The organism is Streptomyces albiflavescens (assembly GCF_014645835.1).
GTDB classification, from domain to species: Bacteria; Actinomycetota; Actinomycetes; order Streptomycetales; family Streptomycetaceae; genus Streptomyces; species Streptomyces albiflavescens.
Genome location: NZ_BMMM01000007.1, coordinates 88699 through 145856 on the forward strand (window position 1 = coordinate 88699; position 57158 = coordinate 145856).

Here is a 57158-nt window from a genome sequence, read left to right on the forward strand (position 1 = left end):
CGGTTCCCCGCGCCCCTTTTCAGGGCCGCGGGGAACTGCGCAATCTTTTAGCGGGGGTCTGGGGGCGCAGCCCCCAGGGACGGGCAGGGGCGGAGGGGGCGAAAACACCCCCGTCAGCCTCGGCGACGGCGCGCCAAGACGATCGCTCCTCCGCCCGTCGCGAGCAGCGCGACCGCGCCCCCGGCGATGTACGGCGTCATGGAGCTGCCCCCGGTCTCGGCAAGGTCCGCCTCCGCCGGAGCCCCCTGGGGCTTCACGTCGGACGCCGGATCGGCCGGTTCGGCCTGCGGGGAAGCCGGGGACGAACAGGTCGACCCGGCCAGGGTCACCGTTCCCTCGACCTCGGCCACGTTCAGCTTCAACGGGTTGATGGACACCTTGAGTTCGAGCGCGGTCGCGGCCGCCGTACGGGACGTGGTCTCGGTCTTGGACAGGTCGAGGCGAACCTCACCGACCCCGGGCACCTTGACCTCCGTCGGCCCGCCGACCGACAGCGTCACCTTCTTCCCGAGGACGGTGACCTGGCCGAGCAGGTTCGCGGTGGCCACGGGCTTCTTCCCGGCCTCGCACGTCGCCTTCGAGGTCACCTGCTCCACCTCGATGAGCGACAGCAGCGGCAGCCCGGGGACATGGACCGCGGCGTGCGCGAGATCCGTGGAGCCCTCCGCCTTCCCGGCGGACACCGTGGCCTTCGCGGTGGCGACGTCCGCGCGCAGCACGCTGAACGCACGCCCGCCGTCGACACCGTCCAACCGCGCGGTGAGCGCGGTCTTCTGGGCGCTCTGCGGCGCCTGCACCTCGTTGAGGGAGACGGAGAGCGGAACGTCCACGGTCTTGTTGAGCAGGGACACGTCGAACCCGGTACGGAGCACGACGGCACTCGCGCGACCATGGTCAGTGGTCGCGTGAGCGGAGCCCGCGCCGGCCAGCGCCGCGGGACCGGCGGCGAGGACACCGGCGGCCGCCGCGGCGGCGAAACGGCGCGCGGGCATGCGGAAGTTGTAGCTGTTCAAGGGTGGGACCCCCATAGGAGAAAAGCTTGGGACCCGGAAAGAATTACGCACCGAGAGTGAACAGTCAGCAACCTGACGCGACTTCACTCCAACGTGGGGTTTCCGTGAATCAATTCGAATATCGCGGCACGCGCGTTCCCCGCCGTCACCCACTCAACTACCCCTGCGTGATCACGCCGGTTGATGCTCCGGCGCACGAATGAGGATGTCCGACGAGCCGGCCCAGCGGATCGTCACGCTCCGTCAATCATCTGAAGGCTTTCTGTAGTCACCGCACGTCCCGCCCGCTCGACGGGCGGCGGGACACGGGCGCTCCTATGCTGGTCCTGTAGGGCCTTGGGGCCCGGGTGGGGCGGGGCATCCACGCTTGGAGTCAGCCATGACGCACTCATCCGGACGCTTGCGCATGAGTGTCCTCACCGCCACGGCGGTGGGGACACTCATGATGCCCCTCGCGGGCGGGACCGCCTTCGGGGCACCCACGCTCGGTCCCGCGGCTGCCGCCACCGTCACCTCCACCGAACCGCCCTCGCCCTCCGCCTCGCCCTCGGACGGCGTCCGCGCGCTCACCCCTGATGTGATGCACCAGCTCGACGTGACCGTGCAGCAGGTCATGCGGCAGGCGAACATCCCCGGGGTGACCGTGGGCATATGGACACCCGACAAGGGGAGCTACGTACGGTCGTTCGGGGTCGCCGACAAGAGCAGCGGCCAGAGGATGTCGCCGGACCTGTACATGCGGATCGGCAGCGAGACCAAGACCTTCACCGTGTCCGCCCTGCTGCAGCTGGTCGACGAGGGCAAGGTGGGCCTGGACGATCGGATCGACAAGTACGTCTCCGGTGTGCCCAACGGCGACAAGATCACGCTGCGCCAGCTGGCCGGAATGCGCAGCGGGCTCTTCAACTACTCCGAGGATCCTGACTTCTTCAAGGCTCTGACGTCCGATCCGCAGCGGCCGTTCACACCGCAGCAGCTGCTCGACTACGCCTTCAAGCACCCCGTGCTGTTCCCGCCCGGCGAGAAGTTCTACTACAGCAACACCAACCTCATCCTGCTCGGCCTGGTCGTGGAGAAGGCCGGCGGTCGGCCGCTGGGGGACTACATCGAGAAGAACATCCTCCAACCGGCCGGAATGAACCACACGATCTTCCCGACCGACGCGGCGTTCCCGACCCCGCACGCGCAGGGCTACACGAACCAGACCGCAAACGGGAAGGTCGCGGAGACGGCCGACTGGAATCCCTCCTGGGGCTGGGCGGCGGGCGCGATGATCTCCAACCTGAACGATCTGCACACCTGGGCACCCACCGTGGCCACGGGCGTGTTCCCCGACGGTTCCCGCATGATCAGCCCTGTCACGCAGAAGCAGCGGCTCACCACACCCCCGACCACGATCCCTGGCGCCGGGTACGGCCTCGGCATCTTCAACGTCCAGGGCTGGATCGGACACAACGGCTCACTGCCGGGCTACGAATCCCTGACGATCTATCTCCCGTCGGCGAAGGCGACCGTCGTCGTGTTGCTGAACACCGACATCAACTATCACGACGCGGAGCCCAGCACCGTCATCGGTCAGGCCATCACGAAGATCGTCAGTCCGCAGCACGTCTTCAACCTGCCCGCGCAGCCGGCGGCGCACTGACCGCCGCACCAGGACCTGTCCATCAGAAGCCCCTAGCCGACCACCTGCCCGTTGAGCACCACCCGGCGCGGAGCCACCAGCACCCGGACGTCCGCCCGCGGATCCGCCTCGTACACCACGAGGTCCGCGGGTGCCCCCTCGTCGAGGCCGGGCCGCCCGAGCCATCGCCGCGCGCCCCACGTGGTGGCGGACAGCGCCGCTACGGGCGGGATGCCGGCGGTGACGAGTTCGGCGACCTCGGCGCCGGCCAGTCCGTGGGCGAGTGAGCCGCCGGCGTCCGTGCCGACGTAGACGGGGATTCCGGCGTCGTACGCGGCGCGCACCGTGTCGTAGCGCCGCTCGTGCAGTCGTCGCATGTGCGCCGACCAGCGCGGGAACTTCGCCTCGCCGCCGGCAGCGAGCTGCGGGAAGATCGCGATGTTCACGAGCGTGGGGACGATCGCGACCCCGCGATCGGCGAACAGCGGGATGGTGTCCTCGGTCAGGCCCGTCGCGTGCTCGATGCAGTCGATGCCCGCCTCGACCAGGTCCCGGAGCGAATCCTCCGCGAAGCAGTGCGCGGTCACCCGCGCGCCCAGGCGGTGTGCCTCGGCGATCGCCGCCTCCACGGCCCCGCGCGGCCAGCACGCGCCCAGGTCGCCCGTGCCGCGGTCGAGCCAGTCGCCCACCAGTTTGACCCAGCCGTCGCCGCGCCGGGCCTCCTGGGCGACGTACGCGACCAGGTCCTCCGGCTCGACCTCCCACGCGTAGTTACGGATGTAGCGGCGTGTACGCGCGATGTGCCTGCCCGCACGGATGATCTTCGGGAGGTCCTCGCGGTCGTCGACCCATCGGGTGTCGGAGGGCGAGCCCGCGTCCCGGATCAGCAGGGTGCCCGCGTCGCGGTCGGTCAGCGCCTGCTTCTCGGAAACGCCCTCGGGGACGGGGCCGTGGGTGTCGAGCCCGACGTGGCAGTGCGCGTCGACGAGACCGGGCAGCGCCCAGCCCTCGACGGTACGGACGTCACGGGCGTCGGCGGGACGCTCGTACGAAATCCTCCCGCCGACGACCCAGAGTTCGTCACGGACGTCGTCGGGCCCGACGAGGACCCGCCCCTTCACGTGCAGCACCGCGCGATCGCTCATGACGGCACCTTAATTCCTGCCGAACGGCTGGGCGCTAGGGGCCCTTTTCGGTCTCCTCCACGTCCGCCATCGCCGGGTCGAGGAGCCGGGACAGGAAGTGGCGGGTGCGCTCGTGGCTCGGGTTGCCGATGACCTGCGCGGGCGTGCCGTCCTCGACGATCACGCCGCCGTCCATGAAGACGACCCGGTCGGCGACCTCGCGCGCGAAGGTCATCTCGTGGGTGACGACCATCATCGTCATGCCCTCGTCGGCGAGCATCCGCATCACGGCGAGTACGTCGCCCACGAGCTCGGGGTCGAGCGCCGAGGTCGGCTCGTCGAAGAGCATCACCTCGGGACCCATGGCGAGCGCGCGGGCGATGGCGACGCGCTGCTGCTGGCCGCCGGAGAGAGAGGCCGGGTAAGCGTCGGCCTTCTCCGACAGGCCCACCCGCCGCAGGTTCTCGGCGGCGATCCGGGCGGCCTCCTCCTTGCCCCGGCGCAGCACCCGGCGCTGCGGCAGAGTCAGGTTCTCGGTCACCGACAGGTGTGGGAAGAGGTTGAACTGCTGGAAGACCATCCCGATGCGGCGGCGTACCGCGTCGATGTCGACGTCGGGGTGCGTGACCTCCGTGCCGCCGACCAGGACCTGGCCCTTGGTGGGCTCTTCGAGGAGGTTGACGCAGCGCAGCAGCGTGGACTTGCCGGAGCCGGACGGCCCGATGACGCAGACGACCTCGCCCTGCCCGACCTCCAGGTCGATGCCGCGCAGGACCTCGTTGTCGCCGAAGGACTTGTACAGGTCCCGGACGTGGATCTCTGGAGTACTGCTCACTTGGTGGCCTCCCCGGCCTTGGCCTCCAGGCGGCGTACGACGAAGCCGAGCGGCACGGTGACCAGCAGATAGCACAGGCCCGCGACGAGGATCGGTGTGGAGTTGGCGGTCTGGCTCGCCAGGTCGCGCCCGAACTTGGTGAGTTCGCGTTCCTCCAGGGTGACACCGAGGAACAGCACCAGAGAGGAGTCCTTGAAGAGGAGCACGAGCTCGTTGGTGAGCGGCGGGATCACGATGCGGAACGCCTGCGGAATGATGATCGAGACCATGGCTCGCGCGTGCGAGAAGCCCAGCGAACGGGCCGCCTCCATCTGCCCCTTGGGCACCGCCTGGATGCCCGCGCGGATCGTCTCCGCCATGTACGCGGCCGACACCAGGCCGAGCGCGAGCGCCACCTTGCCGTACGTGCCGCCGGGGATCTCCGTGCCCGGGAACGCCAAGGGCACGGCGACGCCCACGAAGACGAAGATCAACAGGGCGGGCAGACCGCGGAAGATCTCGATGTAGATGCCGGCGAGCCAGCGGTAGGGGCCCACCGGGGACAGCCGCATCAGGGCGATGACCATGCCGAGCACGAGACCGAACACGAAGCCGGACATCGTGTAGAGCACGGTGTTCTTCAGCGCCAGCGTGATGACGTCCGGGAACATCTGCTTGACCAGGTCCCACTGGGCGAACTGGTTCTTCAGACGTCCCCAGTCGGCCGTGACCGCGAGGGCGATCACGGCGGCGACGAAGACGACGTACTGCGCGCCGCGCGAGAGCGCGCGCTTCTGACGTCGGGTCAGGCCGGACTTGCGGGGCTGGACTTGTGCGTCGGCACCGCTCATGAGGCGGACGGGGCGGCGGAGGCCGCGGACTGGTCGTACGGGCCGATCCACTGCTCGTAGAGCTTCTTGTACGTGCCGTCGGCCTTCGCGCCCTTGATCGCCTTGTTGATGGCGGCGAGGAGCTTGGTGTTGCCCTTCTTCACCGTGAAGCCGTACTGCTCACCGGTGTTGAGGTTGTCGACCACCTTGAAGGCGTCGGCGTTGGCCTTGTCCTTCAGCCAGCCCTGGACGACCGGGTAGTCGATGACGACGGCCTGGACCTGGCCGGTGCGCAGGCCGTTGAGGACCGCGTCGGAGGACTCGAAGGAGACCGGGTCGAAGCCCTTCTTCGTCACGTAGTCCTCGCCCGTGGTCTGCGCCTGGGCGCCGAGCTTCTTGCCCTTGGACTTCACGTCGGCGAGGGAGTTGATGCCGCTCTTCTTGTCGACCAGGACGGCCTGCGTCGCGTCGAAGTACGGGTCGGAGAAGTCGACGTTCTTCTTGCGCTCCTCGGTGATCGTCATGCCGGCCGCGGCGAGGTCGCACTGGCCGGAGTTGAGGAACGCGCCCGTCTTGAAGTTCTCGAAGGGCGTGTCGACGATGGCCTGCTTCACACCGAGGTCCTTGGCGACCAGGTCGATGAGAGAGACGTCGAAGCCCTGCACCTTGCCGCCGATCTCCGACTGGAAGGGCGGGTAGGGGAGGTGCGTGCAGGTCGTGAGCTGGCCCGCCTTCACCACGGGGACCCCCTTGGCGGTGGCCTTGCCTCCTCCGCCGTCCGAGGAGCAGCCGGCCACGAGCAGCAGCCCGGCCGTCGCGGTGGTGGCGGCCAGAATGCGGGTCCGGCGTCCGAGGACCGAGTTCACGGAGACCTCCTATGGGGGAACTGTGGGTTCCGATTATAAGGAAAGGTTTGAGTTGCTCAAAACAATCCGATGGTTGCTGGGCCGCCCGGCCTCGGATCCGGTGCCGAAAGGGGTGCCGGTGGTCTCGTGCCGGGCGTAGCGGCCGCCGACCGGTACGCCCCTCCCCCACCGCGTCCGAGACCCACGGGATCGCCGGTTACGCTCAAAACCGCGCACCCGCGTGCCACAACGCGTATCCGCGCATCGAAACCGTGAGCGAAGAGAGCACCGCCGTGACCCACCCCTTCCTGGACCTGGCGCCGCTGAGCGCCACGCACTTCGCGTCGATCGAGGACCGCGTGGCCCGGCTGCTCTCCACCGAGCAGGACGTCGTGATCATGCAGGGGGAGGCGCTGCTCCCGCTGGAGGGGGCCATTCGCGCGACGGCCGGACCCGGCACGACCGCGCTCAACGTCATCACCGGTCCGTACGGACAGACCTTCGGGGACTGGCTGCGGGACTGCGGGGCCACCGTGATCGATCTGGCGGTGCCCTTCCACACCGCCGTCACCGCCGCGCAGATCCGCGAGGCCTTCGCCGAGCACCCGTCGATCGACTTCGTGTCGCTCGTGCACGCGGAGGCCGCCACCGGGAACACCAATCCGGTCGCGAAGATCGGCGAGGTCGTGCGTGAGCACGGCGCGCTCTTCTACCTGGACGCGGTCGCGTCGATCGGCGCCGAGCCGGTGCTGCCGGACGCATGGGGTGTCGACCTGTGCGTGATCGGGGCGCAGAAGGCGATGGGCGGCCCCGCGGGCGTGTCGGCGGTGTCGGTGAGCGAGCGGGCGTGGGCGCGGATGGCCGCGAATCCGACGGCGCCGCGCCGCTCGTATCTCTCCTTGCTGGACTGGAAGGAGAGGTGGGTCGACGGCGGGCGTAAGGCCCTGCTGCACGCGCCGGCGCAGTTGGAGATGCTGGCGCTCGAGGCGTGCGTCGAGCGCATCGAGGGTGAGGGGCTGGCCGCGGTGATGGACCGTCACGCCTCGGCCGCTGCGGCGACTCGGGCGGGGGCCGTCGCCCTGGGCGGCGGGCTCGAGCCGTATGTGTACGCGCCGTCCGACGCCGCACCTGTCGCCACGACGTTGCGGGTGCCGGTGGGGGTTGACGCGTCGGCGCTGGTCGCGAAGGCGCTTGCCGCCGATCCGGTGCTTCCGTTGGTCGCGGGTGGGGGTGCGCTCGCAACGTCGATGATCCGGGTGAACCACTATGGGCCCGATGCGACGCAGGGGGTCGTCCACTCCAGCCTTGCGGGGCTTGGGGCCGCGTTGGCCGAGTTCGGCGTCGCGGTGGATCTGGAGGGGGCGCGACGGGCTGTGGCGGGGGTCTGGGGCTGAGGCCCGAGCGATAGTTCGCCCCCTCCGCCCCTACCCGTCCCGTACCAGCCTTCGGCTGCGGGTTCGTGGGGGCTTGTCGCGCGGTTCCCCGCGCCCCTTTTCAGGGCCGCGGGGAACTGCGCAATCTTTTAGCGGGGGTCTGGGGGCGCAGCCCCCAGGGACGGGACGGATAGGGGCGGAGGGGGCGAAAAACTCCCGCCTATCCAGTAATTAATTCGGCGCAGCTTCCCGCATTCTTCTGCCCGCTTTTTCCGTGCCTAAACGCAAAGATTTCGCGAAGGCCAACCGACGTAATTCGGGCAGATCTCGTGGCCATTACGTGGCTGTGACGCACTCCACACCCCGCCCGTTTCCTCCACTATTTCCGGATGAAAACGGGACTTATCGCCGTCGACTCACGCACCCTTCACGGGCGCGTGATAACACATGGGCGCGCCGCACGTAACCCCGATCGACGATGCAATTTGAACTTTCGCTCGGTAAATTCAATCCGCATGACCGCCGCCCACGCAGACCTGCAAGCGGAATTCCTGGAAATGCCGGAGGGCCTTCGGATCGACCGTCCGGAGGTGGCCGACGGGGCCGCGCTCTGGCGTATCGCCAAGGACTCCAGAACCCTCGATCTCAACTCCTCGTACAGCTATCTGCTCTGGTGCCGTGACTTCGCCGGCACGTCGGCGGTGGCGCGCGACGAGGAGGGGACGCCCGTCGGTTTCGTCACCGGATACATCCGGCCCGAGCGCCCGCGCACACTGCTCGTCTGGCAGGTGGCCGTCGACGGCGCCTACCGCGGACGCGGGCTCGCCGCGGCGCTGCTCGACGGGCTGACCGCACGGGTCGCCGAGGAGAGCGAGCACGCGCCGACCACCGTGGAGACGACGATCACGCCCGGCAACACCGCCTCCGAGCGCCTGTTCACGTCGTACGCGCGACGCCACGGCGCGACCGTCGAGCGCGAAGTCCTGTTCCAGGCCGGGCAGTTCCCCGACGGGACGCACGATCCCGAGGTGCTGTACCGCATCGGTCCCCTCTCCCCCGCCTCCCCCCTCTCCCGCTGACCTGCCCCGATCTTCTTCTCCCCCCACGCTTCGAGGAGCGATTCGCTGTGAGCATCACCCAGCCCGACCTGAGCGTCTTCGAGACCCTGGAGTCGGAGGTGCGCAGCTACTGCCGCGGCTGGCCCACGGTCTTCGACCGGGCGCAGGGCAGCCGGATGTACGACGAGGACGGGCACGCGTACCTCGACTTCTTCGCCGGCGCGGGGTCGTTGAACTACGGGCACAACAACCCTGTACTCAAACGGGCCCTCATCGACTACCTGGAGCGCGACGGCGTCACGCACGGGCTCGACATGTCGACGACCGCCAAGCGGGCCTTCCTCGAGGCCTTCCAGAATCTTGTCCTGCGGCCGCGCGATCTGCCGTACAAGGTCATGTTCCCGGGGCCGACCGGCACCAACGCCGTGGAGTCCGCGCTGAAGTTGGCGCGGAAGGTGAAGGGGCGCGAGGCGATCGTGTCCTTCACCAACGCCTTCCACGGGATGTCGCTCGGGGCGCTCGCCGTGACCGGGAACGCCTTCAAGCGGGCCGGCGCCGGGATTCCGCTCGTGCACGGCACTCCGATGCCGTTCGACAACTACTTCGACGGGCAGGTCCCCGACTTCCTCTGGTTCGAGCGGCTGCTCGAGGACCAGGGGTCGGGGCTCAACCAGCCCGCCGCGGTCATCGTCGAGACCGTGCAGGGCGAGGGTGGCATCAATGTCGCGCGGCCCGAGTGGTTGCGGGCCCTCGCCGACCTGTGCGCGCGGCGCGACATGCTGCTGATCGTCGACGACATCCAGATGGGCTGCGGACGGACGGGAGCGTTCTTCTCCTTCGAGGAAGCGGGCATCGTGCCCGACATCGTGACCGTCTCCAAATCCATCAGCGGGTACGGGCTTCCCATGTCCCTGTGCCTGTTCAAGCCCGAGCTGGACATCTGGGAGCCGGGCGAGCACAACGGGACCTTCCGCGGCAACAACCCCGCGTTCGTCACGGCCACCGCAGCCCTGGAGGCGTACTGGGCCGACGGCTCCGTCATGGAGAAGCAGACCCGTGCCCGCGGCGAGCAGATCGAGCAGGCGCTGATCTCCATCACCGAGGAGAACCTCGCCGACGTCAAGGAGTACCGGGGGCGGGGACTCGTCTGGGGCATGGAGTTCACGGACAAGGAGCGCGCTGGGCGTATCGCGCAACGCGCCTTCGAACTCGGGCTGCTCATCGAGACGTCCGGGCCGGAGGGCGAGGTCGTGAAACTTCTCCCGGCGCTCACCATCACCCCCGACGAGCTCGACGAGGGGCTGCGCACCCTCGCCCGCGCCGTACGCGAGACCGCCTGACCCACACCGAGCCACGAGAGAGAGGCATCGCACCACCGTGATAGTCCGTTCGTTCAAGGACATCGAAGGCACCGACCGGCATGTCAGGTCGGCCTCGGGCACCTGGGAGAGCAAGCGCATCGTCCTCGCCAAGGAGAAGGTCGGCTTCTCCGTGCACGAGACGATCCTGTACGCGGGTACGGAGACGTCGATGTGGTACGCGAACCACATCGAGGCCGTCGTGTGCGTCGAGGGCGAGGCCGAGCTCACCGACGACGAGACCGGGCGGAAGTACACGATCACGCCCGGCACCATGTACCTCCTCGACGGTCATGAGAGGCACACCATGCGGATCAAGGAGGACTTCCGCTGCATCTGCGTCTTCAACCCTCCCGTCACCGGACGGGAGGACCACGACGAGAACGGCGTCTACCCCCTGCTCACCGAACCCGAGGAGGTGTGAGAAGCGCATGACCACCCTCACCGATCTCTACCCCAGCCGCGGCGCCACCGAGGTGTCCGTGCCCCGCCAGGACCCGGTCGTGTGGAGCGCGCCGGGCGAGCCCGGACCGATCGCGGTGTCCGAGCTCCAGGCGTACGAGCGTGACGGCTTCCTCCCCGTCGAGGAGCTCATCGCCGAGGACGAAGTCGCCGTGTACCGGCAGGAGTTGGAGCGCATCGTCGGCGATCCGGCGATCCGTGCCGACGAGCGGTCCATCATCGAGCCGAAGTCCCGGGAGATCCGGTCCGTCTTCGAGGTGCACCGGATCAGCGAGGTCTTCGCCCGTCTCGTCCGTGACGAGCGCGTGGTCGGGCGGGCCCGGCAGATCCTCGGCTCGGACGTCTACGTCCACCAGTCGCGGATCAACGTCAAGCCGGGCTTCGGGGCCAGCGGCTTCTACTGGCACTCGGACTTCGAGACCTGGCACGCCGAGGACGGTCTGCCGAACATGCGGACCGTGTCCGTCTCGATCGCGCTGACCGAGAACTACGACACCAACGGCGGCCTCATGATCATGCCGGGGTCGCACAAGACGTTCCTCGGCTGCGCGGGCGCCACACCGCAGGACAACTACAAGAAGTCGCTGCAGATGCAGGACGCGGGCACGCCCTCCGACGAGGCGCTCACCCGCTTCGCCAACCGCCACGGGATCAAGCTCTTCACGGGCCGGGCCGGTTCGGCGACCTGGTTCGACTGCAATTGCATGCACGGCTCCGGGGACAACATCACCCCGTTCCCGCGCAGCAATGTCTTCATCGTGTTCAACAGCGTGGAGAACGCGGCCGTGGAACCGTTCGCGGCGCCGGTGCGCAGGCCCGAGTTCATCGGGGCGAGGGACTTTACGCCGGTGCGGTGACTCCGTTCCGGTCGGCGGAGCCGACCCGCGGCGAAGCCGCCATCAGACACAGCATCGGGGCGAGGGACTTCACACCGGTGCGGTAGTCGGCATGCGTGGCCCGGCACTTCACCTGAGTGCCGGGCCTACAGCCACGCCAGTGAAGCGGCCCGCTCCAGTACGTCCCTGATCGCGGCGTCGTCCCCCGCCGCGCCCCGGGGCACCTCGTCGGGTGCGTACCGCCCGCCCACCAGCAGGCAGAAGTCGACGGGATCCAGGGCGAGTTCGGCTCGTACGGGCTCGTCCTCGGAACCGAGCACCCACTGGGCGTCGGGCTCTCCCCCGGTCACCGCGAACAGCACCGGCGGTGCCGTGGGGCCCAGGGCCATGCCGAGGATGCGGACGGCCAGCCGGACGAGTTGCCACAGGTGTGGATCCGGGGGCGGGGGCACGGCGAGCCCGAGGGCCCGTCCGATGTCGTCGGTGTGGATCCATGCCTCGAAGGCCCGCACGACGAAGTGGTCTGCCACGGGCAGCCGTACGCCCATCAACGTGGTGGCGTGCGCGGCCCGTTCGGGATCCCTCGCCTCGGGCGTGGCCAGCAGCGCGGCGGCCTGCGCGGTCCACGCGGCAACGGTTTCCTCGGGCGTCCGCCGCTGCTCGTAGGCGATCACGGCGGCGGTCCGCGCGGCCCAGGCGTCCGCCCATCCCGTCCCCTCCGCGACCGGGGACTCCGGCACCCGCGCCGCCAGGCCCAGTCGTCGCGCCAGCGGCTCGTCCGCCGCGATCAGGTGCGCCACCGTGGCGTGCACGTCCCAGTCGTGCACGACCGGCGCACCCCAGGGACCATGACCGTCCAACTCCCGCAACAGGGCCTGGAGTCCGGCGACGGCGGCGGCGTACGGGGCGGCGTGCGAGGCCACCCGGGGTGCCGCGGGACGGGCGCGCAGGGCGACAGTGAGGACGCCGTCGATACCGGCCAAGGCACCGTTCGCCAGGGGCGGCCGTGGGGCGCCGCCCAGCAGTCGTACCGTCTCCCGCAGCCGTTCCGCCTCCGCCGCGCAGGACTCGCACTCCGCCAGGTGCAGGGGGACCGTCTTCTGGTCGGCGGGGGTCAGTGCGCCGACGGCCCAGGCCCCCAGCAGGTCCCGTACGCCTTCGTGGTCGGTGCTCATCACATGCCGTCCTTCCGGGCCACGGCCGGTATGGTGGCCGCGCCTCGCCCCGCTGTGGCCACCCTACGCACGCCCGGCACGGCCGGGCCCACTCGCGCCGCCATCACGCGCCCCTCTCCAGCGCCGGATCCGGTGGGTCGGCCAGGGATTCGGCGAGCTTGCGCAGGGCGGAGCGCAGCCGGGTCTTGGCCGTACCCTCGGGGATCCCCAGTTCCACGGCGGCCTGTCGGTAGGTGCGGCCCACGAAGTAGGCGAGGTGGACGACTTCCCTCTGCGGCTGCGGGAGTTCGGCGAGGGCGGTGTGCAGCAGCAGCGAGCGTTCGCGGTCGACGACCGTCTCGTCGGGGCCGGGTCCGGCGTCGGGGATGGCGTGCAGCGCCGAGTCGTCCGCGCGGGCGTCCTTGCGGTGCCGGGCCTCGCTGCGCACCCAGTCCACGGCCCGCCGGTGGGCCAGCATGGACAGCCAGGTGCGCAGCGAGCCGCGGCGCGGATCGAAGGCGTACGGCCTGCTCCACAACTGCGCGAAGACCTCCTGCGCCACATCCTCGGCCGCGGCCGGGCTGCGCGTGACCCGGACGGCGACCCGTCGCACGAGCCCGCCGTACGCGGCATACGCCTCGGCCAGCGCGGTCTCGTCCCCGTACACCAGCCGCCGATGCAGCTCGGCGTCCGTGAGCGTCGGATCCACCGGCACCACCACCTCGTGGTGCCTTCCTAGCGCCCTCCCGGACCCCGCGCCAGAGGGCGAGCCCCTCAGCCGGACAGGACGTCCAGCAGCCGGTCGACATCCGCGGGCGTGTTGTACAGGTGGAACGCGGCCCTCAAGTTGCCCGCACGATCCGACACTTCGACACCGGCGCGGCTCAAGTCGGGCTGATGATGCCCGAGTTCGGGTACGGAGACGATCGCCGAGCCGGGCGCGGGGATCGGTTCGTGGCCCAAGGCGTGCAGACCCTCGCGGAAGCGGTCGGCGAGAGCGAGGTCATGGGCGTGTACGTTCGCCACGCCCAGCTCCTCGATCAGGGCGAGGGAGTGCCGGGCACCGGCGTACGAGAAGAGGCTCGGGCTCTCGTCGAACCGCCGTGCGGAGTGGGCGAGTTCCTCGACGGGGCCGTAGCAGCTGTCCCAGGGAGCCTCCCCCGCGACCCAGCCCGCGAACACCGGGGTGAGCCCGCCGAGGTCCTCCGGGACGACCAGAAAGGCCACGCCCCGCGGGCAGACGAGCCACTTGAAGGCGACGGAGGAGACGTAGTCGTACGCGTCCGCCCGCAGGGGCAGCCATCCGGCGGCCTGGGACGCGTCGATGTACGTACGTGCCCCGTGCGCCCGCGCGGCGTCGCGGATCGCCTCCAGGTCGGCGATCCGCCCATCCGCGGACTGCGCGGCGCTGACCGCGACGAGCGCCGTGCCCGGGCGTACGGATTCGGCCAGCCGCTCCAGCGGTACGGCACGGACCTTGAGATCACCGCGGACGTGGAAGGGGGTCACGACGGAGCTGAAGTCCGCCTCGGCGGTGAGGACTTCGGCGCCCTGCGGCAGCGAGGCGGCGATCAGTCCGCTGTAGACGGCGACCGAGGCCCCGGCCGCCACCCGGTGTCCGGGAACCCCGACCAGCCGGGCGAACGACGCGCGTGCGGCCTCGACGTCCGCGAACATGTCGGCCGGCCTGCCGGCGGCGACGGACTCGACGGCGGTGCGCATGGCGGCCACCGTGCGCGCCGGTACGAGTCCGGTGCTCGCGGTGTTCAGGTAGGTGTTCTCCGGGGCGAACTCGGCACGTACGAGGCTCTCGAAGGTCTCCATGGGACCACTCTGCGGTCCCATGGATCCCCCGTCCATTGCCGATTTTTACGTGGAACCGCTAAGAGGCGCTTATATGTGCGCGCCGACCTGCGCTTTTCAGTTCTGCGGAACCGCGCATCCGTCCGGGCCGCAGGCCTCCGCGTCGGCGGAACCGTCCTGGATCAGCTTGAGCGGCGGCCGCTCGCCCCACGCCTGGGTCAGCGCCTGCGCGAAGACCTCGGCGGGCTGGGCACCGGAGACGCCGTACTTGCGGTCGAGGACGAAGAACGGCACCCCGTTCGCGCCGAGCTCGGCCGCCTCACGCTCGTCGGCGCGCACATCGTCGGCGTACGCGGACGGGTCGGCTATCACCTTGCGGGCGGCGTCGGCGTCGAGCCCGGCGGCGACGGCCAGCTCCACGAGCCGTTCGTCGTCGTCGAAGACAGTGCGCTCCTCGGCGAAGTTCGCCTTGTAGAGCAGACCGATCAGCTCGTCCTGCCTGCCCTGCTCCTTGGCGAAGTGCAGCAGGCGGTGCATGTCGAAGGTGTTGCCGTGGTCGCGGTCCCGGGTGCGGTACTCCAGGCCCTCGGCGGCGGCCTGCACGCCCAGGTTCTCCTCGCCGGCCTGCGCCTGCGCCTCGCTCATGCCGTACTTCTTGGTGAGCATCTTGATGACCGGCTGGATGTCGCCCTTGGCACGGCCCGGGTCGAGCTCGAACGAACGGTGCACGACCTCGACCTCGTCGCGGTGCGGGAAGGCGTCGAGCGCCTTCTCGAAGCGGGCCTTGCCCACGTAGCACCACGGGCAGGCGATGTCGCTCCAGATCTCGACGCGCATGTCTTCGGCTCTCTCCAGGTCGTACGAGTACGGGGTACGAGGACACCCTCCAAGGACGTCGTTGCGTGAACGTTCAAGCGGCTGGTTTCATTCCCCCCGTCTCCGTGACGGTCGTCCCCCCGTCACGGAGACGGTCATTCCCCGGTCACGGAGAAGCGCAGGTCCAGGTGGTGGTCACCCTCGGCCGGCGGGTTCTCCGGATCGGGGATCCAGCCGAGGCGGGCATAGAAGGCCTGGGCGCGCCGGTTGTCGACGTGCACGTCGAGGACGGCGGTGCGCTTGCCGTCGGCCTGCCACTCCTCGATGCAGGCGGCGTGCAGCGCGGTGCCGATGCCGCGCCGCCAATGGTCGGGGTCGACGTGGAACTGAAACAGCTTGACCGTTTCCGCGGGGGCGCCCTCGGGGGTGCGGAAGGAGGCGATGCCCGTGATCCGGCCCTCGTCGACGACACACAGCACATGCCCGTCCGGCCGCTCAATGACGCTCTGCCAGGCCGCGAGCCAGTCGGTGCCGTCCTGCGGGATCCCGTCCGGGTAGTACGTCGCCCGGGCCCGGGCATGCAGGGCGGCGATGGCCGCGGTCTCGGCGGGGAGCGCGGTCCTGATCACCCGGCCCACTCGGTTCACTCGGTCTTGGATCATGCAACCGAGGACGCTCCTGAGACGGCCTCAGTTCCCAGACGGTTGAACTGGGTGCGGTATGCACTCGGGGTGAGGCCGGTACGGCGGACCAGATGGCCGCGCGGGCACGGGCGGTCCCCAGGTAAGGACGGAGGGGGTGATCAGCTGCCGTCTCTCAAGTCCCGCGGCCAGTTCGGGCGGAACTCGATGCCGTCGTAGGTCACCACGCAGCCCTCGCCCATGGGCGACTGGGCCATGAAACCGACGAGAGCCGCCTCGGTCTCCTTCTCCTCGTCCAGCGTGAAGAGGCGGACGAAGGTCCAGCGCTCGCCGTCGCGCGAGGCGTGGAAGGCGAAGGCGCGGCCTGTGCGGCTCACCCGGAGCCACACGGAACTGCCGTCCACGGTGAAGGAGTTGGCGTCGTCGGAGTGCCCCCGGGTGACCACTGTGCAGACGGTGGGCACGTCCGGGGAGTACTCCAGGCACAGCTTCGCCCAGGCCCGCTCCCCCACGTGGACGTAGAGGACCCCCGCGTCGAAGGAGGCCGCGAAGCCCACCGTGACCCGGGCGATCAGCTGGAAGTCCCCCTCGGGCGCGCCGAGCAGCCGGGGCGCGTCGGAGGCGGGGTCCAGGCCCTCACCGGTGGGCGGCACGAAGCGGTCCTGGCGGGGTCCGGCCCAGCCGGTGAGCACTCCGTCCTCGTACGACCAATGGCCGTCGGGGCCGTAGGTGCGGAGGGGGAAGGGGAGTTCGGGGAGTTCGACGTCCATCCGGTGAGTCTCTCAGGTCCACACCCGCGCCCCGAAAGGGGCGCGGGGCAGTGACAGATGCGGCTCCGCCGCTCGGGTGCGACACGCCACGGACGGCCCGCAGCTCACGGACAAGCGAGAGTCCGACGGCGCGCCCGCCGGAGCGCTACCGCTCCAGACGGCCGTCGAAACGACGCGGCAACCCCAGCGGATTGTCGTCCCGCAGCTCCACCGGCAGCAGCGCCTCCGGCGCGTTCTGGTACGCCACCGGCCGCAGCCAGCGCTCGATCGCCGTGCCGCCCACCGACGTCGAGGTCGAGGTCGTCGCCGGGTACGGACCGCCGTGGTGCTGGGCGGGAGCGACCGCGACACCCGTCGGCCAGCCGTTCACGAGCACGCGCCCCGCGAGCGGCGTCAGCTCGGCGAGGATCTCCGCGCCGCGGCCCTCACCGGCGGCCTCCTCGGTGGAGAGCTGAACGGTCGCGGTGAGGTTGCCGGGGAGACGGGAGAGGACCGCGCCGGCCTCGGACTCGTCCTCGTAGCGCGCGACCACGGTGAGCGGGCCGAAGCACTCCTCCAGGAGCAGGTCGTGCTCGCCCTCGGTGGTGAGCTTCTGCGCCGGCACGGTCAGGAAGCCGGGGCTCACGGTGTGCTCGCCACCCGCGCCGGGGGTCACCGGGGACTCCACGTCGGGGAGTTCGGCGCGCGCGGCGACACCCGCGATGAAGTTGTCCCGCATGCGGTGGTCGAGGAGCACACCGGCGTCCGTGTCGCTGACCGCGTCCGTCAGCGACTTCACCAGGCGGTCGCCCGCCGCGCCCGCGGGCGCCAGCACCAGGCCCGGCTTGACGCAGAACTGGCCGACACCCAGCGTCATCGAGCCCGCCAGCCCGGTACCGATCGCCTCGGCCCGCTCGGCGGCGGCGGCCTCGGTGATCACGACGGGGTTCAGGGAGCCCAGCTCGCCGTGGAACGGGATCGGCACGGGCCGGGCGGCCGCCGCGTCGAAGAGGGCACGACCGCCGCGTACCGAGCCGGTGAACCCGGCGGCGGCGATCAGCGGGTGCCTGACCAGCTCGACGCCCGCCTCGAAGCCGTGGACGAGGCCGACGACTCCCTCGGGGATGTCGTGCTGGGCTGCGGCCCGGCGCAGTACGGCCGCGACCAGCTCCGACAGCGCCGGGTGGTCGGGGTGCGCCTTGACCACGACCGGGCATCCCGCGGCCAGTGCGCTCGCCGTGTCGCCGCCCGCGACGGAGAAGGCGAAGGGGAAGTTCGAGGCGGAGTAGACGGCGACGACGCCCAGCGGCACCTTGTAGCGGCGCAGATCCGGGATCGGCGGGGTCGCGGTGTCGTCGGGGTGGTTGATCACGACGTCGAGAAAGGCGCCCTCGTCGACGATGTCCCCGAAGGCGCGCAATTGGTAGCAGGTGCGGGCGAGTTCGCCGGTGAGCCGGACCGGGCCGAGCGCGGTCTCCGCGTCGGCGGCCTCGACGAGCTGGTCCTTGGCGCCTTCGAGCAGGTCGGCGGCGGTGCGCAGGAACGCGGCGCGTACGGTGCGGTCGGCGAGCGCGGGGCGTGCGGCCTGCGCGGCGCGTACTGCCTCGTCCACCTCCTGGGCTGTGGCCTCCACCGCAACCTGTTCACGCTGCTTCCCGGTACGGGGGTCGACACTCCAGACTGGTGCTGCTGCCACCGCGGATCCCTCCAGATATGTTGCCGCAGTTCTTCACCGCAGTTCTTACGTCACCCACCAGGGACGTTCGATATACTGAACGCTGTCTCTGTTGGTGAATATGATGCGGAGACTATTTCCCGTCCAACGAAGGGGTCAAGGGCGATGTCGGCAGGCGAGACAGGCGGCGGGGCGCAGGTCAAGTCCGCGGTACGGACCGTGGAATTGCTCGAATACTTCGCCGGACGGCCCGGAATGCACTCCCTGGCCGCGGTCCAGGAGGCCGTCGGATATCCCAAGTCCAGCCTGTACATGCTGCTGCGTACGCTCGTGGAGCTCGGCTGGGTCGAGACGGACGCGACGGGCACGCGGTACGGCATCGGCGTACGGGCGCTGCTGGTCGGCACGTCGTACATCGACGGCGACGAGGTGGTCGCCGCGGCCAGGCCCACGCTGGACCGGCTCTCCGACGACACGACGGAGACGATCCACCTGGCGCGCCTGGACGGCACGAACGTCGTCTACCTGGCCACCCGCCAGTCCCAGCACTACCTCCGCCCCTTCACCCGGGTGGGCCGCCGACTGCCCGCCCACTCGACCTCCCTCGGCAAGGCGCTGCTCGCCACCCACACCGACGAGCAGGTCCGCAAGATGCTCCCGGAGACGCTTCCCGCGCTCACCGAGCACACGATCACCGACCGGGAGAAGCTCATCGAGGAGCTGCACCAGGTGCGGGAGCAGGGCTTCGCGGTGGACCGCGAGGAGAACACGCTGGGGCTGCGCTGCTTCGGCGTGGCGATCCCGTACCGCACGCCCGCACGTGACGCGATCAGCTGCTCGGTCCCGGTGGCCCGTCTCACCCCCGCACACGAGCAGATGGTCAAGGACGCGCTGTTCGACGCGCGCGACCGGCTCACGCTCGCGACGCGCAGGCTCTGACCTGTCCGCCATGGATGTCACCCTGCGCGAGGAGTGCGGCTTCCGCGTGACCGCCCGGACCAGCGGTTACGCCAACGCCCGCGGCGCGGAGACACCCGAACTCGTGCTCACCCTGGAGGCCTGAGCACGACGTGGACCACGCCGGGCCCGGGGCCGGCTCGCCGCCGCCACACAGCACCGCGGCGACCGAGCCCCGCGGCGACGGGGTTCCGTAGAGGCGGGCGCCCACACCGCGCGGCGTGCCTCGGCGGTGCCGGGGCCCTCCGCACGGCAGACGGCCCTCCCCCGTCCGGCGGAGGCGGATCGTCGTCGCGCACGACGTGGGGCGAGGGTCCGCCACGGGAGCGTGGAAGCATGACGCAGACACTCGCCTCCGCCTCGGACACGCCCCCCGCGGGATCCGTGAGCGGCACCCGGCTTCGCCGGATCCTCCGCAACGTCGCCATCGTCTCGTGCGCGCCGTATCTCTCCCTCAAGGTCGCCTGGATCGCCGGGAGTCACCTCGGTATCCCGGAGGGGAGCTCGCTGCTGGAGCACCGGACCGGCATGGCCGTGGCCAACGGCGTCACCGTGCTGATGGACGGGGCCGTCATCGTGATCGCGCTGGTGCTGACCCGGCCCTGGGGACTGCGGGTGCCCGCGTGGCTGCCGGCCTTCCCGGTGTGGGTGGCCACCGGCCTGCTCACGCCGATCATGACCGGCTTCCCGCTCCAGATCCTGGTGAAGGCCCTCGGCGGCTCCGGGAACAAGGCCTTGGAGAGCGGGCGGGAGCCGTTCCTGGACGAGTGGGTGTTCGGGGTCGTCTACACCGGGTTCATCGTGCAGGGCCTCGCGCTGGGCACCCTGTTCGTGCTGTACGCGCGGGACCGCTGGGGGTACCTGTGGCGCGGGAGGGTGTGGGAGCTGCCGGTCAGCCGGGTGGGCGCGGCCCAGCGCGCGACAGCGGTCGCGGCGGCCGTACTCGCGCTGTTCCCGCTCACCACGCACCTGCTGTGGGCATGCGGCGGCACGGCGGGGCTGAGCGCGGGCCGGGTCGCGGACCGGACCAGCGACTTCTACGTACTGGAGGCCATGTACGTCGTATTCCTGGTGTCCACCGTCGCCGGCGCGTGGATGCTCGCCTTCCGGCGCGGGCGGGCCCTGCCCGTGACGGTGCCCCTCGCCCTCGCCTGGACCGGCTCCGGGGCGGTGGCCTGCTGGGGCGGCTGGCTGTCACTGGCCGGTCTCGGCGTGGAGGACATCGCCAAGCGCCCGACGGAGCTGATGGACCTCACCTACGCTGTGCACATGATCGTCGGCATGCTCGTGGTCACCCTCGGCGCGAACTTCTTCGCCGAGCGGACCGGCGCTGCCAGGCCGCCACGGCGCACCGCGTGAGGGAGTTCGCCCGGTTCCTGTTCGGACGGCGGGCGCGCCGGCGGTGGATCCATCTGATCCTCGGCGGCGCGCTCGCGATGCCGTACGTCCTCGTCGGTGAGGTCATCGTCGGCCCGGTCACCGACTCGCGTTACGTGTTCAACTCGCTCCCCCTCCAACTCATGTCCTTCGCCGTCGGGTTGCCGCTCGCCGCGATCACCGCGCTGTTTCCGCTGACCCGACCGATGTCGGTGGCCGGGGTGCGCGCGCTGTGCGGGGTCGACGGCGACGAGCTCGCCGACGGGCCCCCGCGCACCTGGGCGGCCCGTCGGCGCACCGCCGGCTGGTTCACGCTGCACCTCGGCTTCGGCGGGGTCATCAGCGGAATGTCGCTGGCCGTACCGCCCTTCGCGGCGGTTCTCATCGTGCTGCCGGTCGTCGCGGGGCTGCGCGACTCCCGGCTGGGGCTGCCCGAAGTCCTCGACCACACCTGGGCGTTGGCGCTGTCGCCGGTCGCCGGGGTCGCGACGCTGATCGCCCTCGCGGCCTGCGCCGCCGCCTCGGGGAACCTGCTGGCCCGCTGGGCGCCCGCGCTGCTCGGGCCCACGCCCGAGGACCGGCTCGCGGCAGCCGAACGCCGCGCCGCCGACCTCGCCGTACGCAACCGGCTCGCCCGCGAACTGCACGACTCCGTCGGCCACGCCCTCAGCGCGGTCACCCTCCAGGCGAGCGCCGCCCGCCGCGTCCTCGACACCGACCCGGACTTCGTCCGCGAGGCCCTCGCCGCGATAGAGGACACCACGCGGCGGACGGTGGGAGAACTGGACGCGGTGCTGGGCGTGTTGCGCGAGGGCGACGATCGTTCCACCGCTCCGGCCCCGACCCTCGCCGCCGACCTCGACGGCCTGCTGCGCCGCACCCGCGCCGGCGGCCTCCGCGTCACCGCCACCGTCGAAGTGGACCCGGCCGACCTGCACCCGCTCGTCTCCCGGGAGGCGTACCGCATCGTGCAGGAGGGCCTGAGCAACGCCCTCAAACACGCGGGCGCGCGAACACCGGTGGACCTGCGCATCGCGGGGAGCGGCAACGAACTGGAGATCACCACGGAGAACCCGACCTCGGCAACCGGCGCTCCCCGCCCGGGCGGCGGTCACGGCTTGCGTGGCATCGCCGACCGTGCCCGGCTGCTCGGCGGCACGTGCGAGGCGGGCCCGGCGGACGGAGTGTGGCGGCTGACCGTACGACTGCCCGTCGAAAGAATCGAAGGACCCTCATGACCAGCCCGCGCGCCGACTCCCTCCGCATCGTCCTCGCCGACGACGAACGCATGGTGCGCACCGCCCTGCGCGCGATCCTCACCGCCGAGCCCGACCTGGAGGTCGTCGGCGAGGCGGCGACCGGTGCCGAGGCCGTGTCGGTCGTCCGGGACCTCACACCGGACGTCGTCCTCATGGACGTACGCATGCCCGAGATCGACGGCATCCGCGCCACCGAGCAGATCCTCGCGACGCTGCCCGATCCCCCGCGCATCGTCGTGGTGACCACCTTCGAGAACGACGCCTACGTGTACGAGGCGCTGCGCGCCGGAGCCTCGGGGTTCCTGCTCAAACGGGCCGACGCGGATGCGCTCGTGCAGGCCGTACGGCTGGTCGCGCACAGCGACACGCTGCTCTTCCCGTCGGCGGTGCGGGCGCTGGCCGCCGAGCACGCACGGTCGCGGCCCACCCCGCCGCCATGGGTGGCGAAGCTCACCGCGCGGGAGCGCGACGTACTGCGGCTGATGGCCACGGGGCTCACGAACGCCGAGATCGCTGGGCGCATCGGGGTCGGCCCCGCGACGGTGAAGACGCATGTCGCGGCCGTCCTGGCGAAGACAGGCACCCGCGACCGCACCCAGGCGGTGATCGCCGCCTACGAAGCGGGCTTCATGAAGGAGTCATGAGAAATCCGGGCGGAAGGGAACGATCCGCACCTCTTCCCTCGTCCTTCTGAGCGGGATGAACAAGACGATCAGGCGTGCCGCCGTCTTCAGTCTGCTGCTCGTGCTCTCCCTGCTGATCAGGGCGACCTGGGTGCAGTTCTACGACGGCAAGGCGCTCGCGGAGAACAAGGACAACCGGCGGAACGCGATATCGCTGTACGCGAACCCGCTCGGGAACATCATCGTGGCCGGCGACGCGATCACCGGTTCCGCGCAGACGAAGGGCAGCGACCTCAAGTACAAGCGCACGTACAAGGACGGCAGTCTGTACGCGGCGGTCACGGGCTACAGCTCACAGGTGTACGGGGCGACCCAGCTGGAGGGCATCTACCAGGACCTGCTGGACGGCACCGACAGTCAGCTGAAGAACCCGCTCGACGCGATCACCAACAAGCGCGCCGACCCCGGTGACGTGATCACGACGATCGACCCGGATGTGCAGAAGGCGGCCTACGACGCGCTCGGCCACAAGAAGGGCGCGGCCGTCGCGATCGATCCCAGGACGGGCAAGATCCTCGCGGTCGTCTCGACACCGTCGTACGACCCCACGACGATCAGCGCGGGCAACGACAGCGTCTGGAAGAAGCTGAAGGACGACCCCGACAAGCCGCTGGTGAACCGCGCGCTGCGCCAGCCGCTGCCGCCGGGCTCGACGTTCAAGCTGGTCGTCGCGGCGGCCGCGCTGGAGGACGGGCTGTACTCGGACGTGGACGCGAGGACGGCCAGCCCGGACCCGTACACGCTGCCGGGCACGACCCGGGCGCTGTCGAACGAGAACCCGAACGCGCCCTGCAAGAACGCCTCGATCCGCGTCGCGCTGCAGTACTCGTGCAACAACGTCTTCGCGAAGATGGCCGTCGACCTGGGCCAGGACAAGGTCAAGGCGATGGCCGAGAAGTTCGGCTTCAACGACAAGACGCAGGACGTACCGGTCCGGGCGTACACCAGCGTGTACCCCTCGGACATGGACAAGTCCTCCACGGCACTGACCGGCATCGGCCAGTTCGACGTGACCGCGACCCCGCTCCAGATGGTCATGGTGTCCGCTGCCATAGCCAACGACGGCAAGCTGGTCTCACCGCACATGGTGTCGCAGACCAGTGACGCCGACGGCAATGTGCTGAAGAACTACGACGACAGCACGGACACCAAGGAGATCGTCAGCTCGTCCACGGCCCAGCAGCTCCAGTCGGCGATGCAGACGGTCATCGAGGACGGCACGGGCACGAACGCCCGGATCGCCGGCGCGACCGTGGGCGGCAAGACCGGTACGGCCCAGCACGGCGAGAACAACAGCAAGACGCCGTACGCCTGGTTCACGTCGTACGCGAAGTCCGACTCCAACGACAAGGAAGTCGCCGTGGCGGTCATCGTCGAACAGTCCGACGCCGCCCGCTCCGAGGTCAGCGGCAACGGCTTGGCGGCCCCGGTGGCCAAGGCAATGATGAAGGCGGCCCTGAAGAGCTAGGGGGTTTCTGATGGATCTCCGCGGCGTCCCGCTTCCCCGCGCCCTGTCCGGGAGCGCCCTGTACGGGAGCGCCCCGAAGGGGCGCGGGGAACCGTGCGACCGGCCACAACAAGCCCGCAGCCGAGCAACCAACCACCTGCGGAAGCCGCTTACTTCACGTTGAACAACTGCTCGACCGGGTCGATCGCGAAGTACACCAGGAACAGCGCCGAAGCGGCCCACAGCAGCCAGTGCACGTCCTTCGCCTTGCCAAGGACCGTCTTGATCAGGACGTACGCCAGGAACCCGGCACCGATGCCGTTGGTGATGGAGTACGTGAACGGCATCACCGCGATGGTCAGGAACGCCGGGATGGCGATCTCGTACTTGTCCCAGTCGATGTGCTTGACCTGGGTCATCATCAGGAAGCCGACCGCGACCAGCGCGGGGGCGGCGGCCTGGAGCGGGACGATGGTCAGCAGCGGCGTGAGGAAGAGCGCGAGGGCGAAGAGGCCGCCCGTGACCAGGTTGGCGAAACCGGTGCGCGCGCCCTCACCGACGCCCGCCGCGGACTCGATGTACGAGGTCGAGGAGGACGCCGAGGCCGCGCCGCCCGCGACCGCCGCCGCGCCGTCGATGAGCAGCACCCGGCCGAGGTTGGGCACCTTGCCCTCGTCGTCGAGCAGTCCCGCCTCGGCGCTGATGCCGACGACCGTGCCCATGGTGTCGAAGAAGTCGGACAGGATGAGGGTGAAGACGAGCAGGACGACGGTGATCGCGCTGGTCTCGCCGAAGGAGCCGAACAGGCTGAAGTGACCGAGCAGTCCGAAGTCCGGCGAGGCCACCACGTCGTCGGGGACCTTCGGCGTGGTCAGGCCCCAACTCTTGATGTCCGCAGCAGAGTTGATGATGATCGCCACGATCGTCATGGTGACGATGCTGATCAGGATCGCACCCTTGACCTTGCGCGCGAGCAGCCCGATGGTCAGCAGAACTCCGAGGCAGAAGACCAGAATCGGCCAGCCGGCGAGCGCGCCCGTGCCGCCGAGCTGCACCGGCACCGTCGTGTTCGCGACGTCCGGGATACGGGTGACGAACCCGGCGTCCACGAAACCGATGAAGGCGATGAACAGGCCGATGCCGACACTGATCGCCTGCTTCAGCGGCTGCGGTATCGCGTGCATGACGGCTTCGCGCAGGCCCGTCACCACCAGCACACAGATGAGCAGGCCCTCGAGGACGATCAGGCCCATCGCGTCGTCCCAGCTCATCAGCGGGGCGATCTGGAAGGCGACGACCGCGTTGAGGCCGAGGCCCGCGGCGAGCGCGAGCGGGAGGTTGCCGCCGACGCCCATGATGATCGTCATGACCGCGGCCACCAGGGCGGTGGCGGTGGTCAGTTGGACGGCGTCGAGCTGGTGGCCGAACTTGTCCTTGGCGCTGCCCAGGATGATCGGATTCAGGACAAGGATGTAGGCCATGGTGAAGAACGTGGCGAATCCGCCGCGTATCTCCCGGCCGAAGGTGGAGCCCCGGGCGGAGATCTTGAAGAACCGATCGACGCTGTTCCCTGCCGGTGGCGCGGCACTTGGCCGGTCGGTCACCTTCTGCGTTTCGGACATGGCGATACTCCTCGCTACCTGCGTGCTGGGTGTGCGGATGCTGGCTGGATTGTTCCCCCGTTGAACCGCTTTCAGGTTTTCCCCGTGTTACGGAATCGAGTTCGGCCTGCCATACGGTGTTCGAAGACCCGTACGGAACGCTGGTACGCTCTCGCATCTCGCCCCGCGCGAACACCCTTTCTTCACAGGTGAGATTCAGGGGCCGTATACGCACACACCTGCACCGGAACCGATAGCCGCAGCGAGGAGAGGTCGCCCGTGGGCACTGTCGTCGACGACGCCACCTCCGCGGAGTTCCACGCCTTCTTCGAACGGCACTACGCCGAACTGGCCCGCCTGGCACACCTGTTGACCGGCGAGGCGGACGCCGCCGACGATCTGGCGGCGGACGCGCTGCTCGCGCTGTGGCACCGCTGGGACCGGGTGCGCGCGGCGGACCACCCGGTGGCGTACGCGCGCGGCGTGGTCGCCAACCTCGCCCGCACCCGCATACGCAGCGCCGTGCGGGAGCGCCGGCGGATCACGCTGTTCTGGTCGCAGCGCGAGGACACGGCCGAGAACCCCGACGTCCCGGGCAGGATCGATGTACAGGAAGCGCTGCGCAGACTGCCGTTCCGCAAGCGCGCGTGTGTCGTTCTCCGGCATGCTTTCGACCTCTCCGAGAAGGACACGGCTCTCGCCCTCGGGGTCTCCGTGGGTACGGTGAAGAGCCAGACGTCGAAGGGCATGGCGGAATTGAAGCGGCTTCTCGGCACCGACGAGGCACCGGTGCGGGTGCACGCGGGAGTGCTGCCCACGGGCGGAGCCGGAGGTAGGGCCCGATGAGGAAGGCGCAGGACGTGCACGACGAGCTGCGCGCCGGGCTGCGTGAGGCGGCCGAGGCGCACGAGCCCGACCGCGCGCGCATCCTGGCCCGGGTCGAGCGCGGGATGGCCGGCGGCCACGAGCGGCGGCCCGTGCGGCGCGCGGCGCGTCCGCCGCTGCTCGGCTGGGCCCGAGTCGTGGGCGCCACGGCCGCGGTCGCGGGCGTCCTCGCGGTGGGCGGCTACGCGGTCGCCTCGGCGGTGAAGGACGACACCCCGGCGCAGCAGACCGTCGCGGTCTCGCCGACCCCCGATCCCTCGCCGGACGCGACGAGCCGGGCGCCGGTCGCCCCGGACCCCACGCACCGTTCCGGTGCGTCGAAGCACTCGGTGAAGCCGAGTTCGTCGGCTTCCGCAACCCCGACGCCCGGGCATTCCGCCTCCGCCACGGCACAGCCGCCCGCCAAGGGCAACCAGGACGGCCCGCTCTGGTCCGACGGCTCGGTCGACCCGCACAGCAACGAGTTCTGGGCGCAGAGCAATGTGACCCTGAAGCCGAGCAAGCAACTCGCCTCGCTCACCGTCGAATTGAAGATCAGGCAAACGGGCGGGGTCACCGACGCGGGCGCCTGGCGTTCGCTGCCCGAGGACGACTTCACCACGACGCTCACGGAGAAGGACGGCTTTCTCGTCTACACCTGGGTGCTCAAGCCGGACCACACGGTCTGGCCGGGCGAGTGGGTGTTCGCGGGCCAGTACGACCACGACCGCGGTGGCCGGGACGCGAAGGACGACAGCTACTCGGCGACGGCCACCACCACGGACGGCGACCAGTCCACCGTGACCGGCGACTTCGCGGCCCAGGGCGGCAACGACTCGGCCTCCGACGGGGATTCGTAGGAGAATTTCCGAAGGGGCGGCAACCCTCTCCTCGGCAGTGGCGACCAGGAGACGCAATGGTCTCCTCCCCACTCAAGGAACTCCGTTCATGACTGCACGAGTTGAACAGCGCGTCCGCCATCGCCGCCGGGTCACCAAGCGGCGTGCCGCGATCGGCGGCGTGGCCGCTCTCGGCCTCAGCGGCGCGGCGCTCGTCACCACGACGATGCTGTCCTCGGCCGGCGCGGCGTCGGCCTGGCCGACGGCCACGGGCAGCAAGGCCGTCCCGTCGACGATCCCGGTGTCCGGCACGTACGACGGCAAGCTGAAGAAGTTCTACGGCAGCGGCGAGCTCGGCACCGACAGCCAGGACGAGGACCAGGGCCCCCTCTTCGAGCTGGCCGACGGCGCCACCCTCAAGAACGTCATCATCGGCACCCCGGGCACCGACGGCGTCCACTGCCTGGGCAGCTGCACGCTCCAGAACGTGTGGTGGCTGGATGTCGGCGAGGACGCGGCGAGCTTCAAGGGCAAGTCGTCGTCGGCCGTGTACAAGGTCTACGGCGGCGGGGCGAAGAACGCCGACGACAAGGTGCTGCAGTTCAACGGCGCCGGCAAGCTCGTCGTCAGCAAGTTCCAGGTCGAGAACTCCGGCAAGCTGGTGCGCTCCTGCGGCAACTGCAAGACGCAGTACCAGCGCACGATCATCATCAACGACGTGGATGTCACCGCGCCCCTGAAGGCGATCGTCGGCGTCAACTCCAACTACGGCGACACAGCCTCCCTGCGCAGGGTGCGCATCCACGGCGACAGCGGCAAGAAGATCAAGACCTGCGTCCGTTTCCAGGGCAACAACACCGGCAAGGAACCCACTGAGCTGGGAACCGGCCCGGACGGCACGTCCTGCAGGTTCACGGCTTCCGACATCAGCTACGAGTGACGGAATCCTCTTGGGCCCCACCAGGCGTTCGTGCCGCGGAATGAACCACATGTTCGCTTTCCGCGTCCCTACCAGTGCGTGGCAGACGGACGCCGGGTACGACGTCCTGAAGCTCGACATCGTCAGTGGTTCGACCTGCTCGGCCAATCTCGGCCCGGGCAGGTCGTTCGACTGCGTTGACCTGCTGACCTGAGCCCCCCTCGGTCAGCAGAGGAACGCCCCCGCCGGTGACGACCGGCGGGGGCGTTCGTTCATGCGCGACGGGTCAGTTCATGGTCGAGCCGATGGTCGTGGAGCCCGTGGTCAGGAACGTCGTCGAGGGCAGTGAACCGCTCGACGAGCGGGCTCCGTACGCGGTCGTCGCGTCCGTCGACGTGAAGGCCGGCGTCGGGACGCCGCGGTCCCAGTTGTTGGCCGCGGAGACCGTGGCGGAGCCGAGCTTGTCCAGACCGCCCTTATTGCTCACCGCAAGGTTCCTGGCGAGCCGCGCCTTGCCCGTGGCGAAGTAGAAGCCGGCCTCGGTATTGGCGTACGCGGTGTTCCTGTTCAGCACGATCGCCCCAGTGTTGGAGTTCTCGGTGAAGCCGTTCAGTGTGTTGTCCCAGGCGGCGTTATTGTTCACGACGTGCGCGACGGCGACTCCGCCGCCGCCCAGCTTGAACCCGTTGCCGTTGCCCTCGAAGGCCGCGTCGTTCCAGCGGTTCTTGCCGTTGCCGAAGGCCCAGGAGTGCTCGATGGTGACGGGTGAGGAGAACTGCCAGAGATCGAGGCCGTCGTCCGAGTTGTTGTAGAGGCGCGCACCGGTGATCTTGTTGCCGGTGCCGGAGCCGAACTTGATCGCGATGCCGTCGGCGTTCTGGCCGTGGCCCGCCGTGTCGTAGTTGCCGTAACTGTCCAGGTTCTGCACGAGGTTGTTCGTCGTGTCGTCGCCGCGCAGGGTGAACCCGGAGTCGCCGTTGTCGGCGGTGACCAGGTTCTTGAAGATGCCGCCGACGGACGAGGTGGCGACGAAGCCCTGGGCGGGCGAGTTCTGCCAGACGATGTTCTGGACGGTCCAGTAGTCGCCGTAGATCCCGGCCAGCCAGGAACCGGCGGCGAGCTGGGAACCGTCGATCTTCACCTTCTCGCTGCCGTACGCGGTGAGCGTGATACGCGTAGAACTGGTGCCGTTGGCCGTGGACTTGAGCGTGGCCGTCGGGTAGTACGTGCCGCCTCGGACCTGGATGGTCGTACCGGCGGCCGCGTTGGCGACGGCCGACTCCAGCTGGGCGGTGGTGGAGACGGTGACCGTGGTGGCGGCGGCCTGGGCCGAGCCGTTGTCCGAGAGACCGAGGCAGACGCCACCCGCCCCCGCGGCGACGGCCACCGCGGCGGCGATCGAGAGCGTGCGGGTCCTGCGGTGGCGTCCGATGCTCTGACGCACGGGGCGTTCCTTTCCTGGGGGAATGGGAGCTGCCGCTCCTGGGGAGTCGGAGCTGCTGCGAAGCGGGCCGGAGGGGCCGCCCCGGCCCGCTTCTGCTCTCTGGTCGCCGCCGCGGCCAAAAGGGTTGCCAAGGTCCGCACGACAGAGACCGAAGGCGGGGACGGCACGCACCGGGAGACCACCGTCGACCGCCTGGAATTCGCCGCCGACGGGACGATTCTGCCGGTGGTGCCGACCCTGGGGTCGATCCGCCCCGTGCGGACCGACCGCTCCTGAAGAGGTTCAGCTGACGAAGTACGTCGGGTTCGGGAGCTTGAACGTCTTGTCGGCGTATCCCCCTTCGAGGTCGGAGTACTGGTCGCCGAAGTTGGCGACGATCTCGTACCCGAGGTCCTCGATGTGCTCGCGGGTGCCGGACTTGTACTGCACGGTCGTGCAGTTCCAGGCGGCGGCCGTGGCGCAGTCACTGAGGTAGGCCGGCGGGTTCGCCGCGTCCTTGAGGAACATGTGGTCGGCGTCGAGGTTGATGTCGGCGCCGACCTTCTTCAGGTTCTCGACCGCGGAGGCGCGCTGCGACTCCTTGAGGCCCGAGTTGTAGAAGACCTCGACACCCTTGGACTCGGCGTACTTGACGAGTTCGGGGGTGCCGAAGACGGCCGGACGGTCGGCCTGGGCCACGTACGCGGCCCAGGAGGCCGAGTTGTACGTGTAGTTGGTCTTCTTCTCGTAGTCGAGGGAGAGCAGCAGTGTGTCGTCGATGTCGAAGACGACCGCGGGGTTCTCGCCGTGGTGCTCGGCCTTGCGCGCCGCCTTGTCGATGTAACGCTTGGCGTCCGACTCCAGGTGCGCCAGGTCCTTGGCGTACTGGCTGTCCGCGGACGCCTGGTACACGCCGTTGCTGTCGAGCGTGGTGCCGTAATAGGTGTCGATGTCCTTGACCAGGAGCCCGATGTTGTACGGCTCGTGGGTGGAGTTCGCCGTCGACTGGCCGGCGGTGGCAACGCCGGTGCCGTACAGGGCAGCGCCGGCGACGACACAAGCGGCGCCTATGGCTGCCGCTCTGAGGGACTTCCGCATGGATTCTCCGATATCTGGGTGTGGTTGGATTCCGCACCAGGTCACGGATTGTCTACGCGCATCACGTACGCCGTGCGAGGGCCTTTATCCGATCGATACCTCCCTCATAGGAAAAGAGAAGCGGGCCGGTGTTCCGGCCCGCTTCCGTCTCCCTGGGCGACGTCAGTTCATCGTGGCGCCGATGGTCGTGAACCCCGTCGTCAGGAACGTGGTCGTGGGCAGCGAGCCGTCGGACTTGCGGGAGTTGTACGTGGTGGTGGCGTCCGTGGAGACGAAGGACGGGGTGGCGATGCCGGAGTCCCAGTTGTTGCCGGCGGAGGTGACCGAGGAGCCCTTGGAGACAGCGGCGGAGCCGTTGCTCACGGCCAGGTTCTTGCCGAGCTTCGCGGAGCTGGTGGCGAAGTAGTAGCCGTACTTGCCGTTGGCGTACGAGGTGGTGCGGTTGATGACGATCGCTCCGGTGTTGGAGTTCTCGGTGAAGCCGTTGCCCGCGTCGTCCCAGGCCGCGGAGTTGTTGACGACATGCGCGACCACCTCGCCGTCGCCGCCCAGTTTGTAGCCGTTGCCGTCGCCCGCGAAGGCCGAGTCGGACCAGCGGTTCTTGCCGTTGCCGAAGGACCAGGTGTGCTCGATGGTGACGGGGGACGAGAAGGACCAGAGGTCGATGCCGTCGTCCGAGTTGTTGTACAGGCGGGCGCCGGTGATCAGATTGCCGGTGCCGGAGCCGAACTTCACCGCGACGCCGTCCGCGTTCTCGCCGTGGCCCGCGGCGTCGTAGTTGCCGTACGCATCGATGTTCCTGACCGTGTTGTTGACGGTGCCGTCGCCGGTGAGCGTGAAGCCGGAGTCGCCGCCGTTGATGGTCTTGATGTTGTTCCAGTTCGTGCCGGTGCAGGACTGGCAGACGACGGCGCTGTCGGGCGAGTTCTGGAAGGTGATGCCCGAGACGTTCCAGTAGTCGGCCGTCAGCTTGAAGATCCAGTCGCCCGACGGCAGCGACAAACCGTCGATCTTCACTGTCTCCGAGCCGTATGCCTGCAGGGTGACCGGGTTCGACGAGGTGCCGTTGGCGGTCGACTGGAGAGTGGCCGTCGGGTAGTACGTGCCGCCGCGCACCTGGATGACGGTGCCGGCGGTGGCGTTCTTGATGGCGCTGGTGAGGTCGGCCGTGGTGCTGACGACAACCGTCGCCGCCTGGGCCTGGGTGGGGAGGACGGCGAGTCCGGCGCCGAGCGCCAGAGCCGCGGTGAGGGCGAGAGCGGTACGACGAGACATAGGAGTGCGGTCCTTTCGTCGATTCCTTCGGGGATGTGCCGAAGGCTCGCCGGCGCATCTCAGCACCCCTGCCCCGGGGTCCAGTCGCCGAGGTGCACCTGGCGGGTCGCCGACTCGGCTTCCTCGTCGGTGAGTTGGGGGCGGTTCGTCGGCACGCTGATCACGGCGCCAGGTCCCGTGTTGCGGTACTCGGCGAACCGCTGGCTCTGCCACGGGTAACCGGCCGACATATTGGTGTAGGGCGCGACCGCGTCGATCCCGGCGTCGAGGCGGGTGTCGCGGACGGTCAGCATCGGCCGGGCCGTGGTGTCCGAGCCGGGCACCCAGGGACGGGCCAGCTTGTAGGAGGCGTCCGGGGCCTCGCTGGTGATCCGGCTCCGGGTGACCAGGTAGCCGCGCGGGTTGGCGACGGCGGTGGACGGCGCGAAGACGAAGCCGTACGGGGCGGCGGCCAGGTCCGTGCGGTTCAGGGTGTGGAAGTGGCAGTGCTCGTACACCGCCGTCGCGCGGCCGAAGACGAAGTCGACGTCACCCTCGATGTAGCAGTCGCGGTAGTACTGACGGGCGAAGGTGCCGAGCGCGATGGAGTCGGCGTACAGCGTGTCCTGGTGCCCGAGGAACCGGCAGTGGTGGAACGCCGAGCGGTCACCCTGCACCTTGATGGCGACGGCCTGGGTGCCGGTGATCTCCGGATGGTCGGCGCGCAGCCAGTCGTTGGCGAAGGTGATCCAGCGGGCCGTGAAGCCGTCGGCGCGCACGGTGGTCGTGGCCGACCCTGTCGTGCCGTAGGTGCCCGAACCGTCCGGCTTCGGCGTGCCGTTGGCGTTGTCGTACACGACGACGACATCGCGCGGATCCTCCGAGGCGCCGATCCAGGTCATCCCGGTCCCCGCGGCGCCGGGCAGGCCCGTGACGGGGTCGATCACTCCTACGGAGACCGTCTCGCGGTACACGCCGGGCGCGATGACCAGGGTGTATCCCGCGCCGGTGGCGGCGGTCACCGCGGCCTGGACGGTGGTGTGGTCACCGGCGCCGTCGGGATGGACGTACAGCGTCCGGTCGGTTCGGCGCGCCGACGGCGACCCGTAGCGCCCGAAGGGGGATCGCTGTGCGGCGCGGGCGGGGGCCGCGAGCCCGAGAGCCAGCGCGGCTCCGGCGCTCGCGACGACGAACGCCCTTCGGCTGAGGGGGAGTTGGGCACTCATGGTCAGCAGATCTTTCCGGCGCCCGCGCGGTGGTCGACGATCCCCGGCACTGCCTTGGGCGAGTCGACATGGGTCCGCAGGGTCGGCGTCCACCCGGCGCCCGGCTGGAGGGTCTCGGCCGGGATCTCCGCGTTGTGCACGGCGATCAGGTCGGTCTCCGTGCCGTTGACGTAGTTGTCGTCGGCGGTGACCGGCGCCTCCTTCCACTTCTTCAGGACCTTGGCCGCGCTGGTCCCGTCGGTCAGCGTGAACGCGTTGTGCTCGGCGACGAGTTGGGACTCCATGCCGATGCCGAAGCTGTAGGAGTACGTGGAGTCGGCCACGAAGTGGTTGTTGTACGAGTCCACTTGGCCGAAGCGGACGCGTGGGGCGCGCTCGACCAGGCCGGTGAACAGGTTGTGGTGGAAGGTGACCTTCAGATGCCCCCGGTCGACGGCGGCGGTCGACGCGCTGTCGCTGTTGCCTATCAGGATCGTCTTGTCGTGGTCGGCGAAGACGTTCCAGGAGGCGGTCACGTAGTCCGCGCCCTTGACGATGTCGAGCTCGCCGTCGTGCTGCTCGTAGATCCGGCCGTAGTACGTCGGCAGCGTGCTGTCCGGGTGGTCCCCGTCGGTGAACGTGTTGTGGTCGAGCCAGATGTGGGTGGCCCCGTACACGACCGCGCTGTCGTACTCGGAGTTCCAGTTCCCGGTGTCGCCGTCGGTCGGGTCCCACTGCGGGAAGCAGTCGAGGGGGCTCTCGAAGGCGAGGTTGCGGACGATGACGTTGTCGACGTCCTTGATCTGCAGGCTCGCGCCCTTGAAGCCCGCCTGCTCGCCGATGCCGACGATCGTGGTGTTGGCGGGGACGTACGCCTTGATGGCGACGTCCTGGTGGGCGGCGGAGGCGGCGCGCAGATCCTCCTGTTCGCCGCTGACCACCTTGTCGTAGCCCCAGACCGCCGGGTCGTAGTCGGCGAGGTACTGGGCGAAGTCGTAGCCGGGAGCGGCGAAGGAGTCGCAGCCCTCGGCGTTGGCGTCGATCGTGCCCTTGACCTTGATGATCTTCGGAGCGCTGCCGCCGTCCGCCAGTGCCGCCTCGAACCCGTCCCAGGTGGTGACGGTGTGGACGTGCGCGGCGTCGGCGGCCGAACCGCCGGTGGTACCGGTGCCGTCGGAGGCCCAACCGTCGCCGGCGGCGAGGGTCTGGCGGGCGAGGTCGCGGGGCTGGGCCTGGGCGGTGGTGCCGATGACGGTGAGCACGAGGGCGGTGCAGCCGATCAGTGCGGCCGCTCGCGCTCCTCTTATGGCGTGCCCATGCCAAATCTGTGTGTTCATTGTGCGGCTCTCTCTTTCCATCGGGTCAGGAGGGTCGGGCGGTCGAACCGTCAGGCGGTCGGCCAGGTGATCCAGGACTCGGGGATCTCCTCGTCGAGCCGGCGCACGTCCCGGGCCGCGAGCACCCGGTGACGCAGCAGCTCGGCCGCGACGAGACGGGCCACGGCGATCGCGCCGGGCGGATTGAAGTGCGTGTCGTCCTGCTCGGTCGCCGTCCAGTTGAAGTACTTCTTCGTCTCCTCGACGCCGAGCCTCTGCCACAGGGCGAGCGACAGGGCCTGGATGTCGAGCAGCGCGACATGCTCGTCCTCGGCGAGGGCGCGCATCGCTGCCGGATAGTCGCCGTGGGTCGGCACGGCGTTGCCGTCCGCGTCGAACTTCCTGCGCTCGACGGAGGTGGCGAGCACCGGCCGCGCACCACGGGCCCGCGCCCCGTCGACGTACTGCCGCAGACAGTCCTGGTACGTCGTCCAGGGCTCGGTGTAGCGAGTGGGGTCGGCGCTCTTCTCGTCGTTGTGGCCGAACTGGACGATCAGGAAGTCGCCGGGGGCGATCACTTCGAGGATGGCGTCGAGGCGCCCCTCGTCGATGAAGCTCTTCGAACTACGGCCGTTCACCGCGTGGTTGGCGACCGGGACGTCCTTGCCGAGGAAGAACGGGAGCGCCATGCCCCAACCGGTCTCCGGGGCGGCGTCGGCGTACTTCTGGGCGGCGGTGGAATCACCGGCGATGTAGAGGGTGCGGTGCCTGCTGGGGGACGTCGCCGCGAAGGCGGGTGCCGACGCGGCGGCGAGGGGTAAGGCGGCGAGTGCCGCCGAGGTGACCTGTCTGCGGGTGAGGGACACGCGGGTGTGCCTTTCAACAGGAGGTGGGACCCGCGCCCCGAATCGGGGCGCGGGGAGCTGCGCGACCAGCCACGACGGCCCCGCAGCCACAGGTCGAGGGAACCACCCGAGCTCTCAGTGGTTCTGCTTCCAGTCGGCCTGCGCCTTGTTCAACTGGTCCGCCAGCGTGTCCAGGAACGCCTTCGCCGACATCTTCCCGAGCAGCAGCTTCTGGAAGTTCGGCTCGTTGTCGGCCTTGGAGATGGTGTTCCAGTCGGGCAGGTAGTACGGCAGCTGCACGATCTTCGTGTCAGCGCCGTTCAGCGCCTCCGCCGCCAGCTTGGTGGGCTCCGCCTGCTGAATCCAGGCGTCCTTGGCGGCATCGGTGTTCGCCGGGACCTGCCCGGCGGACTCGTTGAACGTGGAGTTCTCCTCGGCCGAGACGGCGAACTCGATGAACTTCCAGGCGGCCGACTTGTTCTTGCTGGACTTGAACAGGCTCAGCCCGTCGACCGGGTTGGAGATCTGCACACGGGTGCCGTCGTCCAGGGTCGGGTTGGGGATGCCCTTGAACTTGCCCGCGCCCAGCGCCTTCACGTGGTCCTGGTAGGAGCCGAGGTTGTGGCTCAGCATGCCGATGGTGCCGCTGTCCCACTGGGCGACCATCTTGGTGAAGTCGTTGTTGAGGTCGGCGGACGGGGTGTCCTTCTTGTACAGGGCGATGTACTTCTCGAGCGCTGACACGTTCTTCGGGTCGTTGACGGTGGTCTTGTCGCCGTTCCAGAACGAGGTGATGCCGGTCTGGCCGTACACCGCGTCCAGGGCCGGGGCGATGGACCCTTCGCCGCCCCGGATGGTGAAGCCGAACTTGTTCTTGCCCTTGTCGGTGAGCTTGTCGGCGGCCTCGTAGAACTTCGACCAGGTGGTCGGTGCGTCCAGACCCGCGCTCTTGAACAGGTCGGTGCGGTACCACAGCGTGCCGTTGTTGGCGGAGGTCGGCACCTGGTACAGCTTGTCGCCGCCGCCCGCGGCCTTGCTGACGTCGAGCAGGTTCTGGCTCAGTTTGCCGTTCAGCGAGCTCTTCTCGAGCCGGCTGTCCAGTGGCTCCAGCGCGCCCTGGACCCCGATCTCGGCGAGCATGGCGGTACCCACGCCGCCGACGTCGGGCAGGCCACCGCCCTGGATGGCGGTGTCGTACTTGGACTGGGCGCTCGCCGCGGGGACTCCGACGTAGTTGACCTTGATGTCCGGGTACTTCTTCTCGAAGTCGGCGATGATCTGCTTCCAGATGTCGGTGCGGACACCGCCGTTGTTGTCCCAGAAGGTGATCTCGCCCTTGCCGGAGCCCTCGTTGCCCTTGTCCCCGGCCGAGCCGCTGCCGTCGTCGCCGCAGGCGGTGGCGGTGAGCGCGAGCGCGGAGCCCAGGGCGACGGCCATGGCGGCGCGCCTGCTTCTACGGATGCTGATCTTCATTGCTCGGCTCTCTTCTTCTGGATCCAACGGATGGTGAAGCGGTGGGGGTCGGTGACCGGCACAGGAGCCCAGTCGTCGTTGCCGTTCAGGTGGTTGCGCAGGCCCGAACGGTCGGGTGGTCGGCGGGCACGCTCAGCACGGTGCCGGTCCGCTTCGCGGGCCCGAGATCGTGCGCACCGGCGCGGGCACGGCGGACGCCGGGTCCGGCCGAGGCCCAGGCTCGGTAAGCGCTTGCTACGGAGGTGCGTCATTGCGGCTCCCCACAGGCGTGCGGATGGCGGGAACTGACCCTCAGGGGGTCTCTGAAGCGGTGATGCGGAACTGCGTGAACGAGGCCGCGCCGGCGTGTCCTCCGCCGACGGGCGCGAGCGCGAAGAGCCCGAGCAGGGCGCCGACCCAGCGCCAGGGGGTGGCGGCGAAGACCTGACCGGAGCGCTGCCGGCCGCCGCCGACGTCGTAGGAGAAGCGGCAGCGCGCTCCCGCGCCGATCTCGATCCACAGCCGGGCCCGCCCCTCGGGCGCCGTCCGCGCATACGCGGCGTCCCGCTCCCGCTCGGCCACCGACTCGGCGAACCGGTGCACGAGCAGCACCGATCCGTCCGCCTCCCGCTGGAGCCCGATCCAGCTGAACGCGTCCCCGAGCACGGCGAGCCCGGCCCGTGCCCCCGGCTCCTCGCTGTCGAGCCGCAGCTCCACCTCGACGGTGGCGGCGGCGCCGGGCAGTCGCTGGGTGAGCACGCTCGGCAGCTTGCGCAGATCGTGCGCGTCGACCGTCCGTACGCAGCTCAGCCGCAGCCCGTCCCCGGAGTGCTGGGTGGCCCAGCCGTCCTGCGGATTGGCCGTCCACTGCCACTGGCGCCCCAGCCGGCCGCCGGGGAAGTCGTCGTCGGTGGCAGGCGCGCACGGCGGCTGCGACGGCAGATCCGGCTTCTTGTGTACGGCGACGGGGGTGCCCTCGTTCCCCAGGACCGGCCAGCCGTCCGTGCCCCAGCGCATCGGCTGGAGGTGGACGACCCGCCCGTAGGGGCCACGCTGCTGGAAGTGCGCGAACCAGTCCTCGCCGCTCGCCGTGCGCACCCAGCCGCCCTGATGCGGGCCATTGACCTCGGTGTCGCCCTGCTCCAGGACGATCCGTTCCTCGTACGGCCCGAAGAATCCGCGCGAGCGGAACGCGCCCTGCCAGCCCGTCCCCACTCCCCCGGCGGGCGCGAAGATCCAGAACCAGCCGTCGTGCCGGTAGACCTTGGGGCCTTCGAGGGTGAACCAGCCCGGGATCCTGTCGGCGTCGACGATCGCCTTGCCCTCGTCGAGCAGTCCGGTGGCGTCGGGGCGCATTCGGTGCCCGGTGAGCCGGTTCTTCACGCCCGCGCGGGACTTGGCCCAGGCGTGCACGAGATACGCCTCGCCGGTCTCCTCGTCCCACAGCGGGCAGGCGTCGATGAGCCCCTTGCCCTCCTTGACGAGGTGCGGCCGGCTCCAGGGGCCGCGGATCTCGGGGGCGTTGACCTGGAAGATGCCGTGGTCGGGGTCGCCCCAGAAGATCCAGAAGCGGTCGTCGTGGTGACGCAGGGAGGGGGCCCAGACCCCGCAGTCGTGCCGGGGCTTCCTGAACTCTTCCGCGGGCTCCAGACGTGGGAGGGCGTGTCCGACGAGCGTCCAGTTGACCAGGTCGCGGGAGTGCAGCAGCGGCAGACCCGGGGCGCGGCCGAAGCTGGAGGCGGTGAGGTAGCAGTCGTCACCGACCCGGAGAAGGTCGGGGTCGGACCAGTCGGCGTCGAGGACCGGGTTGCGGTAGGTGCCGTCGCCGAGGTCGGCGCTGAACGCGCTGTTCACGGGCTCACCGCCTTCCGTACGAGGGCCGCGGCCTCGGTCCGGTCGAGGGCGCCGTCCGCGACGACGGTGACGACCCTGCGTACGACCGTCTCCCCGGCCGGGATCGGCAGCCGCGCGTCGTGCGCGAGGGACGAGCCCACGCCCGGGTACTCGGCGGTGCGCACGAACCACGGGTCGTGCCGCGTGGCTTCGGTGGCTCCGGCGAACACGAGCGTCCAGGTGGCGCCCACGAGGGCGATCCAGTCGGCGCGGGCGCCGTGCACCGCCTGCTCGCCCTCGGTGGCTGCGGTGAGGACGCGCGGCGCCTCGGCCTCCTTGCGGGCGCGCCAGAAGAAGCCGCCGTAGGCCGCGCCGGGCCGGCCGTTGGTGGCGGGACTGCCGATCGACAGTTCCTGACCGGTCGTGTTCGTGAGCGAGAAGGTGAAGTCCAACGCCCAGGCGGATTCGGTGAGTTCGGTCGCCCCGACCGTACGGCGCTCGCGCAGCAGCTCGGCTCCCGCGGCCACCCAGCGCAACTCCTCCACGAAGCCGTCGGGGTCACGCAGCTGGAAGGCGGCGTGCCGCTGAGCGCCATGGTTGTCCAGCTCGGTGGGCCCCTGGTCACGCACATAGGTGCGCCCGCCCCAGAAGTTGTGCCCCTCGACGTCGGGAACGGCGACACCGACGCCGAGGTGGTGCGCGTGGTCGGCGGGGCTGAGCTCGGTGACGGCCGTGCCGGCCAGGGTGGTGACGGGGTGCAGATACGGACGCGGCGAGAGCCGGGGCGGCACTTCGGGCCGGGTGATGTACCGGGCGACCGGCCGGCCCGCGATGCGCAGGACGAGTGACTCGTTGTTCATCGGGTGCTCACCTCGTTCAAGGCGGTCCAGGGGGCGCCGAGCTCGGAGTAGAGGGCGAGGGTGTCGGCGGCCGCCGCGACGAGTCCGTCGATGCCGCGTACCACCCGGCGGTTCTCGCCGGGAAGCAGCTCCCAGGCCTCCTCGGGCAGCGCGACCGGGTCGGGCGCCTGCCGAATCGCTTCGACGACCTTCATGAAGGCGCCCGTCGACTCGGGCGTGACCAGCAGCTCGGTGCCGTCCGTCAGATGCGCGACCAGGTTCTCCAGCAGGTCCGTCCGGCCGTACTCGATCTCCTCCGGGCCGCGCCCGGACCGCTGCACCAGCGCGCGGTCCTGCTTGTACCAGAAGGTGATCCGTCCGCCGGTGCCGTGCACGAGGACGTACGGCTCGCCGGGCCGCTCGGCGCAGAGCGTCGCGGCGACGGTGACACGGCCCGTCGCGGTGGCGATGCGCACGCACGAGGTGTCGTCCGACTCGATGTCGTTGGCGCGCAGCAGCTCGGTCTCGATCGCTGTGACGTCCTCGGCGCGGGTGGAACCGTCCAGCGCGAGGGCCGTGGCGACCGCGTGGGCGAGGGGGTTCGTCAGCACCCCGTCGATCACGTCCATACCGTGCAGACGGCGCTTGCCCGCCCACGGCGCACGCCGGTAGTACGCCTCGTCGCGCGCCCAGGCCCCCGCCCCGCCGATCCCGGTCACCGTGCCGAGCGCGCCCTGGGCGATCAGCTTCCGGATCGCGGGCACGGCGTGCGAGCCGAGCGACTGGAAACCGATCTGGCAGACGACTCCGGCCGCGGCGACCCCGTCCGCCATCCTGCGGAACTCCTCGTAGGAGGGCGCGGGCGGCTTCTCCAGGAGCAGGTGTACGTCCCTGTCGGTGGCGATCAGCGCGAGGTCGGTGTGGGTGGGGATGGGCGTGCAGATCACGGCGATCGCGGGGCGGGCGGAGTCGAGGAGTGCGCCGAAGTCGGCGGACTGCTCCGGCGAGCCGAGCCCGTCCAGCTCCTCTTCGGTGAGCGGTGCCAGCTCGCAGATTCCCGCGAGCCGTACGAGCCCCTTGTCCTGGAGGCGGCGGATGTTGTCCAGATGCCAGCGACCGTGACCGCGCGCGCCCGCGAGGACGACGGGCACCGGGAAGGCGAAGTTCCGCGTGCTCATCGCACCCTCCCCGCACCGGTACCGCGCGCCACGTCGCGGCCGGCCTGCCGGGCACTGTCGATCGTCCCGTGCGGTGGGGGCGTCCAGCCTTCGTCGGCGGCCAGGGTGTCGCGGCCGATGTCACGCGTCTCGGCGCCCGCCGGGGTATTGAGCGCTGCCCCCAAGAGGCCGACCCGGGCCGCCGCTTGAAGAGTGCTTCTCGTCCCTCGAAGGCCTCTCATCCCTTCACCGCCCCCGCGCTGAAGCCGGTGATCAGCCACTTCTGGATGAACGCGAAGACGATGACGACCGGGACGGCGGCGATGATGCCGCCCGCCGCGAGCGCGCCCAGATCGACGCTGTCGGAGCTCATCAGGGTGTTGAGGCCGACGGGGATGGTCTGCTTGCTCTGGTCGCTGAGGAACATCAGGGCGAACAGGAAGTGGTTCCAGGCGTGCACGAAGGCGAAGGAGCCGACGGCGATCAACCCCGGCCGCAGCAGCGGGAGTACGACGATCCGGAACGAGCTGAAGCGATTGCAGCCGTCGACCCAGGCAGCCTCTTCCAGGGTGTACGGGACGTTCCTGATGAACCCGCTGATGAGGATCATCGACAGCGGCAGCTGGAAGACCGTCTCGGCGATGATGACACTGCCCAGCGAGTTGATCATCTGGAGCTTGGCGAAGATCTGGAAGAGCGGGACCAGGAGCAGCGCGCCCGGCACGAACTGGGAGCAGAGCAGCGCCAGCATGAAGCCGCGCTTGATCCTGAAGTCGAAGCGGGCGAGGGCGTAGCCGCCGGCGAGCGCGACGACGGTCGTCATCACCAGGGTGGCGACGGCGATGAGCACGCTGTTCTGGAAGTAGGTCCCGAAGCTGCGCTCGGTCCACACCTTGTCGAAGTGCTCGAAGGTCATGGGCCACGGGACGAGCGAGGTCGATCCTGCCGGGCGCAGCGCGAAGAGCAGGATCCAGTAGAAGGGGATCAGGGTGAAGAGGAGGTAGATCGAGAGGGGGAGGTAGATCTGCCGGCGCGGGACCTCGTCCCAGGCGCGCCGGCTGCTCCGCGGGCGCTGCCGGGGCTCGTCGGCCACCGGGGCGGGCGCCTCGGGAGCGCTGATCATGGCATCCTCGGTGATCACTTGTCCCCACCTCCGAACTTGCTCAGTCGCAGGTAGACGATCGAGCAGAAGAGCAGAATCACGAACGCGACCGTGGTCAGGGCCGACGCGTAGCCGAAGTTGTGCGCGTCGACGCTGGTGTTGGCGATGTAGAGCGGGAGGGTCGTCGTCTCGCCCGCGGGACCACCGCCCGTCAACGTGTAGAGCAGGTCGACGTTGTTGAACTCCCACACCGCGCGCAGCAGCGTGGACAGGACGATGGCGTCCTTCAGGTGCGGCAGGGTGATGTGCAGGAACTGCCGGAAGCGACTCGCGCCGTCGACCTCGGCTGCCTCGTACAGGTCCTTGGAGACGGACTGGAGATCGGCGAGGATCAGGATCGCGAAGAAGGGGACACCACGCCACAGGTCGGCGACCACGGCGGCCGGGAAGACGGTGGAGGTGTCGGACAGCCAGCTGGTGCCGTACTGCCCGATGCCCACGTCGGCGAGGTAACGCGTGACCCCCGTCTGGGAGTTGTAGAGCAGCACCCAGATCGCGGACGTCAGCACACCTGAGACGGCCCACGGGGAGAAGACCAGCGCGCGGCCGACCGCCCGCCCCACGAAGGTCTGGTTGACGATCAGCGCCAGCGCCAGCCCGAACAGCAGCTGCAGTCCGACCTCGACGAAGACCCACTTGGCGCTGAAGGTCAGCGTGTCCCAGAACTGCGGATCGTCGGTGAAGGCGTGCACGAAGTTGTCGAAGCCCGCGTAGCCGTTGCGCCACGGCTTGGTCGGGTTGTAGTTCTGCAGGCTGTAGTAGAAGACGCTGATGACCGGGTAGGCGATGAAGCCCAGCATCAGCAGGCCCGCCGGGGCGATCAGCAGATAGGGCAGTTTGCGCGGCGTCGCCGAGCCACGGCGCCGCCGGGGTGGCGCGGGCTGTTTCGCCACGGCTGCGGCTTGGGCCATGACTGTTCTCCGTTCTTACGGGTGCCGTGGAACGCTTGCTGTCTGTCGCACAGGAAGCGCTTGCTACATGCACATGGTTGTAGCGCTTCGCAGATGTGGTTCGGGATATCGACCGGAAGAGAGCGGTTCTCGCGAGCCGCTCTCACCCGGCGTAGGGGTCCTGCACCGTGCCCGGCCGGGCCAGGAACGCGAAGTCGCAGCCGGTGTCCGCCTGGGTGATCTGCTCGTTGTACAGCGCCCCGTAGCCACGCTCGTACCGCTCGGGCGGCGGCGTCCACTCCGCCCTCCTGCGCTCCAACTCCTTGTCTTCCACGTTGAGTTGGAGCGACCTCGCCTCGACGTCGAGGGTGATCGTGTCCCCGGTCCTGACCAGCGCGAGCGGCCCGCCGACGTACGACTCGGGCGCCACGTGCAGCACGCACGCGCCGTAACTCGTGCCGCTCATCCGGGCGTCGGAGATCCGCACCATGTCCCGTACGCCCTGCTTCAGCAGATGGTCGGGGATGGGCAGCATCCCGTACTCGGGCATGCCGGGCCCGCCCTTGGGCCCGGAGCCCCGCAGCACGAGCACACTGTCCGCGGTGATACCGAGGGACGGGTCGTTGATGGTCCGCTGCATGGTCTTGTAGTCGTCGAAGACGACGGCGGGACCGGTGTGCTTGAGCAGCTGCGGCTCGGCGGCGATGTGCTTGATGACCGCGCCGTCCGGACACAGGTTGCCGCGCAGCACGGCGACACCGCCCTCGGCCGCCACCGGGTTCTGCCGGGTACGGATGACGTCGTCGTTGTGGACGAGCGCGCCGTCGAGCTGCTCCCGCATGCTGTCGTACGACGCCGTCGGCCGGTCCAGGTGCAGCAGATCGGTGATCCGCGACAGGAACCCCGGCAGGCCGCCTGCGAAGTGGAAGTCCTCCATGAGGTACGTCCGGCCGCCGGGCCGGACGTTGGCGAGCACCGGCACGGTCCGCGCGATCCGGTCGAAGTCGTCGAGCGTGAGGGTGACACCCGCCCGCCCGGCCATGGCGATCAGATGGATCACGGCGTTGGTGGAGCCACCGAGGCCGAGGACGGTCGTCACCGCGTCCTCGAAGGCCTCCGCGGTGAGGATGTCGGACAGCTTCCGGTCCTTGCGGACGAGTTCGACGATCCTGAGCCCCGCCGCCGCGGCCATCCGGTCATGACCGGAGTCGACGGCGGGAATGCTCGATGCACCGGGCACGGTGACACCGAGCGCCTCGGCGGCCGCGGTGAGCGTGGACGCCGTACCCATGGTCATGCAGTGCCCCGGAGAACGGGCCAGCCCGCTCTCCAGCTCGGCCATCTCGCAGTCCCCGACGAGCCCGGCTCGCTTGTCGTCCCAGTACTTCCACATGTCGGTGCCCGAGCCGAGGACCTCGTTGCGCCAATGCCCCGGAAGCATCGGCCCGGCGGGCACGAAGACGGCCGGCAGATCGACGGAGGCGGCCCCCATGAGCAGCGCGGGCGTGGACTTGTCGCACCCGCCCATCAGCACCGCCCCATCGACCGGATAGGACCGCAGCAACTCCTCGGTCTCCATCGCGAGCAGGTTGCGATAGAGCATCGGGGTCGGCTTCTGGAAGGTCTCGCTCAGCGTGGACACCGGGAATTCCAGCGGGAAGCCCCCGGCCTGCCACACCCCCCGCTTCACGGCCTGCGCACGGTCGCGCAGATGCACATGGCACGGGTTGATGTCGCTCCACGTGTTGAGGATCGCGATGACCGGCTTGCCCAGGTGCTCCTCGGGCAGATAGCCGAGCTGCCGCGTCCGCGCCCGGTGACTGAAGGAGCGCAGCCCGTCGGTCCCGTACCACTGGTGGCTTCTCAGCTCCTCCGGGCGCTTCATATGGACCACCCCGCGGCGATGGCGGCAACTTCCGCGCGCTCGGACTCGGGCAGCGGCTTGCTCGGCGGGCGGACCTCCCGGCGGCACAGCCCGAGCGAGGCCAGGGCTTCCTTGACCACGGTCACGTTGTTGGCGGAGCCGTTGGCCGCGCGCAGTTCCTCGAACCGGCGGATCTGCTCCCACACCTTCATCGCCCCCGGATAGTCCCCGGATCGAAGCGCTTCGATCATGTTCAGCGAAACGGAGGGGGCGACGTTCACCAGGCCGGAGGTGAACCCGGTGGCACCCGCCGAGAAGTACGAGGGCGCGTACGGCTCCGCGAGCCCGGCCACCCACACGAACCGTTCGAGTCCGGCGTCCCGCGCGAAGGCGGCGAAGCGCGCGGCGTCCGGAACGGCGTACTTCACCCCGATGACGTTCGGGCATTCATCGGCCAGTTCGGCGAGCCGCTCCCCCGCGAGCAGCGGATTGCGGATGTACGGAACGACCCCCAGCTCGGGCACGGCCGCGGCGATGGCGCGGTGGTAGTCGACCCAACCGCCCTCCGACACATACGGATGCACGGGCTGATGGACCATCACCATCTGCGCACCGAGCTCCCGCGCGTGCCGCGCCGAGGCGACGGCGGTCGGCACGTCGTGCCCGACACCGACAAGAACGACCGCCCGGTCCCCGGTCTCCTCGATGGTCAACTCGGTGACGAGCTGCCGCTCCTCAGGCGTCAGAGCGTAGAACTCACCGGTATTGCCGTTCGGCGTGAGGGTCCTCACTCCGCCGTCGAGCAGCCGACGCAACAGGGCCCGATGGATGTCGCGATCGATCGACCCGTCTTCCGCGAACGGTGTCACGGGGATCGCCACGACCTCCGCGAGCGCCGCCCGCTGGGTCTCGTACGTCGCTGTCATTCCTGTCCATCCTCTTCCTGGCCCTGGGGGAAGGCCCGTTGCACGAACGACGCGATATGGGCGTGCAGCGCGCCCGCCGCACCGTCGGCGTCACCGTCGAGGGCGAGCCGCAGAATCTCCCGGTGTTCGCCCGCCTCACGCTCCCAGGACGGGTCGGCGGCCCAGGCGACCGCGGACACCAGGGCGGCCTGGTCCCGCACCTCGTCGAGCATCCGGCCGAGCAGCGGGTTGCCGCAGGGCACATACAGGGCGCGGTGGAACTCCCGGTTGGCGAGCGAGCGTTCGGCGGTGTCGGTGGCATTGTCGGCACGGGTCAGCGCGTCCCGAGCGGCATCGAGCGTGGCTCCGCGCCGCACGGCCCGGCGCAGCGCCTCCGGTTCGAGCAGCAGCCGCACGTCGTACACCTCGCGCGCCATGTCCGCGTCCACCATGCGCACCGTGACGCCCTTGTACTGGTTCATCACGACGAGTCCGGTACCGGCCAGGGTCTTGAGCGCCTCGCGCACGGGTGTCTTCGACACCCCGAACTGCGCCGCGAGTTCGGTCTCGACCAGGGCCTGACCCGGGGTCAACTGCCCGGTGAGGATGCGGTGTTTGATCCCCTCCAGCACGAACTGCGTGCGGGACGGAATCGGGGTGGGCACAGAGGTCATGCGCGCCTCTCGGATCTCACGTATCGGATCGCATGGACCAGATGCCGCCGGATCCTCGGATCCATCCCATCGGATCCATCGACCGCATCTGATCTCGCATATCGCGTCTCATATATGACGTACGAAGTACGACGCGTTGAAGGTAGGAGCGCGACAGTGTTTCGTCAACGCCTCTGACAAAAGAAGTTGGAGTGCCCGGCGGGTGGGCCCGATCCTCAAAGAGCCCTGCTGTCACCCTCACGAGCCGTGGCGGTCCGGCCGCCGAAGACGGCCGCGGCGCGCTCGGTCGCCGACTCCGGCGTGAGCGTCGGCCCTACGTGCGTCACGAGCAACTCCCCCGCACCCGCCCGCTCGGCGATCGCACCGGCATCCTCGGGTGTGAGGTGCACCTGGCGTTCGCTTCCGCGATGCCGGTCGATGTCGGCCTCGCAGAGGAAGAGGTCCGCGCCGACGGCGAGTTCGGCGAGCGCGGAGCACGGCCCGCTGTCCCCCGAGTACGCGAGAACGCTCCCCTCGCATTCGGCCCGCAGCCCGTACGTCTCGGTGTCGTGCACGACGGCACGCGTACGCAGCCGCAGTTCACCCACGCGCGTGTCGTGCCCGTCGTACAAGGTCCGGAAGTTGAAGACCCCACCCAGGAACCCGGGATCCGACTGCCCGAAGAACCCCGCGAGCCGATGCCCGAGCTCGGGCGGCCCGTAGACCGGTAGGGGCGCGGACGGAGTGAGCCCCCCGTACGCGTACCCGTACAGGGCGGAGACCAGATCCGCGCAGTGATCCGCATGCAGATGCGAGATCCAGATGGCGTCCAGCCGTGCCGGATCCGTATGCCTCTGCAATTCGGCGAAGCTCCCGGGTCCGGCGTCGACCCACACCTCGGCGCCCCCGCCGCTCAGCAGATAGCCGGAACAGGGGCGGCCGGGCTGCGGGTGTGGGGAGGCGGTGCCGAGGACGGTGAGGCCGAGAGACATGCGGGGAGCGTACGAAACGGCGCCCCGGCAGGCGCCCCCTTTTACGTCGTACGCCTACGCCCGCCCGCTACGGCTTCCAGCCCGGGTCGCGGCCGCTGACCCCGATCACGCGGTCGAGCAGTGGCGCGTCGTCCGGCACGGGCACCACGGGCCCGAAGAGGCCCCCGTCGCTGCTCGGATCCGCGGCCGCGGCGGCGAGGAGTGCGTACGACGCCTGCAGGGCGGCGGCATCGGGCTCGTACGCCTGGCCGGTGGCCCGGGCGAGATCCCACCCGTGCACCACCAGCTCGTCGGCGGCGACGGCGGCCGCCACCGCACCCGGCAGGGGCACCCCGCCCGCCCGGGTCTCACCGGTCCAGGCGGCCGGGTCGCGCCAGGCCTCGGCCAGCTCGTCGAGCGCCTTCGGCAGAGCCTCGCGCCAGCCGGGCTCGATGTCGGGCACGACTGTGTCCGGGCTGGTGTTCGTCGTAGGGCCCAGGTCCTTGCGCCCGGCGTCGCGGAAGGCGACCGCCAGCCCGGCCAGATGCCCCAGCAGGTTGTGCACCGCGTACTCCGGGCAGGGGGTCACGCCGTCGAGCCGCTCCTCCGTCACACCCTGCGCGAGGCGCGCCACGATCAGGGCCTGCGGCCCGAGGTCGAAAGTCTCGCCGGTCATTCCGCATCTCCTCAGAGCTCGTCTTCACTCATGAGGTAGACCGAGGCCGCGCCCGAAACTCATCGCTCGGGTCGAGGCGACGACCGGATGTGCGGGCACGGCACCCCCGACCCAACGGGCACGGCACGCCCCCCGACCCACCCGCAGGACCGCAGGCGACCCGCGCCCAGCCCTCCGGTGCCTCAGCCCAAGCCCGCCACCACCGACCGCACCACCTCCAGATCCCCATCCGACGCCAACCCGGCGTGATACAGCCGAAGTTCCGTCGCGCCCAGCGACACCGCGTGCTCCGCGTCGGCGGCCAGCGTGTCCGGCCCGCCCCCCATCCCCGACACCACGGTGAAGTTGGCGGCCAGGACCGGCGCGCCCTCCCGCCCCGCCTCCGCGAACGGCGTCAGCAGGCCCGCGCCACCGGTGCACGGCACCACGACACCGTCCGCCACGGACAGGATGTGCAGAGGGTCGACGCCGGCGTTCGCACCGCAGTGGTACGACACGGGATCGGCGTGCAGGAGCACCTGGAACCCGGCCGGCGCGGCAGTCCGCACCGCCGAGACCGCCGCCTCCTGGAGCGTACGAGCCACGCCGTCACGCCACACCCGCGTAGCCGCCGCAGGCTCGGCGCCGAGCAGCTTCTCGACCCCCGCCCAGCCACCGTCCGACGCCACCGCCCCCCGCCACACCGGGTCCAGCGCCTCCCGCACGGCGACCGCCAACTCCCCGCCGTCGACGCCCTGTTCCGCATAACCGTCGAGGCACACCGCACAGAAGCACAGCGACATCAGGTACTGCCCGGCATCCCCCAGCCCCACCCCGCCGATCTTGTCGTGCGCGTGCAGATGGGCCAGCCCGTACCACCCGAGAGACTCCAGCTCCGTACCACGAGCCCCGGGCCGCACCGCGGCCTCCGCCGCGAGGTCGACCAGATAGGCCCGCGTCTCGGGCTGCGCGATGCACGGCGCCCAGGGATACCGGTCCCCGTACGCGTTGACCACGGAGGTCGACGGATGCTCGGCCCCCATACGGGAGTTGTGCGCGAGGACCACCCAGGTGTGGACCTCGAGACCGGCCTCGGCGAGCTCGGCGGCAGCCGCCCCGTACGCGTCCCCGGCCGCCCACTCCCCCGCCGCGTACGGCCGCAGCGAACGCCCCTCCCACCGCGCCTCCTCCACGGGATACAGCACGGCGGCATGCGAGGCCGTCACGATCCGATGCCGAGGATGCCGAGGCGTCAACGCCCGTGTCGAGTGGTACGCGGAAGCGAGCGTCACCTGCGGCACCCCGAGCCCGGCCATCCGCGAGGCGGCCTCCGGATCCCCGTTGACGTCCCACGGGTACAGAAACGCGGACGCCTTCACGCACCCTCCCCAAGAAGCCCCACCCGCACGGTCACACGCCCTCCTCGATCAAGCCATACCCACGTTCGATCAACTGCGCGAGCTGCTTCACATGATCCTCGGCCGGCTCGTGCAACGGCGGCCGCACCTCACCCACGTCCAGCCCCCGCAACCGCACCCCCGCCTTGACGAGCGAGACCGCGTACCCCCGCCCCTGCGCCCGCAGATCGACGAACGGCCGGTAGAACCCGTCCAGCAGCCGGTTCACCACCTCGTCGTCCCCGGCGTTCAGCGCCCGGTGGAAGGCCAGCGCGATCTCGGGGGCGAAGCAGAACACCGCGGACGAGTACAGCGTGATCCCCACGCCCCGATACGCGAGCCCGGTCAGCTCGGCCGTCGGCAGACCGTTGAAGTACAGGAAATCCCCGGGGACTTCGCTCCGCACCGCGCTCACGATTCGCTGCATCAGATCCAGATCGCCGAGACCGTCCTTGAACCCGATGATCCCGTCGGTGCGCGCCAGTTCGACCACGGTCTCGGGCGTGAACACGGCGTTGTCGCGCTGATAGACGATGACGTCCAGCGAGGTGGCCGCGGCGACCTCGCGATAGTGCCGCAGCAGACCTTCCTGCCCGGCCACGACGAGGTACGGCGGCATGGCGAGCAGCCCGTCGGCCCCGGCTCCCTCCGCGAGGCGCGCGAACCGTACGGCGAGCGCGGTCCCGTACCCGGCACCGGCGACCACCGGCACACGCCCCTCCGCCGCCTCCACGGCCGCCCGCACACACGCCTCGAACTCCTCGGGTGTGAGCGCGTGGAACTCCCCCGTGCCGCAGCACGCGAAGACGGCCGCGGCGCCGGCCTCGACGCCGCGCCGCACATGCTCCCGGTAGACGTCGAGGTCGACGGAGCCGTCGGGGCCGTACGCGGTGACGGGGAAGAACAACGGCCCGCTGGGGACGCTGAGCCGAGCGGCGAGAGGGGCTGACGTCACGGACTCTCCCTAAACAGATGCCCACCGGTGCACGTTTCTGATCCACGTCTATATTTCTGAACGCGCCCACGCTAAGCCGCGACCTTGGGGCCGGTCAAGCACGCAAACCCGCAACACGAAGGCGGATTCTCCACCTCCGCGCGACACTTGACGCAGCACGTCAGCGATCCTTAGCGTGTCCATGCATGTGAATGCCGTACACGAATACGGCCACGCACGCCGACACGCCCCCTTACACAGCACGTGACACATCACGTGACACCCGCCCCACCACCCGCCGCACCCCGTCGCACCCCGCCGCACCCCCGTCGCGACCACCCGCCACGACGCAGAGCCCCGCACCGAGGAGACCCCCGCATGCCCGCTCCCCGCACCGTTCTGCTCACCGGCGCCGCCGGCGGACTCGGCACCCTGATGCGGGGACTGCTGCCGAAGTACGGCTACGAGCTGCGCCTCCTCGACATGCTCCCCATCGAGGGCGAGCCGGACGCGATCACCGCGGACCTGTCCGACAAGGCGGCGCTGCGCGAGGCGGTACGGGGCGTCGACGCGATCGTCCACCTCGCCGGCATCTCCCTGGAAGCCTCCTTCGAGAAGATCCTCAAGGCGAACATCGAGGGGACGTACAACCTGTACGAGGCGGCCCGTGAGGAGGGCGTACGCCGGATCGTCTTCGCCTCGTCGAACCACGCGGTGGGCTTCACCCCGCGCCCCCAGGGCGACGCCCCCTTCGACGACAGCGCCCTCATCCCGATCGACACCCCGCGCCGCCCGGACACCTTCTACGGCCTGTCCAAGTCCTTCGGCGAGGACCTGGCCCAGTTCTACTGGGACAAGCACGGCCAGGAGACGGTCTCGGTCCGCATCGGTTCCTGCTTCGCGGAGCCCACGAGCGTGCGCATGCTCTCGGTCTGGATGAGCCCCGAGGACGGCGCCCGCCTCTTCCACGCCGCGCTGACCGCCGAGGGCGTCGGGCATACGGTCGTCTACGGCTCGTCCGCCAACACCCGCCTGTGGTGGGACCTCTCGACGGCCCGGGCGCTGGGCTACGAGCCGCAGGACGACTCCGAGCCGTACGCCGAGAAGCTCATCGCCGAGCAGGGCGAGCTCGACCCGGGCAACCCGGACCACGCCCATCTGGGCGGCCACTTCACCACGCACCCGCCGATCTGGCCCTACTGACGGCACGGCGAGAGCAGCACACAGGGCGGACGGGCACCGAACGGGCCCGCCCGCTCCCGTGTTCGGGCACAGGCCGTGCCCGATCCCACCTCCCCACCCGCTCCGTCCCAGGTCCGCCGCGGGCACCCGTAGCGCGAAACAGGCACAGCCGGGCATCATCGGGCAAGTAACAGGCCTGGTCAGTGGCCGATACCCGCTGTAGAACTTCCCTCAAGGCCCCACCGGGCCCGAACGGGCAGAGTGCGACGGAGCGCGAGGGAGCAGGTGACGACCATGACGGCGATGACGGCGGAGGAACGACAGCGCGAGATCGTCCTGGCCGCGCGCCGCACGGGCTCGGTCGACGTCACCGCGCTCGCCGCCGAGCTGGGCGTCGCCAAGGAGACCGTACGGCGGGATCTGCGCACCCTGGAGGACCACGGTCTGGTGCGCCGCACGCACGGCGGCGCCTACCCCGTGGAGAGCGCCGGCTTCGAGACCACGCTCGCCTTCCGCACCACGAGCCATGTGCCCGAGAAGCGCCGGATCGCGGCCGCGGCCGCGGAGCTGCTCGGGGACGCCGAGACGATCTTCGTCGACGAGGGGTTCACTCCGCAGCTCATCGCCGAGGCGCTGCCCCGGGACCGGCCGCTGACGGTGGTCACCGCGTCCCTGGCCTCGGCGGGCGTGCTCGCCGAGGCCGACAACACGAGCGTCCTGCTGCTCGGCGGCCGGGTCCGCCCCGGCACGCTGGCGACAGTGGACCACTGGACGACGAAGATGCTCTCCGGCTTCGTCATCGACCTCGCCTACATCGGCGCCAACGGCATCTCCCGCGAGCACGGCCTCACGACGCCCGACCCGGCGGTCAGCGAGGTCAAGGCGCAAGCGATCCGGGCCTCCCGGCGCACGGTCTTCGCCGGCGTGCACACCAAGTTCGGGGCGGTCAGCTTCTGCCGCTTCGCCGACATCAGCGCCCTGGAAGCGATCGTCACGAGCACGCTTCTCCCGGCGTCCGAGGCACACCGCTACTCCTTGCAAGGCCCTCAGGTCATTCGCGTCTGAAAACCAAACCGCCCCCCACCCTCGCGTCCGAAAAGCCAGACTCGCGTACTTCGTAGGGCACCCCTTGCCCGCATGTACCCTCTATCTCCCCATACGTCCAGGAGTGATCCATGCGAACCCCGAGCCGACGGAGGCCGCGCGCACTGCTCGCCGCGGCCGCCGCAGGGACGCTGCTCACCCCGCTGCTCTCCGGCTGCTGGACCGGAGCGGGTGGCGCGGGCTCCGGAGGCAACTCCATCAACGTCCTGATGGTCAACAACCCGCAGATGGTGGAGTTGCAGAAGCTCACCAAGGCCCACTTCACCAAAGAGACCGGCATCAAGGTCAACTTCACCGTCCTGCCGGAGAACGACGTCCGCGACAAGATCAGTCAGGACTTCGCCAACCAGGCGGGCCAGTACGACGTCGCCACGCTGTCCAACTACGAGATACCGATATACGCCAGGAACGGCTGGCTGCACGAGATGGACTCGTACGTACGCCAGGACAGCGCGTACGACGAGCAGGACATCCTGAAGCCCATGCGGCAGTCCCTGACCGCCGACGACGGGAAGCTCTACGGACAGCCGTTCTACGGCGAGTCGTCCTTCCTGATGTACCGCAAGGACGTGTTCGCCAAGAAGGGCCTGACGATGCCCGCGCATCCCACCTGGGAGCAGGTGGGCACGCTCGCCGCCGAGGCCGACGGCGCCGAGTCCGGCATGAAGGGCATCTGCCTGCGCGGCCTGCCGGGCTGGGGGGAGCTGATGGCACCGCTCACCACCGTCGTGAACACCTTCGGCGGCACCTGGTTCGACAAGGACTGGAAGGCCCGCCTCGACTCCCCCGAGTTCGAGAAGGCGACGAAGTTCTATGTGGACCTCGTCCGCAAACACGGCGAGTCCGGCGCCGCCCAGTCCGGCTTCGCCGAGTGCCTCAACAACATGACCCAGGGCAAGACGGCCATGTGGTACGACGCCACCTCCGCCGCCGGTTCGCTGGAGGCGTCCGACTCCCCGGTCAAGGGCAAGATCGGCTACGTACCCGCGCCGGTCGACAAGACGCAGTCCTCCGGCTGGCTCTACACCTGGGCCTGGGGCCTGCAGAAGGCCTCGCACAACTCGGGCAAGGCCTGGAAGTTCATCTCCTGGGCCTCCAGCAAGAAGTACGAGCAGCTGGTCGGCGACACGATCGGCTGGTCCGACGTCCCGGCCGGCAAGCGCGCCTCGACCTACGCGAACGCCGCCTACGTCAAGGAGGCCGCGGCCTTCCAGGCCACGACGCGCGACGCCATCGAGGGCGCCCGGCCGCGCGACCCGGGGGTGCAGCCACGCCCCGCGCCCGGCATCCAGTTCGTCGGCATCCCCGAGTTCACCGATCTCGGCACCAAGGTCTCGCAGGAGATCAGTGCGGCCATCGCCGGACGCCAGTCCGTCGAGTCGGCCCTGAGCACGTCCCAGAAGCTCGCCGAGAAGATCTCCAAGGAGTACGAGGGACGATGACCGCCACGACAACGGCCCCGCTGGCCGCCCCCTCCGTACGCGCCGCCCGCCGCCCCTCCGGCCGGATGCGCGCCTGGGCCACCCGCGCCCCGCTCCTCCCCGCCCTGATCTTCATGATCGCCGTGACCCAGCTCCCCTTCGTGGCCACGCTGGTGATCTCCTTCTTCGACTGGAACGCCCTCTACCCGAAGGCACGCCACTTCACGGGCCTCGGCAACTACTCGGACGTACTGACCGATCCCGACCTGCGCCACTCCGTCTGGACGACGATCCTGCTGACCGTCACCGTGGTTCTCGTCAGCCTGGTCCTCGGCCTGGTCCTGGCGCTGCTCCTGGACCGGAAGTTCCGCGGCCGGGGCATCGTCCGTACGCTCCTGATCGCACCGTTCCTGGTGGTCCCGGTGGCCGCGGCCCTGCTCTGGAAACATGTGCTCTACAACCCCGAGTACGGCCTCCTGAACGGCCTGCTGCACTACGTGGGCGGCCCCCAGCCGGACTGGATCTCCCACACCCCACTGCTCGCGGTCGAGGCCTCCCTCGTCTGGCAGTGGACGCCCTTCATGATGCTGATCCTGCTCGCGGGCCTGCAGAGCCGCTCCCACGAACAGATCGAGGCCGCGAAGGTGGACGGCGCGAGCGACTGGCAGATCTTCCGCCATCTCACCCTCCCCCACCTGCGCCGTTACCTCGAACTGGGCGCGCTCCTGGGCTCGATCTACATCGTCCAGAACTTCGACGCGGTGTTCACGATCACCTCCGGCGGCCTCGGCACCGCGAACCTCCCCTACACCGTCTACCAGAGCTTCTACCAGGCCCACGAGAACGGCCTCGCCTCGGCCGCGGGCGTCCTGGTCGTCATCGGCTCGATCATCATCGCGACCTTCGCCCTGCGTGTGGTGTCGTCCCTGTTCCGCGAGGAGGTGTCCCGCGCATGAGCGCCACCGCGATACGAGTACGTCCCCGCCGCACCCGGGGAGCGGGCCTGGGCCTGGCGGCCTGGCTGGCCGGAGTCGTCTTCTTCCTGCCCATCGCCTGGATGGCTCTGACGTCGTTCCACTCGGAGTCCGACGCGGCGACCAACCCGCCGTCCTTCGGCGCCGCTCTCACCCTCGACGGCTACCGGGAGTTCTTCGGCACGGGAGGCGGCGCGAGCCCGTGGCCCGCGTTGATCAACTCGACGGTGGCGTCGCTGGTCTCGACGCTCTGCGTCCTCCTCCTGGCCTTCCCGGCGGCGTACGCGCTCTCCATCCGCCCGGTGAAGAAGTGGACGGACGTCCTGTTCTTCTTCCTCTCGACGAAGATGCTGCCCGTGGTGGCGGGGCTGCTGCCCATCTATCTCTTCGCGAAGAACACCGGAATGCTGGACAACATCTGGCTGCTGGTCATCCTCTACACCTCCATGAACCTGCCGATCGCGGTGTGGATGATGCAGTCCTTCCTCGCCGAGGTCCCGGTGGCGGTGATCGAGGCGGCTCAGATAGATGGCGCCAGGCTCCCCACGATCCTCGCGCGTGTGGTGGCGCCGATAGCCCTTCCCGGCATCGCCGCGACGGCCCTGATCTGTTTCATCTTCAGCTGGAACGAGCTGTTGTTCGCCCGAGTCCTGACCGGCGTGGTCGCGGAGACCGCCCCCGTCTTCCTGACCGGCTTCATCACGAGCCAGGGCCTGTTCCTGGCGAAGGTGTGCGCCGCGTCGCTCGTCATCTCCCTGCCGGTGCTCGCCGCGGGGTTCGCCGCCCAGGACAAGCTGGTCCAGGGCCTGTCACTGGGAGCCGTGAAATGAAGGCCGCCGTCATCGAGTCCGTGGGCCGCGCCGTCGTCGCCGAGGTCCCGGACCCGACGCCAGGGCCCCGCGAGGTCGTCGTCGAGGTCGCCGCCTGTGGCCTCTGCGGCACCGATCTGCACATCCTTCAGGGTGAGTTCGCCCCCAAGCTGCCGATCGTGCCGGGGCACGAGTTCGCGGGCGAGGTGGTCGGGGTCGGCACCCAGGTCACCGAAGTCTCGGTCGGCGACCGCGTGGCCGTGGACCCGTCCCTCTACTGCTACGAATGCCGCTACTGCCGTACGGGCCACAACAACCTCTGCGAGCGCTGGGCGGCGATCGGCGTGACGACCGCGGGTGGAGCCGCCCAGTACGCGGTCGCCCCCGTGGCCAACTGCGTCAAGCTCCCCGAGCATGTCCGCACCCAGGACGCGGCCCTGGTCGAACCGCTCTCCTGCGCGGTACGCGGCTACGACGTCCTGAACTCCCGCCTGGGCGCCCACGTCCTGATCTACGGCTCCGGGACGATGGGCCTGATGATGCTGGAACTGGCGAAGCGCACCGGGGCGGCGAGCGTGGACATCGTGGACCTCAACCCGCAGCGGTTGGCCACGGCCCAGCAGCTGGGCGTCTCCGCTTCCGCGGCCGCCGCCGACGAGCTCGAACGCCCCCAGGGCTGGGACGTCGTCGTCGACGCGACGGGCAACGCGGCGGCGATCCAGGACGGCCTGGGGCGGGTCGCCAAGGCGGGCACGTTCCTCCAGTTCGGTGTCGCCGACTACGCGACACGGGTGACGATCGACCCGTACCGCATTTACAACCAAGAGATCACGATCACCGGCTCCATGGCCGTCCTCCACAGCTTCGAACGCGCGGCGGAACTCTTCGCGACCGGGGTCCTCGACCCGTCCGTCTTCATCAGCGACCGCCTTCCCCTGACGAGCTACCCCCAGGCCCTGGAACAGTTCGCGTCGGGGGTGGGCAGGAAGATCGTGGTGGTGCCGTAGGGGTTTCTCGCCCCCTCCGCCCCTGCTCGGCCCGTACCTGGGGACTGCGCCCCCGAAAAGGGGCGCGGGGAACTGCGCGACAAGCCCCACTCACCCACAGCCGAAGGCTGGATACGGGACGGGCAGGGGCGAAGGGGGCGAAAACCACCCCACCCGCACCCCCACCAACAACTCCTTGGGTAAGGGAACGGTAAAGCGCCCCCGCTCGTTACCTCAGGCATGACAGCTATGACCCCCGGCTCGAACATCCCTCTCCCCGTCACCCGCGTGACGGTGGACGTCGCCGCCCCGGTGCGGCTCGACGTATCGAGCCTGCTGCTCACCGCCGACGGCAAGGTGCGCTCCGACGACGACTTCATCTTCTACAACCAGCCCGCCGGCCCGGGCGTGACGTACCGCTCGGGCGGCGGCACGGCCCCCGACGCGATCACGGTCGACACGACCTCCGTCCCCCCGGGCATCGAGAAGATCGTCGTCACGGCGAGTCCGGACGCGGCGGGCCAGACCTTCCAGGGCATCGAACCCACAGCCACCATCCGCAACGCGGACGACAACGCGGTGCTCGCGACCTTCACCCCGCCCCGGCTGGGCACGGAGACGGCCCTGGTGATCGTCGAGATCTACCTGCGCAACGGCGCATGGAAGGCCCGAGCGGTCGGCCAGGGCTACGCGAACGGCCTGGCGGGC

General features: G+C 69.8%; 54 protein-coding genes and 1 pseudogene (1 of these 55 running past the window's edge). 22 read left to right on the top strand and 33 right to left on the bottom strand.

Annotated features, from left to right (window positions below; genetic code table 11):
• Positions 1-113: 113 nt before the first annotated feature.
• Positions 114-1013 (bottom strand): SCO1860 family LAETG-anchored protein, encoded by a 900-nt coding sequence (locus IEY95_RS20200; protein WP_189187464.1) that lies wholly within the window; start codon positions 1011-1013, stop codon positions 114-116.
• A 379-nt stretch (positions 1014-1392) separates the two neighbouring features.
• On the opposite strand from IEY95_RS20200, the gene IEY95_RS20205 reads away from it, so the two are divergent.
• Entirely contained in the window at positions 1393-2658 is a 1266-nt protein-coding gene (locus IEY95_RS20205; RefSeq protein WP_189187465.1) for a serine hydrolase domain-containing protein, read from the top strand.
• A 32-nt stretch (positions 2659-2690) separates the two neighbouring features.
• Here IEY95_RS20205 and IEY95_RS20210 read toward each other — a convergent pair whose 3' ends face one another.
• The 4 genes from IEY95_RS20210 to IEY95_RS20225 are packed head-to-tail and all read right to left on the bottom strand — an operon-like array spanning position 2691 to position 6271.
• A complete protein-coding gene (locus IEY95_RS20210) occupies positions 2691-3782 on the bottom strand; it encodes an amidohydrolase family protein (RefSeq protein WP_189187466.1) in 1092 nt (363 codons plus the stop codon).
• A 34-nt stretch (positions 3783-3816) separates the two neighbouring features.
• Positions 3817-4596, bottom strand: coding sequence for an amino acid ABC transporter ATP-binding protein (locus IEY95_RS20215; RefSeq protein WP_308429328.1), 780 nt, complete (start codon positions 4594-4596; stop codon positions 3817-3819).
• On the bottom strand, positions 4593-5426 hold the full coding sequence (locus IEY95_RS20220) for an amino acid ABC transporter permease (RefSeq protein WP_189187467.1): 834 nt from the start codon (positions 5424-5426) through the stop codon (positions 4593-4595). Before IEY95_RS20220 ends, IEY95_RS20215 begins: the two co-directional genes overlap by 4 nt.
• Positions 5423-6271, bottom strand: coding sequence for a transporter substrate-binding domain-containing protein (locus tag IEY95_RS20225; RefSeq protein ID WP_189187468.1), 849 nt, complete (start codon positions 6269-6271; stop codon positions 5423-5425). Before IEY95_RS20225 ends, IEY95_RS20220 begins: the two co-directional genes overlap by 4 nt.
• 272 nt (positions 6272-6543) lie before the next feature.
• On the opposite strand from IEY95_RS20225, the gene IEY95_RS20230 reads away from it, so the two are divergent.
• The 5 genes from IEY95_RS20230 (at position 6544) to thpD (ending at position 11358) form a co-directional block, all read left to right on the top strand.
• On the top strand, positions 6544-7644 hold the full coding sequence (locus tag IEY95_RS20230; protein ID WP_189187783.1) for a pyridoxal-phosphate-dependent aminotransferase family protein: 1101 nt from the start codon (positions 6544-6546) through the stop codon (positions 7642-7644).
• A gap of 494 nt (positions 7645-8138) precedes the next feature.
• Entirely contained in the window at positions 8139-8702 is a 564-nt protein-coding gene (ectA, locus tag IEY95_RS20235; RefSeq protein WP_189187469.1) for a diaminobutyrate acetyltransferase, read from the top strand.
• 47 nt (positions 8703-8749) lie between these two features.
• Positions 8750-10021: a diaminobutyrate--2-oxoglutarate transaminase gene (ectB, locus tag IEY95_RS20240; protein WP_189187470.1), complete on the top strand. Its 1272-nt coding sequence runs from the start codon at positions 8750-8752 to the stop codon at positions 10019-10021.
• A gap of 37 nt (positions 10022-10058) precedes the next feature.
• On the top strand, positions 10059-10463 hold the full coding sequence (locus IEY95_RS20245; RefSeq protein ID WP_189187471.1) for an ectoine synthase: 405 nt from the start codon (positions 10059-10061) through the stop codon (positions 10461-10463).
• A gap of 7 nt (positions 10464-10470) precedes the next feature.
• The gene (gene thpD / locus IEY95_RS20250) at positions 10471-11358 is read left to right on the top strand and encodes an ectoine hydroxylase (protein ID WP_189187472.1); all 888 of its coding nucleotides are present in this window, start codon (positions 10471-10473) and stop codon (positions 11356-11358) included.
• A 125-nt stretch (positions 11359-11483) separates the two neighbouring features.
• Here the strand turns inward: thpD and IEY95_RS20255 are convergent, their stop codons facing one another.
• From IEY95_RS20255 to IEY95_RS20285, 8 genes and pseudogenes are all read right to left on the bottom strand, one after another.
• Positions 11484-12512, bottom strand: coding sequence for a maleylpyruvate isomerase family mycothiol-dependent enzyme (locus IEY95_RS20255; protein WP_189187473.1), 1029 nt, complete (start codon positions 12510-12512; stop codon positions 11484-11486).
• Positions 12513-12615: 103 nt separating this feature from the next.
• Entirely contained in the window at positions 12616-13212 is a 597-nt protein-coding gene (locus IEY95_RS20260) for an RNA polymerase sigma factor (protein WP_189187474.1), read from the bottom strand.
• A 53-nt stretch (positions 13213-13265) separates the two neighbouring features.
• Complete coding sequence (locus IEY95_RS20265) at positions 13266-14315, bottom strand: aminotransferase class V-fold PLP-dependent enzyme (protein WP_189187475.1); 1050 nt, start codon at positions 14313-14315, stop codon at positions 13266-13268.
• Positions 14316-14411: 96 nt separating this feature from the next.
• On the bottom strand, positions 14412-15131 hold the full coding sequence (locus IEY95_RS20270; protein ID WP_189187476.1) for a DsbA family oxidoreductase: 720 nt from the start codon (positions 15129-15131) through the stop codon (positions 14412-14414).
• Positions 15132-15265: 134 nt separating this feature from the next.
• The gene (locus tag IEY95_RS20275; protein ID WP_189187477.1) at positions 15266-15772 is read right to left on the bottom strand and encodes a GNAT family N-acetyltransferase; all 507 of its coding nucleotides are present in this window, start codon (positions 15770-15772) and stop codon (positions 15266-15268) included.
• Positions 15769-15873: pseudogene (locus IEY95_RS49115) on the bottom strand (AraC family transcriptional regulator); the annotation flags it as partial. The gene IEY95_RS20275 and the pseudogene IEY95_RS49115, both read right to left, overlap by 4 nt.
• Before the next feature lie 39 nt (positions 15874-15912).
• Positions 15913-16521, bottom strand: coding sequence for a DUF1349 domain-containing protein (locus tag IEY95_RS20280; RefSeq protein ID WP_189187478.1), 609 nt, complete (start codon positions 16519-16521; stop codon positions 15913-15915).
• Positions 16522-16666: 145 nt separating this feature from the next.
• Positions 16667-18196 (bottom strand): aldehyde dehydrogenase (NADP(+)), encoded by a 1530-nt coding sequence (locus IEY95_RS20285; RefSeq protein ID WP_189187479.1) that lies wholly within the window; start codon positions 18194-18196, stop codon positions 16667-16669.
• Positions 18197-18340: 144 nt separating this feature from the next.
• Between IEY95_RS20285 and IEY95_RS20290 the strand changes: the two genes are divergently transcribed.
• The 5 genes from IEY95_RS20290 (at position 18341) to IEY95_RS20310 (ending at position 23919) form a co-directional block, all read left to right on the top strand.
• Complete coding sequence (locus IEY95_RS20290) at positions 18341-19114, top strand: IclR family transcriptional regulator (protein WP_028803360.1); 774 nt, start codon at positions 18341-18343, stop codon at positions 19112-19114.
• Between the two features lie 354 nt (positions 19115-19468).
• Positions 19469-20491, top strand: coding sequence for a hypothetical protein (locus IEY95_RS20295; protein WP_189187480.1), 1023 nt, complete (start codon positions 19469-19471; stop codon positions 20489-20491).
• Complete coding sequence (locus tag IEY95_RS20300; RefSeq protein WP_189187481.1) at positions 20488-21747, top strand: sensor histidine kinase; 1260 nt, start codon at positions 20488-20490, stop codon at positions 21745-21747. Before IEY95_RS20295 ends, IEY95_RS20300 begins: the two co-directional genes overlap by 4 nt.
• Positions 21744-22412, top strand: a complete 669-nt coding sequence (locus IEY95_RS20305; RefSeq protein ID WP_189187482.1) for a response regulator transcription factor — start codon at positions 21744-21746, stop codon at positions 22410-22412. Before IEY95_RS20300 ends, IEY95_RS20305 begins: the two co-directional genes overlap by 4 nt.
• A 55-nt stretch (positions 22413-22467) precedes the next feature.
• Positions 22468-23919: a peptidoglycan D,D-transpeptidase FtsI family protein gene (locus IEY95_RS20310; protein ID WP_189187483.1), complete on the top strand. Its 1452-nt coding sequence runs from the start codon at positions 22468-22470 to the stop codon at positions 23917-23919.
• Positions 23920-24068: 149 nt separating this feature from the next.
• On the opposite strand, the gene IEY95_RS20315 is transcribed toward IEY95_RS20310, so the two are convergent.
• Entirely contained in the window at positions 24069-25520 is a 1452-nt protein-coding gene (locus IEY95_RS20315; RefSeq protein WP_189187484.1) for an NCS2 family permease, read from the bottom strand.
• 258 nt (positions 25521-25778) lie between these two features.
• Between IEY95_RS20315 and IEY95_RS20320 the strand changes: the two genes are divergently transcribed.
• The 4 genes from IEY95_RS20320 to IEY95_RS20335 all read left to right on the top strand — a co-directional run bounded on the left by IEY95_RS20320 (position 25779) and on the right by IEY95_RS20335 (position 28335).
• Entirely contained in the window at positions 25779-26345 is a 567-nt protein-coding gene (locus IEY95_RS20320) for a SigE family RNA polymerase sigma factor (RefSeq protein ID WP_189187485.1), read from the top strand.
• On the top strand, positions 26342-27223 hold the full coding sequence (locus IEY95_RS20325; RefSeq protein ID WP_189187486.1) for a hypothetical protein: 882 nt from the start codon (positions 26342-26344) through the stop codon (positions 27221-27223). Before IEY95_RS20320 ends, IEY95_RS20325 begins: the two co-directional genes overlap by 4 nt.
• A gap of 88 nt (positions 27224-27311) precedes the next feature.
• On the top strand, positions 27312-28142 hold the full coding sequence (locus IEY95_RS20330) for a pectate lyase (RefSeq protein ID WP_189187487.1): 831 nt from the start codon (positions 27312-27314) through the stop codon (positions 28140-28142).
• A gap of 49 nt (positions 28143-28191) precedes the next feature.
• Positions 28192-28335, top strand: a complete 144-nt coding sequence (locus tag IEY95_RS20335) for a hypothetical protein (protein ID WP_189187488.1) — start codon at positions 28192-28194, stop codon at positions 28333-28335.
• Between the two features lie 72 nt (positions 28336-28407).
• Here IEY95_RS20335 and IEY95_RS20340 read toward each other — a convergent pair whose 3' ends face one another.
• The 19 genes from IEY95_RS20340 to IEY95_RS20430 form a co-directional block, all read right to left on the bottom strand.
• Positions 28408-29565 carry a right-handed parallel beta-helix repeat-containing protein gene (locus tag IEY95_RS20340; protein WP_189187489.1) on the bottom strand — a complete coding sequence of 386 codons (1158 nt, stop codon included), beginning with the start codon at positions 29563-29565 and terminating at the stop codon, positions 28408-28410.
• A 282-nt stretch (positions 29566-29847) separates the two neighbouring features.
• Positions 29848-30642, bottom strand: coding sequence for an HAD family acid phosphatase (locus IEY95_RS20345; RefSeq protein ID WP_189187490.1), 795 nt, complete (start codon positions 30640-30642; stop codon positions 29848-29850).
• 162 nt (positions 30643-30804) lie between these two features.
• Positions 30805-31917 (bottom strand): right-handed parallel beta-helix repeat-containing protein, encoded by a 1113-nt coding sequence (locus tag IEY95_RS20350; RefSeq protein WP_189187491.1) that lies wholly within the window; start codon positions 31915-31917, stop codon positions 30805-30807.
• Between the two features lie 59 nt (positions 31918-31976).
• Positions 31977-33122, bottom strand: a complete 1146-nt coding sequence (locus IEY95_RS20355) for a pectinesterase family protein (protein ID WP_189187492.1) — start codon at positions 33120-33122, stop codon at positions 31977-31979.
• A 2-nt stretch (positions 33123-33124) separates the two neighbouring features.
• The gene (locus IEY95_RS20360) at positions 33125-34438 is read right to left on the bottom strand and encodes a pectate lyase family protein (RefSeq protein WP_189187493.1); all 1314 of its coding nucleotides are present in this window, start codon (positions 34436-34438) and stop codon (positions 33125-33127) included.
• A gap of 50 nt (positions 34439-34488) precedes the next feature.
• On the bottom strand, positions 34489-35283 hold the full coding sequence (locus IEY95_RS20365; protein WP_189187494.1) for a rhamnogalacturonan acetylesterase: 795 nt from the start codon (positions 35281-35283) through the stop codon (positions 34489-34491).
• Between the two features lie 114 nt (positions 35284-35397).
• Complete coding sequence (locus tag IEY95_RS20370; RefSeq protein ID WP_189187495.1) at positions 35398-36735, bottom strand: ABC transporter substrate-binding protein; 1338 nt, start codon at positions 36733-36735, stop codon at positions 35398-35400.
• A 291-nt stretch (positions 36736-37026) separates the two neighbouring features.
• Positions 37027-38568 carry a glycoside hydrolase family 43 protein gene (locus tag IEY95_RS20375; protein ID WP_189187496.1) on the bottom strand — a complete coding sequence of 514 codons (1542 nt, stop codon included), beginning with the start codon at positions 38566-38568 and terminating at the stop codon, positions 37027-37029.
• Complete coding sequence (locus IEY95_RS20380; protein WP_189187497.1) at positions 38565-39407, bottom strand: DUF6807 domain-containing protein; 843 nt, start codon at positions 39405-39407, stop codon at positions 38565-38567. The genes IEY95_RS20375 and IEY95_RS20380 overlap by 4 nt, the downstream gene beginning before the upstream one ends.
• Entirely contained in the window at positions 39404-40564 is a 1161-nt protein-coding gene (locus tag IEY95_RS20385; protein ID WP_189187498.1) for a Gfo/Idh/MocA family protein, read from the bottom strand. The genes IEY95_RS20380 and IEY95_RS20385 overlap by 4 nt, the downstream gene beginning before the upstream one ends.
• Positions 40565-40781: 217 nt before the next feature.
• Positions 40782-41666, bottom strand: coding sequence for a carbohydrate ABC transporter permease (locus tag IEY95_RS20390; protein WP_373294505.1), 885 nt, complete (start codon positions 41664-41666; stop codon positions 40782-40784).
• A gap of 14 nt (positions 41667-41680) precedes the next feature.
• Positions 41681-42616, bottom strand: a complete 936-nt coding sequence (locus tag IEY95_RS20395; protein WP_189187500.1) for a carbohydrate ABC transporter permease — start codon at positions 42614-42616, stop codon at positions 41681-41683.
• Between the two features lie 142 nt (positions 42617-42758).
• Positions 42759-44480, bottom strand: coding sequence for an L-arabinonate dehydratase (gene araD / locus IEY95_RS20400; protein WP_189187501.1), 1722 nt, complete (start codon positions 44478-44480; stop codon positions 42759-42761).
• Positions 44477-45385, bottom strand: a complete 909-nt coding sequence (locus IEY95_RS20405) for a dihydrodipicolinate synthase family protein (RefSeq protein WP_189187502.1) — start codon at positions 45383-45385, stop codon at positions 44477-44479. The genes araD and IEY95_RS20405 overlap by 4 nt, the downstream gene beginning before the upstream one ends.
• Positions 45382-46038, bottom strand: a complete 657-nt coding sequence (locus tag IEY95_RS20410) for a GntR family transcriptional regulator (protein WP_189187503.1) — start codon at positions 46036-46038, stop codon at positions 45382-45384. Before IEY95_RS20410 ends, IEY95_RS20405 begins: the two co-directional genes overlap by 4 nt.
• Positions 46039-46253: 215 nt before the next feature.
• A complete protein-coding gene (locus IEY95_RS20415; protein ID WP_189187504.1) occupies positions 46254-47009 on the bottom strand; it encodes an MBL fold metallo-hydrolase in 756 nt (251 codons plus the stop codon).
• 67 nt (positions 47010-47076) lie between these two features.
• On the bottom strand, positions 47077-47664 hold the full coding sequence (locus IEY95_RS20420; RefSeq protein ID WP_189187505.1) for a TIGR03086 family metal-binding protein: 588 nt from the start codon (positions 47662-47664) through the stop codon (positions 47077-47079).
• Between the two features lie 182 nt (positions 47665-47846).
• Positions 47847-49022: a hypothetical protein gene (locus tag IEY95_RS20425; RefSeq protein ID WP_189187506.1), complete on the bottom strand. Its 1176-nt coding sequence runs from the start codon at positions 49020-49022 to the stop codon at positions 47847-47849.
• Positions 49023-49053: 31 nt separating this feature from the next.
• Entirely contained in the window at positions 49054-49995 is a 942-nt protein-coding gene (locus tag IEY95_RS20430; RefSeq protein ID WP_189187507.1) for a 5-dehydro-4-deoxyglucarate dehydratase, read from the bottom strand.
• A gap of 357 nt (positions 49996-50352) precedes the next feature.
• On the opposite strand from IEY95_RS20430, the gene IEY95_RS20435 reads away from it, so the two are divergent.
• The 7 genes from IEY95_RS20435 to IEY95_RS20465 form a co-directional block, all read left to right on the top strand.
• A complete protein-coding gene (locus tag IEY95_RS20435; RefSeq protein WP_189187508.1) occupies positions 50353-51177 on the top strand; it encodes an NAD-dependent epimerase/dehydratase family protein in 825 nt (274 codons plus the stop codon).
• 273 nt (positions 51178-51450) lie between these two features.
• Positions 51451-52221, top strand: a complete 771-nt coding sequence (locus tag IEY95_RS20440; RefSeq protein ID WP_189187509.1) for a DeoR/GlpR family DNA-binding transcription regulator — start codon at positions 51451-51453, stop codon at positions 52219-52221.
• Positions 52222-52331: 110 nt separating this feature from the next.
• Positions 52332-53702 (top strand): ABC transporter substrate-binding protein, encoded by a 1371-nt coding sequence (locus tag IEY95_RS20445; protein WP_189187510.1) that lies wholly within the window; start codon positions 52332-52334, stop codon positions 53700-53702.
• Positions 53699-54637, top strand: a complete 939-nt coding sequence (locus IEY95_RS20450; protein ID WP_189187511.1) for a carbohydrate ABC transporter permease — start codon at positions 53699-53701, stop codon at positions 54635-54637. The genes IEY95_RS20445 and IEY95_RS20450 overlap by 4 nt, the downstream gene beginning before the upstream one ends.
• Positions 54634-55485 carry a carbohydrate ABC transporter permease gene (locus IEY95_RS20455; protein ID WP_189187512.1) on the top strand — a complete coding sequence of 284 codons (852 nt, stop codon included), beginning with the start codon at positions 54634-54636 and terminating at the stop codon, positions 55483-55485. The genes IEY95_RS20450 and IEY95_RS20455 overlap by 4 nt, the downstream gene beginning before the upstream one ends.
• Positions 55482-56471, top strand: coding sequence for a zinc-dependent alcohol dehydrogenase family protein (locus IEY95_RS20460; protein ID WP_189187513.1), 990 nt, complete (start codon positions 55482-55484; stop codon positions 56469-56471). Before IEY95_RS20455 ends, IEY95_RS20460 begins: the two co-directional genes overlap by 4 nt.
• 228 nt (positions 56472-56699) lie before the next feature.
• Positions 56700-57158, top strand: the 5' portion of a protein-coding gene (locus tag IEY95_RS20465) for a TerD family protein (protein WP_189187784.1). The gene runs 750 nt beyond the window's last position; 459 of the gene's 1209 nt are visible here — the first part of the coding sequence; its start codon is at positions 56700-56702; its stop codon lies off the right edge, out of view.

Coding starts and splice junctions, on each gene's coding strand:
- IEY95_RS20205 (WP_189187465.1), top strand. CDS start 1,393: ATGACGCACTCATCCGGACGCTTGCGCATGAGTGTCCTCACCGCCACG.
- IEY95_RS20210 (WP_189187466.1), bottom strand. CDS start 3,782: ATGAGCGATCGCGCGGTGCTGCACGTGAAGGGGCGGGTCCTCGTCGGG.
- IEY95_RS20220 (WP_189187467.1), bottom strand. CDS start 5,426: ATGAGCGGTGCCGACGCACAAGTCCAGCCCCGCAAGTCCGGCCTGACC.
- ectA (WP_189187469.1), top strand. CDS start 8,139: ATGACCGCCGCCCACGCAGACCTGCAAGCGGAATTCCTGGAAATGCCG.
- thpD (WP_189187472.1), top strand. CDS start 10,471: ATGACCACCCTCACCGATCTCTACCCCAGCCGCGGCGCCACCGAGGTG.
- IEY95_RS20255 (WP_189187473.1), bottom strand. CDS start 12,512: ATGAGCACCGACCACGAAGGCGTACGGGACCTGCTGGGGGCCTGGGCC.
- IEY95_RS20265 (WP_189187475.1), bottom strand. CDS start 14,315: ATGGAGACCTTCGAGAGCCTCGTACGTGCCGAGTTCGCCCCGGAGAAC.
- IEY95_RS20270 (WP_189187476.1), bottom strand. CDS start 15,131: ATGCGCGTCGAGATCTGGAGCGACATCGCCTGCCCGTGGTGCTACGTG.
- IEY95_RS20275 (WP_189187477.1), bottom strand. CDS start 15,772: ATGATCCAAGACCGAGTGAACCGAGTGGGCCGGGTGATCAGGACCGCG.
- IEY95_RS20280 (WP_189187478.1), bottom strand. CDS start 16,521: ATGGACGTCGAACTCCCCGAACTCCCCTTCCCCCTCCGCACCTACGGC.
- IEY95_RS20290 (WP_028803360.1), top strand. CDS start 18,341: ATGTCGGCAGGCGAGACAGGCGGCGGGGCGCAGGTCAAGTCCGCGGTA.
- IEY95_RS20295 (WP_189187480.1), top strand. CDS start 19,469: ATGACGCAGACACTCGCCTCCGCCTCGGACACGCCCCCCGCGGGATCC.
- IEY95_RS20305 (WP_189187482.1), top strand. CDS start 21,744: ATGACCAGCCCGCGCGCCGACTCCCTCCGCATCGTCCTCGCCGACGAC.
- IEY95_RS20310 (WP_189187483.1), top strand. CDS start 22,468: ATGAACAAGACGATCAGGCGTGCCGCCGTCTTCAGTCTGCTGCTCGTG.
- IEY95_RS20315 (WP_189187484.1), bottom strand. CDS start 25,520: ATGTCCGAAACGCAGAAGGTGACCGACCGGCCAAGTGCCGCGCCACCG.
- IEY95_RS20325 (WP_189187486.1), top strand. CDS start 26,342: ATGAGGAAGGCGCAGGACGTGCACGACGAGCTGCGCGCCGGGCTGCGT.
- IEY95_RS20330 (WP_189187487.1), top strand. CDS start 27,312: ATGACTGCACGAGTTGAACAGCGCGTCCGCCATCGCCGCCGGGTCACC.
- IEY95_RS20335 (WP_189187488.1), top strand. CDS start 28,192: ATGTTCGCTTTCCGCGTCCCTACCAGTGCGTGGCAGACGGACGCCGGG.
- IEY95_RS20345 (WP_189187490.1), bottom strand. CDS start 30,642: ATGCGGAAGTCCCTCAGAGCGGCAGCCATAGGCGCCGCTTGTGTCGTC.
- IEY95_RS20350 (WP_189187491.1), bottom strand. CDS start 31,917: ATGTCTCGTCGTACCGCTCTCGCCCTCACCGCGGCTCTGGCGCTCGGC.
- IEY95_RS20355 (WP_189187492.1), bottom strand. CDS start 33,122: ATGAGTGCCCAACTCCCCCTCAGCCGAAGGGCGTTCGTCGTCGCGAGC.
- IEY95_RS20360 (WP_189187493.1), bottom strand. CDS start 34,438: ATGAACACACAGATTTGGCATGGGCACGCCATAAGAGGAGCGCGAGCG.
- IEY95_RS20370 (WP_189187495.1), bottom strand. CDS start 36,735: ATGAAGATCAGCATCCGTAGAAGCAGGCGCGCCGCCATGGCCGTCGCC.
- IEY95_RS20380 (WP_189187497.1), bottom strand. CDS start 39,407: ATGAACAACGAGTCACTCGTCCTGCGCATCGCGGGCCGGCCGGTCGCC.
- IEY95_RS20385 (WP_189187498.1), bottom strand. CDS start 40,564: ATGAGCACGCGGAACTTCGCCTTCCCGGTGCCCGTCGTCCTCGCGGGC.
- IEY95_RS20390 (WP_373294505.1), bottom strand. CDS start 41,666: ATGATCAGCGCTCCCGAGGCGCCCGCCCCGGTGGCCGACGAGCCCCGG.
- IEY95_RS20395 (WP_189187500.1), bottom strand. CDS start 42,616: ATGGCCCAAGCCGCAGCCGTGGCGAAACAGCCCGCGCCACCCCGGCGG.
- araD (WP_189187501.1), bottom strand. CDS start 44,480: ATGAAGCGCCCGGAGGAGCTGAGAAGCCACCAGTGGTACGGGACCGAC.
- IEY95_RS20405 (WP_189187502.1), bottom strand. CDS start 45,385: ATGACAGCGACGTACGAGACCCAGCGGGCGGCGCTCGCGGAGGTCGTG.
- IEY95_RS20410 (WP_189187503.1), bottom strand. CDS start 46,038: ATGACCTCTGTGCCCACCCCGATTCCGTCCCGCACGCAGTTCGTGCTG.
- IEY95_RS20415 (WP_189187504.1), bottom strand. CDS start 47,009: ATGTCTCTCGGCCTCACCGTCCTCGGCACCGCCTCCCCACACCCGCAG.
- IEY95_RS20420 (WP_189187505.1), bottom strand. CDS start 47,664: ATGACCGGCGAGACTTTCGACCTCGGGCCGCAGGCCCTGATCGTGGCG.
- IEY95_RS20435 (WP_189187508.1), top strand. CDS start 50,353: ATGCCCGCTCCCCGCACCGTTCTGCTCACCGGCGCCGCCGGCGGACTC.
- IEY95_RS20440 (WP_189187509.1), top strand. CDS start 51,451: ATGACGGCGATGACGGCGGAGGAACGACAGCGCGAGATCGTCCTGGCC.
- IEY95_RS20445 (WP_189187510.1), top strand. CDS start 52,332: ATGCGAACCCCGAGCCGACGGAGGCCGCGCGCACTGCTCGCCGCGGCC.
- IEY95_RS20450 (WP_189187511.1), top strand. CDS start 53,699: ATGACCGCCACGACAACGGCCCCGCTGGCCGCCCCCTCCGTACGCGCC.
- IEY95_RS20455 (WP_189187512.1), top strand. CDS start 54,634: ATGAGCGCCACCGCGATACGAGTACGTCCCCGCCGCACCCGGGGAGCG.
- IEY95_RS20460 (WP_189187513.1), top strand. CDS start 55,482: ATGAAGGCCGCCGTCATCGAGTCCGTGGGCCGCGCCGTCGTCGCCGAG.